The organism is Gracilibacillus saliphilus, from assembly GCF_010994085.1.
In the GTDB taxonomy this organism is placed as follows: domain Bacteria; phylum Bacillota; class Bacilli; order Bacillales; family Amphibacillaceae; genus Gracilibacillus; species Gracilibacillus lacisalsi.
Genome location: NZ_WJEB01000035.1, coordinates 1 through 57,671, shown reverse-complemented (window position 1 = coordinate 57,671; position 57,671 = coordinate 1). Strand labels below are relative to the sequence as shown.

The window sequence follows — 57,671 nt, the reverse complement described above, 5'->3', positions numbered from 1 at the left end:
GGTGATAGGGGGGCCCCCATGTCAGTCTTTTTCTTCGCTTGGACGGGCTAAGGATCCTAATTCTATGCGGGAGGATCCCAGAAACTATTTGTTTGAAAACTATATTGATATATTAAATGCTACAATGCCTAAAATGTTTGTTTTTGAAAATGTTAAAGGCATTTTAAATGCGCAAATTAACGGCCGTCTGGTGATAGATATGATCTTTGAACGCATGAGCGAGAATTATGATATTGTTACGGATTTCAGTAGAATTTTGCTCAACTCTGTGAATTATGGTGTACCTCAAACAAGAGAGCGTGTCATTATTATTGGAGTTCGCAAAGACTTAAATATTGAACCGAATTTTATCTATGATGCGATAAAGCCTACACATTATTATCATGATCCAGATGCCATGCCAGGTTTAGAGAAGTTTGTGACTGTTGAAGAAGCAATTAAAGATCTCCCAAATCTTCAGCCAGGTGAAGGTGAAGAGCAAATAGATTTCCAACCAGAACAGTGGAACCGATATCTGGAAAAGATAAGAGGTAGAGATTTTAACTATCTATACAATCATAAAGCACGTGGCCACAATAAAGATGATATGGCCCGTTACCGGTTGATGAGTGAGAATAACTGGACCTTGGGGGAACTATATGACAATGTTCCTGAGCTGGTTCATGAGAAAAAGCGCCTCTTTAATAACAGCTATGTTGTTCAAAAATGGGATTTTCCTGGGAAAACGATTATTGCTCATTTGTATAAGGACGGTAACCAGTTTATCCATCCTGATCCAACCCAGGCCCGTACATTTACAGTACGTGAAGCGGCGAGGATTCAGTCATTTCCTGATGACTTTTTATTTGCAGGTTCCAGAACACAACAGTATAAGCAGGTTGGAAATGCAGTGCCACCACTAATGGCAAAAGCAATTGCCCAAACGTTAAAAGGGTATTTAACAGATATTGAAAGCAGTAAGGAGAAGAAAGTAGATGTTATTTCAGCATATTGATTTGATCGAAGGGAAGTCAATGAAGAAAAGACTCCTTGAGAAGATTAACTTGATGATCCGTATCATAGAAGAATATTGTCTTTTTACTGATCAAAGCTTAGAAGATGTCTCATCAGATGAAATAAAGTCATTGGATGAACTTATTGAGATCGGAATAGTTAGGACAAAGGACGATTTAGTGAAACTAAAAAAGATCATAGGAAATGATTATGATAGGTTAGTTACTATATTAAGCTATTATAGTGAACATAAAGAGGAATCAGGTTTTATTTTAAAAAAATTTTATAATTCTTATAGGACGAAACTGCAGGAAGAAGCTGCTCAAAACAATGCTGATTCTTTTTATATTGCTGATTTCTTTGCAGGTGCTGGCGGTTTAAGCCTTGGCTTTGTGCAAGAAGGATTCCAAGTTCAAATTGCCAATGAAATTGAAGAAGTGGCAGCTGAGACGTACATGTTTAATCACCCGGAAGTTGATGAAAAAAGAATCGTTCAAGGTGACATTAGAGAAATACTGGATAACCTAGAGAACTATATTGACCGGGCAGTCGATGTAGTTATTGGTGGTCCACCTTGTCAATCATTCAGTAATGCTAATAGACAGAGGATTATTGACGATCCCAGAAACGTTCTTTATAAGTACTTTGTTAAGGCAGTAGAGATTATTAAACCGAAATTTGTTGTGATGGAAAATGTGAAAGGGATGCGCAGTGTAGCTGACCAGGTAGTGGAAGATTTTCATCATATACGGATAGACATTGACGGGCGGGAAGTGGATTATGAAATGGACTATCATGTATTTAACTCTCATGATTTTTCTGTGGCTCAAGGAAGAGAGCGGTTGATATATATTGGCGTGCGGAAGGATATTAAAGAAGAGCTCGGCATTGATGCAAATCAGGTAATTAATGATATTATCGTCGGTACTATGAATAATGCGCGCTTTGTATTGAAAGATGCATTAGAACATATTAGACCGTTAAAGGCCGCTGAAGAAAAGAATATGACTGAGACTGATCATGAAGAGTACGGGAAAAAAGTAGAAATAAACCATTATTATGATTTGTCTAATGACTATTTAGACTTGATTAACGAAAAACGTAAACAGCCAATTGTCTATAATCATAAAGCCCGTTTCAATAATGAAAATGACCGTGAAATTTATCGCAGGCTCGAACAAGGTGAGGATTCCACAAGCGAGCGGGTCCAAGATATTATGCCTTATAAACATCGCAGTCATGTTTTTAAGGATAAATATTACAAACTCGTCGAAGATAGACCATCGAGAACTATTACTGCACATATGAAAATGGATTGTCATTCACATATACATCCAAAACAGGTAAGAAGCTTAACACCCAGAGAAGCTGCTCGTGTACAATCATTTCCTGATGATTACGTTTTTTTAGGTCCATTCTTGAAGACTTACATGCAGATTGGAAATGCAGTTCCACCATTGATGGCACGGGGGTTTGCTAAGGTTATTAAAGACTACTTAGAACGAGTGGAAAAAGAAAAGAAAGAACTGCAAAATACTAACTGACTTTGAATAGGGTTTGTACTTTGTGAGCCGTGGAAAGACGGAGTTACTAGGGAAATCCTCTTTTCTTTGTCAGCATTTGTATTTTTAGATACAATAAGGTACGGACACGATAAAGGAACTGTAAAAAATTCTATGAAAACTAAGTAAAATGGAAATGAAATTCCAATCATAAGGGGTGTTGCTGTAAGATATTTGAAAATCATGACGAGAATTTGTGAATAGGAAAATCAAGGCGAAAAGGTGAGGAAAGTTTAACACGCCAAATAAGCCAATGCTTTTACTACATTGACATATGAGCCTTCGCTTTCGTTGACCGCCACCCTTGACTTTGTTTGCGGTCGAGGTAGTGATTCCGTTGGCGGATGGCAAAAATATAGCCAATATGGCTCCCATCCGCACATGCAGCGTACCACGACCGATCCCTTCTAAGCTCCAATGGCTGGGGGCCCGTCCCCAACCATTGATCCCTAAGAAGGGGCACGGCAGTCAAGGGCAAGCAACTTCGCTGTGGATAAGTGGTTAGCGTTAGGCGGATGGTTGCTCTGACAAGAAAGCTTCAGCTAATGCTAGTAGCTGCACCCACTTACCAGGCATCAATAGGATATTGGCTAGTTCAGGAAGCGTCACGGGTACTTTTTGCTCCAGTGATGCATGTGGACGTAAAAAGTTAAAATAGGCCACAAATAACGCGACAAAAGATACGGATCCAGCTTCTGAATCAAATCCAGTAGTAGGGCGATAGTTGCCTTTGAAAGTGCGGCTTAAACGCTCAATGATTTGTTTTAACGGTCGATATTCTTTGGACACCGGATCTTTATTGGTTAAACCAATCACATGTGTGATATCAAAGTGGATATCATGTTGCGCAAAGTAATGCTGTGCCAAGATATAGATCGGGTTCCCATCGACCACAAAGTTTAGATCATCTGGCAACTTTTCTTTCTCGCCAAACTTTTGGAGGACTTGGTCGATCGCTTGGACGGCGACTTCCGTATCCCGGTGAGCGGACACGGGGTAAGACAAAATAATCTTTTTCACCGCATCAAAGAAAAAGACTAGATAATGCCAGCGTCCTTTGACGCGGATATAGGTCTCGTCCCCACAAAAGCTATTGGATAGCTGATAAGGATAATGATCGATAAAGGGTTTCATCCAAAGCGTCACACTGTTCATGTAATTGAGAATGGTTTGGTGGGAGATATTCACACCATGGATATCGTACATTATCGCAGCTGTTTTGCGGGCACCAATCCCATAATTAACGTAATACGTTAAGATCAACCCTAAGACGTGTGGAGAAGCATGAATCCGCGACAAATCCACTTTAGGTTGAACCGGTGATGAAACAGCCATGGCTGAAAATCAAAGCGAAAAGCCCGAAAAAGATATCGTAGTTTAAATGCTTGAGGTTCTTCTTTAAAACGGTGCTTGTGGTCAAGTTGTTTAGGTTACGTTGGTAAAACGAACAACGATTGTTCTTGCATTTGTAAATATCGCAATCTTTTCGTTCTTTGATTCTTTCTAGTGTTTTAAAGCAATGTGGGCATTTGAGGATTGCTTCTTTTCGCAAATCGATTCTTTTGGTTAAATACACAATCACACACTTTACACAATTGTTGTCCTTTGTTTCCGTTGTTGGCATAAAGGTAATCAGAAGGAGCAGCACACTTAGGGCAAGTAAGCGCCGCTGGCACCTTCACCACACTATTTTTTCTGCGAGCGACAGGCTTTAACATCTTGCCATGTTGGAGTTGATACTCCTTTAATAGTTGTTGATAATCGAGTTTTTTAGCTTTTCAATGATGGGCATCTCATCGACTTGTAATTTTCGATAAGGTTGATTGGTAGGTCATCATAAGCTGGTCGAGCAATGGCTTTACCTAATACCACACCAAGTAAAGCATAAATAATTCGTTCTTGATACTTGATATATTCAACTAAATAGGTTATAAATTGAAGTAACAAACTTGTCACATCCTTTTTAGGTATTTGTGTAGTGTGGTTACTTCATAAATACCCTATTTTGAAGGGGGTGGCAAGTTTTTTTGTATAAAAAGTTATAAAACCAAGCAAAAAAGCTATTTTCATAAGAAAAATATTGACAGTACGACGATAAACGAGGAGGAGCTTACATGAAAATCAGCAGTTTTTCCACACGATTGACTCCGACAGCTATTGGGCAGTCAGGTACTAATGACAGTTATATTTATTTTCCAAAAGAAGATGTTATTACTAATACTTTTTTTGAGAATACAACCAACCGTTCAATGACTTTTATTGATCAGAAAGACGGTACTCATCGAGCATTCAATATGACATTCGGACGTGAAAACAGACTGATTCAATTTGGACCGTTTGCAAGAGCACAAGAATTAAATCCAGGGGATGAAGTGATTCTGCAGCGAGTTGTTGATAATAATGGACAAAGCACCTACTCTTTAAATTATTTAAAGCATAAATCGATTGTGGTTCTGGAATATTTTGGCGACCAGAAGCAGTTTGTAACATGGAATCAGGATAGGTTTGACCAGTTTTTTAATAATCTCCCTTATTCATTTGAGGTGTTAACAGAAGGTGGTCAATCAGTTACACTGACAATTGAGGATAATGGACTGATTAAGAAGCGTGCTGATGCGTCCGTAGAATTTCAGTCATATCGTTTAAACGGATTACAGAATATAGAAGGTATGGATAACTTCAAAAGTAAACACAAATTAATATTAACAAAAAATAATGATGGGACTTACTATTTTGCCAGTCGACCTATAAACTGGGAGTTTAGTACAGTAGAAGTAGAAAGGGGATTATAAGTGAGATATGCATTACTTACTATTCAGTCGTTAAACAATCCTTTTACATATATTGAGGCGGAAAATACATTTCAGTTAGATATTAGAATTAATACCGATTTGAGTCGGGGAAGTTCCTCTGTCTTCAGAGCCGAATCACTTAGTGCCGGAGACAGACTTCTGGGTTTTGTAACGGCACCTATTCAGGAAATCAGATACGCGTTTAAAGTTACAGAAATAAATGGAACTGTGATAACTTTAAGTAAGGAACTAGAATCTAAGTATGGAGTCAGTTCAGAGAGAATCCATGACCTTAATCATCCTCTTTATATGTCTGTTATTCAAGGTAATCCTAACGAAGTTGGTAAGCTGTTTGAAGTAGAGGAATCCTTTTTTAATCGAGTTGAAACAGAAATGGTTGAACCTTTTCTCACTGTTGATCAAGTACGAGAAAATGGTCAAGTGTATGAAAGTCCTACAGAAGATCCGAAAGAGCACCATTTAGCTCATAATCGAATTATTTTTGGCTCCCCAGGTACTGGAAAGAGCTTTGAGCTTGAAGGCGAAAGAAAAGCTTATTTTGGCAGTAATTATGAACGGGTAACTTTTCATCCCAATTATTCGTATGGTCAATTTGTAGGAACATATAAACCTAAGCCTATAAGCGGCACGAATGATATTACTTATGAGCTAGTACCTGGTCCACTACTAAGATTACTGGCTAAAGCTCTTAAATTTGAGAATCGCAATTATGTTTTAGTTGTTGAGGAGATTAATCGTGCAAATACAGCGGCAGTGTTTGGAGATATCTTTCAATTGCTAGATCGTAATGACGATGGGGAAAGTGAATATAAAATAATGGTTTCCGAAGAAGTGAAAACTTACTTGAACGAGAAAGCACATTACACCCTTGAAAATAATGAATTATTCTTACCAGATAATTTTTATATTTGGGCTACGATGAACACAGCTGATCAAGGTGTTACTCCAATGGATAGTGCGTTTAAACGCCGATTTGATTTTGAGTACATAGGTATTGATGATAACCAAGATGAGATAGAAGGTATTACCGTAACAATTCCAACATTTGGAGCGATCGATTGGAATACTTTCCGTGTTAAGCTGAATGAATTTTTATTATCTAATGTAAGGAATATGAAAGAAGATAAATTAATTGGACCTTTCTTTATTAAAGAAGCTATTCTTAAGGATGAGCATAGGTTTAAAGAAGCATTTAAAAATAAGCTGCTTATGTATTTGTCAGAGGATGTTCTAAAAACGAACAAGTCTGTTCTTTTTAATAAGACAGCACCATCTTTCTCGAAAATTTTAGAAATTTATAAGAAGGAAAGTGCTGACGAAAGTATATTTTCAGAAGGTTTCCTGAATTTTCTGCAAATCAATACAAATCAAGAGTAGGGATTTTATGATCATTTATTTTAAAGAACTTGCTTCATATACTGAAAGTGATATTATTAGGAAAATGAATTTATCAATGGAAAAATTTGATCAATTTATGCGTAGAATGCGCGAAAGAAAAATTATTGCTCAAAACAAAGATCTGACTTATCAGTTTAAATACGTTGGGTTGATAGAGTATGAAAATAGGTTTTTAATGTTCGCTCCAAAATATTTTTCTAATATAGCGGATGTTTCAGGGATTAAACAACTTCTGCGTTTATTTCTGGAGTATTCCAAGCGTGAGAATCTAGATGAAGAACAGAAAGAAACTTTAGGAGAAGCGGAAATAGAATCGTCATTTAACTTAATACCAATGATAGATTTTTTATTAATGGATTATATGGAGCATGGATTATATAGCAGTGAGAATCAACATGAAGAGCTTAATGGTCAAGGTGAAATAAATTGGATCAAGACAATAGAAGAACAAGATGTGTATATAAGTGATGGAAGACCTTATTATCTTGAAATGTACACATCTGAAATCTATCAGGATGAAGAAGATGTTATTCGTCAAATACATAAATATGTGCTGTCAGAAGCAAGTGATTATATGGAACAGCTGTCACTGATTAATCCATATGACTATCCAGTTGTTGATTTTAACATTGAATCAGAAGATCTTGGCTCCATAGATTACCTAATGTATGTAATTGAAAGGGAGATACAGGTTCAGTTTAATGACCAGAAACTTCGGTTGCTTAACGGATTATATAATTTTTTATCTCAGGAAAAAGGTATAAACGCCGAAGATCACATCCATCTCTTTGGAACAAGAACTTTTCATGTAGTGTGGGAGAAAGTATGTGCATATGTACTAAACAATCAATATAAAGTTTTTAAGGATGACATTCCGAAACCGGTATGGACAGACTTTTTTTCTGATGAAAAAACTGTGACTGACACGCTGATTCCAGATATCCTTAGCAATCGACCTGAGTTTAACAGTTTTTTCATTCTAGATGCTAAGTATTATATAACTGCTTTTGATCCAGATGGTAAGCTGCAAAATAACACACCAGGCATAGGGGATATTACTAAACAATATATGTACGAGCAGGCACTAAAAAATTCTTTGAACCTGGGGCAAGACTATAATTGGTATAACCTATTTTTATTACCTTCTGAAGAAAGGGAAGACATATTCGGGAAAGTTACCTTGCCTTTTCTACCTGATTTACAGTCTGTTTATTTAAAATATGTACATGCACCAACCATGTTTGATATGTACATCTATCATGAAATATACAGTAATAATTACTATGAACAGTTGAAAGGGCAGCTACATGAGAGCGAGATATAGAGTGTAAAACCTGGCCTTTTTTTGATTAGATCAATTACTTATGCTGTGTATTATATATTTGTTTTCCAACTTAAGGAACTCTGGAAGTAAATCGATTAGTTTTGTTTGGAAGCTTCATGAAAAAATGCCAGCAAAGCTTATTGTTCAGGCTAATAAGCATATTTTATAAATGACGACTTGATTATGGTACCGGTATACGCTTTAGTCGCTGTAATAAAAAGGTCTTCCTCGTGCTATGAGGAAGACCTTTTTATCTTTCATGATTTTTTCTATAGCAGGAATATCTGCTGGTGCCCACACGATCGAATCTAAATATTCTTTGGAAAGCCATATTAATTTAGCATGTTCGCTTGCTTTAGGTGTACCTTCAATAATAGTAGCTCTTATGACGTGTAATTGGATAATAAAAGTGTCATATTCATGTGTATGTTCACAAATGATCTCATGGGTTGCTATTTTACAATCTAGTTCTTCTGATATTTCTCTTTGTAATGCTTCCTGTGCAGTCTCACTTTTTTTAATTTTACCCCCAGGTAACTCCCATTTGTTCGAGAGGCTCATATGATGGGGACGTAAAGCACAGAGAGTTTCATGGTTATCATTTTCGATATAGGCTGCAGCTACTTCTATTTTTTTTCATTAGAACCTCCAATGAGAATGTGAATAAATAATTCATAGAATAGAACGAATGTTCGTGCTGGTTATGGTATACTGAGAATTTGATAATGTTCTTTTAGGGCAAGGTCGGCTAATTCCCTAAAGAAAGGGGGGATGCTATGAGTATGTATGAAAGTTTTATGGAGGGCTTCAGGAAGAAGGTCATGCAGGTGTTGCCACAGGACGTGGCGAATTTAGCCTATGATTCCTTAATTTTTCGGTACCTTCTTGATTGCATTACTCGCATTGATCGTTTCGTTGATCAATAGAAAATAGACCTCCCTATTTGCCCAACAAGTAACTAGGAGAGGTCTATCACAATCGATAATTACATTTTAATATCCTGAGTTTTACAATGAAACCAGACAAAACCTTTCCTCCTCCCTTGATACACAAATGAGGAAGGCGTGTCCTGTTTTTCACTTTTTCACCGTGAAACAGTTCTCTTTTCATCTTTCCTAAAATTTTTCCTTTCTCCTAATTTCCGATATCTTATAGAAACATCTATTTGAAATCTTAATTCTCTTTATATCGAGCTACAGTTGTTGTTTCCTAGGTAATGGATAAGTGTGTATTCACTGCCTCTACCAAAAAATAAAAGGATTTTGTCTAAATACCCTTTATTACTCATTGAAAACAGCCGATATAAATAATGATTATTATTAAAAAAGGAGCTAGACTATGAACAGCAGTTTACAGGCAGTGGTTAACATTGCCCCTATTATTAAAGAAACCATAGGGCCTACCTCCGCAATGGGAATTATAGATACTGAAAAATTTGTATATTTTGAACCTTCTACTGTGCTAAACCTTGATGTTGCAGTAGGAACGCCTGCTATTCCTGACATTGAGCAATATGCACGTGCCATAAAAGGAGAAAAGTTCAGTGATACCACGTTAGATCCAACAATTTTTGGGGCCCCGGTTGTAACGGATATTCTACCAATCAAAGATGATAGTACCAATGAAATCGTGGGCTTATTATCCCTAAGTCGGACATTAGAACATAAAGTCCGTCTTGATAAAGAAATGGACAAAATTAACAAATTGATTGACGGACTTCAAGGAAAAGTTCAACACGTTGCAGCACAAGCCGAACAATTATCTGCAACCAGCAATGAAATTAGTGAACAAGCAACTCATGCTAATGATAATTCAAAGCATATAGGTGAAGTAGTTCAGCTAATTGACCAAATATCCAATCAGACAAATTTGCTTGGTTTAAACGCCGCGATTGAAGCAGCACGTTCGGGTGAAGCTGGAAAAGGATTTAGTCTGGTCGCCGATAAAATCCGTAAACTATCGGATAATACAAGAAATGCAGTTAAAACAATCGACACCTCTTTAAGTGAGATCCGTTCCAGTAATGAGAATCTTACTTTAAGCATTAAGGAAGTATCTTCATCCTCTGAAGAACAGTCTAAAATTATGGTAGAGTTCATGGATGATATTCAAAACCTTGATAACAAAAGCAAAAAAATTGTAAGTTTAATGAAAAATATTACTAACCAGAATTAAAGGAGAGGGAATGAATTGCATCCAACACTTAAAGCAATGGTTAATACTGCAACTTTATTAAAGGAAATATTAGGTGAAAACACTATCATTGCAGTCACAGATCAAGAGAGATATGTATATTTTTCTCCTTCCAAGAACTTTGACATAGGTGTGAAAGTCGGGGACTATGCCATGTTAGATGAAAATGAAGCTCTTATAAAAGCGATAGCTGGAGAAAAAACAAATGAATATATACCAAAAGACCGTTATGGTATCGCCATGCAGAGCTCCGCTTCCCCGATCATAGATGAAAATGCCGAGATTATTGGAACGCTAATGATAACTTCGACGTTGCAAGAAGAAGAGGAAGTAAAAAGTGAGATGATGGAGCTTCGTGATATTATTAGTAGCCTCCAGGCAAAAGTAGAGCATGTAGCAGCACAAGCCGAAGAACTGTCTGCGACAAGTGCCGATATTAATAATCAGGCATCTATTGCGACAACGAATTCAGAAGAAATCAGTAATGTAGTTCAGTTGATTGAAAATATATCATCAGAAACGAATTTGTTAGGTTTAAATGCTTCAATTGAAGCTGCGAGATCTGGTGAAGCAGGTCTTGGCTTTGGTGTCGTGGCAGATGAAATACGCAAATTATCAGATGGTACGAAAGAAGCTGTCGCTAAAATTGGCCAGTCTTTATCTGAAATACAGTCTAGCATTAGTTATCTGAAAAACAGCGTGGAAGAAATGTCTGTATCTACGGATGAGCAGTCCAACGTGATGGCGGAATTTATGGATGATATAAGCAAACTGGATAAACAAAGCGAGGAAATCACCCAATTTATGAAAGAAATCGTGCAATAAGCTCCTTTATGCAAAACAGAGATTCGAACATCATTACTCCAAATTAGTGAAACAAGTTTCGATCGTTCTTTATCACCTTTGTGGTTGTTCCATCTATTTTGGGAATAGAGGAAGCAATTACTTTAGATATTTTTTATGGAATCATATCACATAGAAGAATGTAGGTGTGGCATTTAGAGTTCTAGTTTTAAGCTTTCTATTAGGTTATGTCTTATATCTAATCTATAGTCATAGTAAATAAATTTTTCATAAAACGGACGATAGAACAACGGACTGTGAAACGAGATAAATCGTGCAAAGTCTGTTTTTCGCCACCATATAACTTTAGTCGATCGTGCAGTAATCATCATTGTCGCAAATATTAATTGCTAGTCTATAGATCTGTCTTTACAGTCCAATATTAGTTAACCGACTTACAAAAAAGCAGATGACATCAGAGGGGAGAAAGTATTATGAAATCGCTAGTCTATTATGATTCAAAAAATGCAAAAGTAGAAGAGATTACTACACCAGAATTAACAAGTGATACCGTAAAGGTGAAAGTGGAATACGCAGGAATCTGTGGTACCGATTTACATGAGTATATGCACCGAACTTTTATTACAGAAGATAAAATGATATTAGGTCATGAATTTACAGGCGAAGTAGTGGAAGTTGGAGCAAATGTTACGCGATTTAAGTCAGGAGATCGTGTTGTTGTCGAACCTATCTGGGGATGTGGGGAATGTGCGTCCTGTAAGAAAGGAAACTATAATACATGTCCTGATATGAAATCTTACGGTCTTCACGAGAATGGTGGCTTTGCGGAATACGTGGTCGTGAAAGAAGAAAATGTATATGTGCTACCAGATAATCTTAGCTATGAGTTAGCAGCATTAGTAGAACCGACTGCTGTTGTGTTACATGCCGTTCGAAATAGTGAATTTAGAGTAGGAGATAAGGTTGCTGTGTATGGCGCAGGTCCAATTGGTCTATTATTATCAGAAACCTTACGTGCTGCCGGCGCTAGTAAGATTTTTGTAGTGGAAGTGAATGAGAAACGTCGCGAATTAGCTAAACAAATGGGAGCAGACGTTGTGGTTGATCCTTCCAAAGAGGATGCGGTTAAGATCATTCAAGAAATGACGAATGGTGGAGTGGATGTTTCTTATGATGCGGCAGGTATTGAGGTCACGTTTAATAACGCACTAGAAAGTGCCAAGCCAAATGGTGAATTCATGGTGGTAAGTGTCTTCGCTGAACCAATTTCTTATCATCCAGCATCACAGTTAATTAGTGAAAAGAAAATTACAGCTTCACTTGGATATAATAACATATTTGCAGAAGTTATTGATCTATTATCAAAGGGTTCTATTAAAGCTGATCCCGTAATCACAAATAAGATTTCAATAGATGATATTATTGAAGAAGGCTTTGAAAAATTACTTGTAGACAAAAACGAATGTAAAATACTAGTAAGTCCTAAGTGAGCTATGGAAAGTGTAGCAATTATCCCCATTAGAAAAATTGGTGATAACTAAAAGAACTAGAACCTCGCAAAGGTTTTACTTCTTTTTTAGTATGTTAACGCTAAATAATTGAAGGGTGAAGCGATTGCTTTACTTTATCAGAATTATGCGACAAGCAATTCTTATATCGTCGAAGGGAAAAGAGAGGACAGTGTAAGTGATGCTGTCTTTTCTTATTGGGTTACAAGTAATACTAACCTGATAAAGTGGGCAACTCCTCGATGTGGACAACTGCCTATAGAAGGGGTAGCCCTTTCATCCAATAGCAATTATGTTGATTTATCTATTCTGTGAAAAGAGTTCGACTTCTAGAATATATAGAATTAGAAGAATACCATATGCAATGCTAAAAAAGGTATTATCACAAGCGGGAAACGTTTGTCAAACCTCAGACGCATTCCTCTAAATGAACGATCATCTGGATATATCAAATTTGCCTTTCCTTCATTTGTAACATAATATATCCGATTTATTCCATCCATGCCGCTGGCCACTTCCATTACTCCACCTATTACAGGAAAAGTAGCTGGAAGTTTGGAAGACCCAATATGCTTAACATCGCGATATAATTCAGCTGTATGCTCCTCTTCAACTCATTATCTATAGTCCACCGCATAGGTAGTTTTCTTATTATTTTTCTCGTCTAACAACACTGTATAGAATGAGAGCGTGTAAATATATGCCATAAAAGATAAGTTTTTAATGGATGGCCATCACCATCTTTAACCGTTTTTATTTTCATACGCATTCTAAAATGCCTGATCTATCGTAACGTTAAGCATAACCCCTTTCATTCTATATTCAAAGCATGTTGGTAATAATTTGTTTTCATTAACACGTCCCATTTTTAAAACAGTTTTATATAAACAGAAAACCATTACTTTTCTTATCTTGTTAACCGCTCTGGTATATAGGTGTTATGAGTAGTTACTATTTCATCAATCACAAGCGGCTGACAACTAGTGATTACAAATAATGAAACTTTAATAGTAAATGTATTTCACATAAATGATGCGAAATAACCAATCTATTTAATTGAGAATTATTATCATCTATTGTATAGTAGAGTAACAATACTATAATGGAATAAGGAGAATATATCATGCAAATATACTGGACTAAAATAAATAGGATCATAGAAGAAACACCTGAGGTCAAAACGTACCTGCTCGACTGTCCGGAAGGCTATACATGGGAAGAAGGTTCCCACATTCATTTAGCACTGGAAGGTTTTAATGCTGGAGATAAACCAAATCGTAGCCTGATTCGTCACATGTCAATCTCCACATTACCGCATGAAAATTCAATTGGTATCACGACACGTATTAAAGAGCAGTGTTCTGAGTTTAAATCGATTTTAAGAAATATGGAGATTGGCCAGGAAGTGGCAGTGTTTAAGACCCATTCAAATGTCCCGCTTAAAAGAGAAGATAAAAATGTTTACTTGCTATCATCTGGTGTAGGTCTAGCAACATTCAGACCGCTTGTACTTGATTATTTTGAACGTGCTGACAATGTCAATCACATTCATTCCCTGAACATTGATTCATCAAGAGATTTCTTGTTCACCAATATTTTTGAATCCGTGCCTGATAAGAAATTCACGTCACAGTTTGTTGATAACCGTAAAGACTACTATGAAGAAGTGCATAATTTTGCTGCAGATAAGGATGGTCTCTTCTATATTGTCGGCAGTGATGAATTCCTTGTTCAGAACATAGAAGTACTTCGTGAGCAGGGTATCAAGCCGGAACAAATTATGCTCGATAAGCACGAACAATCACGACCTGAGTTTTTAAATTTTTAAAAGAAGATTATCTTTGTGGAAGTCCCCAAGCCTAGTTCCTCCGTATAAATAAGGAGGAACTAGGCTTTTTTATGAAGTTAACGCACACGTAAATGGGTATGAAGAACGTCTAGGTAAGTTGTATGAATCAAACGATCAGATAAATTTATTGTTAATTTGTATAAGTATACTTTACTTTTTTAAAGAAAAAGTTTATAATTTCTGTAGAGGTGATGATAATGAAAGGGAATTTTGATGATTCGATATCCAATAAAGTGTATGAATATCGAGTCCTTGCCAGAATGTCTCAGCGAGAGCTGGCAGAGAAAGTTGGTGTTTCTAAACAAACCATTTTTGTAATGGAAAAAGGAAATTATGTTCCTACATTACTACTAGCCTTTCGTATTGCTGATTTCTTTGAAGTTGATGTGAACGATATTTTTACTTATGAGAAAGGAAATGATTAAAATGAAAATTGAGTCTATCTTTGATCCTTTAAGAACCTGGGCGGAACAATCACCTGGTAATTGGAATATCCTCCTTGGTAGCGGTTTTGTATTGCTTGTAGTTGGAATGATTCTAATATTTGTATTTACGAAGAAAATGGGTAAAGGTGACGAAAGAACGAATTTAATAAATTTGAAAAGTTCCCTCATTATGTTATGTGGAATTGTTATATGTGATTTGATTTTCCCGAAAGAATATATGTGGCAAATTTTCTTCCTATTTAAATATGGTTTGGCATTCATCGCTTCGGGAATATATCTAGTTGTTCAATATAAGAGAGATTTTTTAAACTAACAGGATAACAAGATATGAAATAGGATGTTAATGATCGATAATATGGGTGATGTAATGGTGGTATTTTCTTCATTTCATTGCTCGCTTTGACCGTATCGCTGATCAAACGGAAATAGACCTCCCTATTAACCGACCTAGTGAATAGGAGAGGTCTATTAACCTTTTGACAGCTGATCTCTTTATGAACCGCCATTCTATAATCAGTAATGCCCACTACGGGTTATGGAAATGGTCATAATCATATCATAGGATCATCACCAACGCTGGGAAAAGCCAATTTTCTCATCTCGCCATGTTCTTGATTAACTGTTAATGCGCATTTTGATAATATCCATTTTTCTTCTTCGCGCTATACTCTGTCTTTAACCAACCTTTTGGACTCTGATTGATTTTGTTAGCCCCTGCATATTCCTTAACCGTATCTACCACACGGTCTAACGGAATGACATGATAGGTATAAGGAAGTTGCTCATCATATTTATACTCAAACGTAAAAGGTTCTGACGGTGGATTCATTTTTTCCATATCTTCACTTCCGACAATATGTGAAGACCAGGCCCAGTTTCCGATGGTTGATTTGTCATGCCATGTGAAACCAGTTGTGAATAGGTTTTCACCATTATTGTCCCAACTACTTCCTGTAAATGTTCCATATTGGTTCATTACTTTGGAGTTTACGATTAAATTTCGGTTATAGGCATGCTGGAAGAGCTCCGCCCATTGGTCAGCCATGTTCTTCGTATCTAACCCTTGAATCTCCGCACCGATAATTGGTTCATTAATGTCATGGAATACTGAAGTATCGTTAGCGATTGAGGCGCCATTTCTTGCATTAAGTGCTCGTGAAAGGTGGTATCTTCCGTGTTCCGCAACAGCCGTTACATTATCTAATACATTCTGGTGTGTCGAGTTATCAAGATATAAGTTGTATGCATGGCCTGTTCCTTGTCGGATCATCGGAACTCGCTGGCCGATATTGGTATATTGATTATAAGCAAGGGTTAACCGAATTCTTTGATTACCATCTTTATAATCCATTCCACTGCTGCTTACATAGTCTACATAATCTTTATCCCCTGAGCCAGTTAAGTGTACTTTGCTGTGATAGGCAGCATATGCCATAATTTGCTCTTTCGTCGCTCCGTCATTACGCATGTTGTAGTATACACTGTCTGATCCTAGTGTGTTTGCGATATATGCTTCTTCCATGTATTGTATCGATTGATAGATATCACTATCTTTTGCTGGATGTTCACTAGCAGGTAAACCGAATGTAGACCAGGAGATGGTAATATTTGAGCCACCATTTTCAATATCAATTAGTCCATCTGATGCAATCGAGAATTGACAATGATCAATCCATACGTTGTTGGCACCATTTACATTAATAAACGTCCAGCCTACTTCCTTATGTCTTCCTGTATCATCCCATTGCCACATGCCGTCAAAATTCAAATTTCGGATGACAATATCATTGGATGATCGTTGTAAATTTATTTCCGCGCTTCTAATGGTTTTTCCTTTTTTAGAAAAGATCGTTAATCCATCCACATTATTTACGTCTATTTTCGAAACCCCGGAGGCTACTAACTTTGGATTGGTGAATCCGTTCGTAGGATCTCGGTATTCTCTTATAAAGCGATATTTCTTCGTTTCTTCTTCAGTTAGATTTAATGCTTTCCATCCCAAATTAAGATCCTTTGCTATTTCAATTACTTTAACGTCCCCATTTTCGGCATCCAATAGTGCCTGTAGAAACTCTCTTTCTGTTTTGGCTTTACGATAATAAGAAGTATCCATGTATTCACTTCGATCATGAACCCCTTTTGATGCATAGCCAGTTACGGATAGATAACTATTGTCATAGTCTTTGAAGTGTCGTTCTGTGTTTGGTATCGAATCGATTGCTGCTGCATTTGTTACATCATTACCAATCAATAGTAATGGCGAAATAAACAATGATAGAAATAATACCCAAATTAGTGGTTTTTTTGTAGCCATCAAATTTCCTCCTTTATAAAATATAACTCTAAGTCTAGATCAGGATGTCACTTTGTTTATTCTAGCATCACCTCTTTTAGTATTTGTAAACCCTTTCATTTTATTCTATTAAAACATCCTGCTATTTTCATTGTAACAACCTTGATATTACATATTTTATAGTTTTATTGCATTAATGATTACATTTTCTGCTTAAATGGGAAAGAACAAAAAACACAGGATCTTTCTAGTTTGTTACAACCAAATTCTGAATGAGACGCGCGAGAGTCCGCTTCACTAACGCTTTTGTCTCTTTGTTAAAATAATTACTATATCGAAGTCATTTTCATACGCTAAACCCATACCCCTATTAGCAGTCGGCTGTTGGCAAATCAACTTAAAATTATAATTCTAATAACTTAAAGTAAAATAGTCATTATAGAATAAAACAACAAAGGTAACTGTAACCATTACCTGTTGTTTTAAAATATTTTTGTGATCAGTTAATAAATTATGTTATAGCTATCATTTTATAGGCTAAATCGATTTGTCAAAACAATGACTACAAAAAACAACCAAAGCTAGAAATACGACCTTTTATAAAGAAATTGCTTTACTGAGAAGACTAGATACATACTTTTGTTTTGAAAGGGCTTTCTTTTTGGCGTGTTTTTTTGCTATGATAGAAATAATATTAAGATAGGGGGATGAAACATGATAGCAATTAATGGCTTCTTCAAATATTTATATATATTTGGTCATTGGTTAGGCAAGGTGATGGTTTTACATATATATTGGCTTGTATCCACATTATTAGGTATGGGCTTATTCGGATTTGCTCCTGCGACGATTGCTTTAACATCTGTTATCTATAAATGGTTCACAGTTGATCCAGACATATCCATTACCAAGGAATTTTGGCAAGTATATAAGAAGAATTTCGTAAAAGCAAACATAGTATTTTTAGGTTGGGCATGTATTGGCTTATTTTTATACATGGATTACTTTGTGTCCAAAACCTATATTCAAAATTTTTATTTTCATGCGATTTTGTTAGTCCTAATCAGTGTATGTGTCACTAGTTTCTCCTATTTCTTAATTGTCTTCGTTCGATATGAATTATCAATCGTACAATATTTTAGACAAGCCTTCTTGATTGCTCTGGCTCGACCTTTGGAGGCCGTTGCAATATTACTTTCTTTACTTATTCTCTATTATTTATATATGAGCCTTCCAGTTCTTACTGCTTTTGTTGGAGTACCTTTAACGTTATATCCCATTCTATGGTTTTCTTACCGTGCATGTTTAGCAGTAGAAGAAAATAAAGAGAAGATAGAACAGAAAAGTAAAACCCCTTCCTATGAAAGGAGTTAATGATTTTACTGCAAGGAGGTTATACCTTGTTTAAATCTAAATTATTTATTAATTATATTGTTTCGTATTTAATTGTCTTTTTTGTACCTTTTGTTATTATGAGTTCCATTATTTATCTGAACTCTGTTAGTAACTTGAAATCAGAGATTGAACAATCTAATTTAGCGAAATTAGAACAGGTTGCTACCATTACAAATGAGCGAATGAGCGAATTAGAGTCTCTATCGAATAGAATTGCACGGGATCCAAGACTAACGCCATATATGATTAATCATCCATATTATGGTTTAGAAGCGGTAGCGGAATTAAAGAAATATAAAGCGAATAGTTCACTAGTAGATGAAATATTAATCTTCTATCACCATAGTAATATGATTTATTCCTCTGAGGGATCATTTAGTATCCAAGCATTTTTAAATAAATACCCATTCTATAATGTAAATCTAAATGAATTCGGGGAAATGCTTCATACAACGATTCCTAATAATGTGCTATTTGAAAAACAAAACAGTAATGGAGAAAAAGTAAACTATGTTGCCTATTTTTCGCCAATTACATTAGATAGTAATAGTACATATGGATCTGTTTTATATTTAATTAATGAGAGACGTTTAAATGAATTAATTGAGAACGTGATGGGCGATTTTAAAGGTAATTCTTATATTGTATCAGGAAATAACAATATACTTGCTTCTACCATAAAAGATCCATCAGTCAATATTCATGATGTATCAATAGATAAGAGTGAATATAGAAGGATCAATCAGATTGAATTGAATAATAATAAATACTCTTTAGCAGCAGTGGAATCTCCAGTTTCTGAATGGAAATTCGTAACCATCATGGAGACGGCACAATTTTTTGAGCGGTTGTCTGATACGCGCTTATTAATATTACTTCTGTGTGTAAGTGTATTCCTTATTGGGGGATTATTAGCTATTTTTCTTGCGAGAAAGCAATATAATCCAATTCGTTCACTATTTAACTCTGTTAGTCACAATCGAAAAATTGGTGTGACAGTTAATGAATTAGAAACTATTAAACAAACTGTTACATCTGTATTTGAAGATCATGAGAAACTAAGTGAAACCGTTTATAAACATCAATCGTTCGTAAGAGATCAATTTATTACGAAGATATTAAAAGGTGATTTTCGTACGGAAGAAGAGATTACTAGTTATAGTAGTACTGTACACTTAGACATCGAGGGAGATTATTATGCATCACTTATTATCTCTTTAGAGAGTGGTCGTTCTTCTTCCAAAAAACTGATCGAGAAGGAAACCATTTATGAAATGGTGAATAGTACGGAGCTAGCTGATGTGAAAGCATTTGGTGTAGATTTATTGTATGTAAACGGGATCGCGTTGATCATTAAAATAAATGGTGATTTCGAAACAGCTTCAGCGAAACGTCGTAACTTTGTCGAAAAGTTAAGAGCAGAGTCCAAGAAGAAGTTAAGTATAAGACCGATTATTAGTACAGGTTCTATTGTTCATGATATCACGGTAGTGAATAGATCATATATTGAAGCATTAGCAGCTTTGGAGTATAAATATTATTATGCACAAGGTAGTTGTATTTATTTTGAGGAGATTGAAAAAGAACCAACTGCGTCATTAGGTTATCCAAAAGACGAATTACTCAAAATTGTGCAGAGTATTAAGCATGGTGATGCACAAGTTGCTAAAGAATCGCTTATTTCTATAGTGAATACAATAAAGCATCAAGAAATATCACATTCTTTTTTAAGGGCAATTAGCTTTGACATTATTAACACTGTTATTAAGACTATATCAGAAGTTGGTATTACGCCACGCCAAAATCAATTAGAAGTTATTTTTGATTTTCAATCCATTGAAGAATTGCACAGTGAGTTGGATAAATTAATTGTACAAACGTGTGATGAAGTGAATAGCAATAAAAGGAGTCAAAATGCTCAGTTAAAAAATGATCTTATTGACTATTTAGATGAACATTACCATTTGTATGATTTATCTTTAGAGAAAATCGCATTAGAATTTCATTTATCCGCCTCATATGTAAGTAGATTTATTAAGGAACAAACAGGTTCTAATTTTAAACAATATGTGCAAAATTTGCGTATCGAAAAAGTGAAACAAGATTTAATCCATACAGATTTACCGATAAAGAGTATCGTGATCGATGTAGGATATAAAGATGTCGCTAACTTCACTAGGAAATTTAAGAGTATTGTTGGTATGACTCCAGGAAAATACCGTCAATATTACAGTGAAGGAGAAACAGAAGAAATATAAAGGATACAAAAAAGAGGAGTGAGCTACTTATATATAAGTAGTTCACTCCTCTTTCTATGTAGAAAAGTGGGATTCACCGTCAAAATAGCACTGACAAGTGATATTCTGACATATGTCAAAATTAACATAGAGGTAAAGTTTCACATATTAGCAAACTGTGAAAGCGTTATCTAATAAAGGTTTTGAAAGGAAATAAGGAAAAGATGACAAGCTAGAACAAAAACAACATATTGATAACGTTTACAATATGTCGCTATGATGGTGTCAGATAGCAGAAAGCGAATGACCAAGTAGGGAAAAGGAGGAAAGTGATACATGAGCAGTGTAGAGTCCGCAGTATCAAATAAAGAGAAAATTAAAGTGAAGACAAAGAAGAATAGAAAAATAATTCAGAATTGGCAACTATATATTTTTATTTTGCCAGCATTCATCTATTTTATTATTTTTCATTATGTACCAATGTATGGTATTCAAATAGCATTTAAAGATTATGTCCCATCCTTAGGGTTTTTAGGAAGTGAATGGGTCGGATTTAAACATTTTATACGTTTCTTCGATTCGTACTATTTCTGGGACTTATTAAAAAATACATTAGGAATCAGTATTTACGAATTAGTGGTAGGTTTCCCGTTACCAATCATATTAGCTCTATTATTAAATGAAGCAAAAGACGGGCTTTATAAACGAACTGTTCAAACAGTTACATATGCACCACACTTTATCTCTGTGGTAGTTATTTCAGGTATGATTATTGCTTTCTTATCTCCTACAACAGGTATTATCAATCATATTATTGCATTTTTTGGCTTTGAACCAATTGCTTTTATGAGTGAACCAGCGTGGTTTAAAACAGTTTATGTACTATCAGGTGTGTGGCAAAGCACTGGTTGGGGTACCATCATTTATTTAGCGGCATTATCTGGTGTTGACCCGCAGCAACATGAAGCGGCGATTGTAGACGGGGCATCAAGATTGCAACGTATTTTGTATATCAATATTCCAACACTAGTACCGACAATGGTTATATTGTTAATTATGAACTTGGGAAATATTATGGCACTAGGTTTTGAAAAAATCCTATTATTACAGAATCCATTAAATATGGAATCGTCCAATGTAATTGCAACATTTGTTTATCAAGCAGGTTTATTAGATGCACAGTATAGCTTTGCAGCAGCCGTAGGTTTATTTAATGCAGTCATTAATGCAATTTTATTAATAGCGGTTAATCAAATTGCAAGGAAAACAAGTGAAACAAGCTTATGGTAAAGGGGTGGAGAAATGGAAACATCAACATTATATGAAACAAAAACAGATAAACTATTTAAGTTCATTGTATATTGCTTTCTAACTTTTGCGTTAGTAATTGTATTATACCCATTGATTTATATTATCAGCGCATCCATAAGTAATCCAACAGCAGTAAATACAGGCGAAATGTGGTTATTTCCAAAAGATATCACATTTGAAGGCTATCGACTGATTTTTGGAAATGATTCGATATGGCGTGGTTATGGAATGACCATTATCTATACCGCTTTAGGTACATTCATTAACTTGGTAGTAACTATTCCAGCAGCTTATGCATTATCACGAAAAGATTTCTATGGAAGAGGTTTTTTCACAGCAATCTTTGTACTAACCATGTTCTTTACAGGTGGATTAATTCCAACTTATTTAGTTGTAAGGGATTTAGGTTTAATTGATACCATTTGGGCAATGGTTCTACCGAATGCTGCAGCAGTATGGAATATTGTTATTGCGCGAGTTTTCTTCCAATCAACCATACCAAAAGGGTTAGAAGAAGCAGCAATTATTGATGGCGCATCGAATTTTAAGTTATTCTTTAAAATTATTTTGCCGCTATCTGCGCCAATTATAGCTGTAATGGCACTATTCTATGGTGTAGGACACTGGAATGGTTACTTTAACGCACTAATTTATATTTCAGACCGTGATTTATTTCCATTACAGTTAGTTTTAAGGGAAATCCTCGTATTGCAGGATATGTCATCCAATAATGCGAATGTAACTGGAGAGGCTGCTCAATTAATAAATAGCCAACAACAGTTAGCGGCAATTATTAAATATGGTGTCATGATTGTATCTTCGTTACCGGTGATTATTGTTTACCCATTTTTACAGAAATACTTTGTGAAAGGTGTCATGATTGGTTCATTAAAAGGATAGCTCAGAGGGACTTTAAGGAGGTGATGTAAAAAATATAATGCATAAGTATATCAAACAAATATCATTTAAAAAGTTAAAGAAAGGGGTTAAAAAATGAAAAAGAGTATTTGGTTAGCTATAGTTTTTGCAGTACTTTTAATATCTTTAATAGCTTGTAGTAATGAAAACACAACAGAACAGAGCACTAGTGATGGGGATAATGAATCAGAAGATGTTGCAGTAAATAAAGAAGGCTATCCAATCGTGGATGAAGAGATTACATTATCTTTAATGGCTCCAGGTACTGGTCTTGCGGATTGGGAGGACATGCCGACGTTACAGCAGTATTCTGAAAAAACAAATGTCAATTTTGAATATGATACACCACCTTTAGGTGAGTTTCAAACTAAATTGAACTTAGCTTTTGCTAGCGGAGATATAGCAGATATTATTTTTGGCGCAGGAACAGCAGATTTGACCCCAGGTATGGAAGTTGATTACGGCCAACAAGGTGTTTTACTTCCACTAGAAGATTTAATTGATGAATATGCACCGAATTTCAAAGCCTTAATGGAAGAAAATCCAGAAATAGAAAGATCCATCACTACTACGGATGGACACATTTACGCATTACCAGCAGTCAACCAACATCCTACATCAGCATGGCCAGCAGGTCCGATGTGGTATAACGGTACATGGCTGGATGCATTAGGTGTAGAAGAGTTACCGAAGACAACAGATGAACTCTATGATCTATTAGTACGGTTTAGAGATGAAGATCCGAACGGTAATGGAGAAGCAGATGAAATTCCTTTAATAGATGTGCAAATGAATAGTACAAGAAGGTGGCTCCTAGCAGCATTTGGAATGAAGGAGTGGGGCATTGAAGAAGTCGCCGGGACAGTTCGTTATGCACCAGCATCAGAGAATTACAAAGAATATTTAACGTATATGAACAAATTGTATGATGAAAAGTTACTGGATCAAGAAACATTCTCTCAAGCTGATGAACAGAAAAAAGCAAAAGGTCAACAAGATAGATTAGGTTTATTCCCTGATTGGTTCTCGTTCTTTACAACAGGACAAACGGAAGAAGAGGCAATAAATAATCCAATGTTCCATCCATTAACAAGTGATGTTTCACCTGAAATTGTATTACCAGGTAATCCTGGAATTAGTAGAGGTGCTTTTGCGATAACTTCTAATAATGAGCATCCAGAAGCTTCTATTAGATGGATTGATTATCTGTATTCACAAGAAGGGCGCGATTTCTTTGACCAAGGCCCTGAAGGTTACCTGTGGGAAGAAGGCGAAGATGGCATGCGCGAATTTAAAGAATTGCCAGCAGAATATGACAGTAGTGAAGATTATCGTGGATCATTGACACCTGCATATGGTATTACGACACCAATGCTAGTTGATTTAGTAGAAAATGCACCAAGATCTGAATTTGACTTATTTATTGAAGAAGAAACAAAAGCAAAAGTAGATCCATATGCGGAGACAGCTTATCCGTTAGTGTACTTAACGGATGAGGAACAAGAAGAAATCAACACCATTGAAGTTGATTTAGAATCTTATGTAGAACAAATGGAAGCGAAATTTATTACTGGAGTAGAACCATTATCAAATTGGGATAAATATATTGAAACAATTGAAAATATGAATATTGATCGTTATGTGGAAATTTACCAAGATGCATATGATCGCTGGGCAAGTAACTAATTCATCACGGTACAATAACAATCACTGGGATTCGAACATCCTAAGTCTTTTATAACATTATGCATGGCTCGTTATGTACATCATTTACTGAAGTATAATGACGAGCCATTGATACATCATTTCTTCCATAAGGAGAATTTACTATGTTTTTAACAGAAAAGAAATTAAATGCAAGAATACAAGAAATCGAAAAGTTTAGGTACAGAGAGGTAATAACATTAGATGAATGGGTATATACCATTGATCATGAAGCAGAAATAGGTAGATATCCACCAAATACGAGTGAAGAAAGCACAAAGATTAAACTAGGTGATCATTGGTCAGGTCGAGATTTATATGTATGGCTAACAAATGAAGTACATATTCCAAAAGATTGGCAAGACAAAAAAATTGTTGCAAGATTTGATTTTGGAGATACAGGTGCTGGTAACAATTCAGGCTTCGAATCATTATTATTTTTGAATAATCATCCATATCAAGGTGTGGATTCTAATCATAAAGAAGTTTTTTTACCATCTAACAATATAGGTGAAAAAGTCAAATTTGATTTACGCTTATGGTCAGGGTTAGAAGGTGGAGGAAAACCACAAGAACAACATTATCGATTTAAACATGCAAGTATCGCCTGTTTAGATGAAATAGTAGATGGTTTCTACTTTGATGCGAAGGTGATGTTAGAGACGTTACAACATCTTGCTGAGACACAAACAGAAAAGCAACAGTTAACACAAGTATTAAATAAAGCAATCAATAAAATAGACTGGTTAACTCCAGGTTCTGACTCTTTCTATCAGTCTGTCTATGAAGCGAGTGACTATTTATCTGATAACTTAAAACAATTAGAAAAACATAGTGATGTAATTTTCCATTGTATTGGCCATACGCATATTGATGTTGCATGGTTGTGGCGATTGAAACATACGAGAGAGAAGTCTGCTAGATCGTTTAGCACGGTTCTTCGCTTAATGGAACAGTATCCAGACTATTTATTCTTACAAAGTCAGCCACAGCTTTATGAATATGTAAAGAATGACTATCCCGAAATTTATCAAAATATTAAACGTAAAGTGAGTGAAGGTCAATGGGAAGTTGAAGGTGGTATGTGGGTAGAAGCGGATTGTAACATTCCATCAGGAGAGTCATTAGTACGTCAGTTACTTTTAGGAACTAGGTTCTTTAAAGAAGAATTTAATAAAGAGAATGAAGTGTTATGGCTACCAGACGTATTTGGCTATAGCTGGGCATTGCCACAAATATTAAAAAAATCTGGTTTCACCTCATTTATGACCACGAAAATTAGTTGGAATCAATTTAATCGCATGCCACACGATACTTTCTTTTGGAAGGGAATAGATGGTAGTGAGATATTAACACATTTTATTACAACAACAGAACCATGGCCTGAATCTACTTACTATACGTATAACGGTTATATGCAACCAAATATATTACTAGATTCATGGGAAGCATATAAAGATAAGAATGTGAATACGGATTTATTACTCGCATATGGTTACGGTGATGGTGGAGGTGGTGTAAATAGAGACATGTTAGAAGTACGAAAGCGAATGGATCAATTACCAGCACTTCCAAAAACAAAACCATCTACAGTTAGTGATTATTTTAAGAAATTAAGAAATACAATTGCGAATACAGAAGAATATGTACACACATGGGATGGCGAGTTATATTTAGAATTTCATCGAGGAACTTATACATCACAAGCATTTATGAAGAAAAACAATCGCAAACTGGAATTAGCATATCGCGAAAGTGAATGGTTGAATAGCTTGGCAGCAATTGAAGAAGGGTTTTCGAATTATCCAGGAAATCAGTTAAAAGAAGGTTGGAAAATAATTTTAAGAAATCAATTTCACGATATCATTCCAGGTTCTTCTATTAAAGAAGTGTATGAGGATGCAAAAGTTGAATATGAAGAAGCAGAACGTATGGTGGAACAAACAATTAATCAAGCATTAAAACTTTGTATAGCGGAAACAGAAAGTAACTCCTACACTATCATAAATAGTTCCTCATGGCAGCGTGATGATTGGGCATTTATTCCTAATGAAGTGGATGGAAAATGGAGAGATCATGCAGGACACCTCTTAAAATCACAAGCTACAGATGACGGGGTGGTTGTTTATGTGACAGATATTCCTGCATTGGGTACTAAGTCGATTAGTCGTGAAGAACATATCAAGGAACGACAACCTTCTGTATTTAAAAAAGGTACCAATATAATTGATTCACCATTTTATACAATTAGTTGGAATACGAATGGACAATTAACAAGTATTTGGGATAAAAAAGCAAATCGAGAATTATTACAACAAGGTCAAGTAGGCAATGACTTGCAGATTTTTGAAGATAAGCCATTAATGTTCGATGCATGGGATATTGATATTTTTTATCAGGAGAAAATAGAGCATGTTCAAGAATTAATAAGTGTGGACTGTACTGAAAGTGGCGATATTTTTATGACCGTTCATTTTGAATGGCGTTATGGAAAGTCGACCATTAAGCAAGATATGATACTGTATGCAGATAATCCTAGAATTGATTTTAAAACGTATGTTGATTGGAAAGAAAGACAGCGTTTACTAAAAGTTGCTTTTCCGGTGGATATTCGTGCAACAGAAGCTACCTATGATATTCAATATGGCAATGTAACTCGACCGACACATTGGAATACAAGTTGGGATTATGCGCGTTTTGAAACAGTTGGACATAAGTGGGCAGATATATCTGAAGCAGGGTATGGAGTCAGTTTACTAAATGATAGTAAATACGGCTATGACATCAAAGATGGTACCATGCGATTGTCGTTACTTAAATCACCGGTATATCCAGATCCGGAAGCTGATTTAGAAGAACATACTTTTACTTATGCATTGTTACCACATATGAATGATTGGCGGGAAGCGAAAGTCCATTCATTAGCTTATAACTTAAATGCACCTTTACGTGTAACCAAAGGTACATTTAAGGGTAGTGATGAATCATTTATAAAAATGAATGAAGATCATATCGAAATCGATGCGGTAAAAAAAGCAGAGGATGAGGAGTCCATTATTGTGAGGTTACATGAATTCCATGGGAGAAGGGGGAATATATCTCTGACTTGCAATAAACAAATTACTTCATGGACAGAATGTGATTTAATGGAAAATCCTATAACAGATGAACAAAAAACGAACACTGTAGACCTATTTGTGAAACCATACGAAATTAAAACAATTCGAATCAAATTTTAATTGCAAGCATGGGGGAGTTTTATAGTGAATGGAAAAAAGAAAACAATTCATATTATTTCACATACACACTGGGATCGAGAATGGTATTTGCCATATGAAAAGCACCACTATTTATTAATAGAATTTATGGATCAATTACTTGATACACTGGAAAAAGATCCAAAATTTAAGAGCTTCCATTTAGATGGGCAAACTATTATTCTAGACGATTATCTTGAAGTAAGACCTGACATGAAAGATAAAATAAAGCAGTTTATTGATGAAGGAAGAATTCATGTCGGACCATGGTATGTGCTGCAAGATGAATTCTTAACAAGTAGTGAATCAAATATTCGTAATTTACAATACGGGATAAACGACGCGAGGAAATGGGGAAATATATCCAGGGTTGGTTATTTCCCTGACTCCTTTGGCAATATGGGGCAAGCACCACAAATTCTCCATCAGGCAGGAATAAAGCATGCGGCATTTGGCCGTGGTGTAAAGGCAACGGGATTTAATAATTTAGTAAGTGAAGCAGATAGTTATGAATCTCCATATTCAGAAATGAGATGGCAAGCACCTAATGGTTCAGAAGTAACGGGTATATTATTTGCTAATTGGTATTGTAATGGTAATGAAATACCTGAGGATAAAGAAGCTGCTAAGAAATATTGGGATGGTCATATTGAAGCAATGGAAAGATATGCAGCATCAGATCATTTATTGATGCTTAATGGCTGTGACCATCAGCCAATACAAACTAATTTATCAGCTGCAATTCAAACAGCTGAAGGGTTGTATCCAGATTATGAATTTATTCATTCGAATTTTAATCAATATATACAAGCTTTAGATGAACAATTAACAGTACAAGAATTAAAGGAAGTAAAAGGAGAGCTAAGAAGTCAGCATACAGATGGATGGGGGACTTTAGTTAATACTGCATCGTCACGTGTTTATCTAAAACAAATGAACCAAGAAGTACAGACATTACTAGAAAAGGAAGTAGAGCCGTTAGCCACATTTTCTTATTTATTAGGAGAAGATGATGACAAAGATATTTTGGAATATGCATGGAAAACATTAATGCAAAATCATCCTCATGATAGTATTTGTGGTTGCAGTGTTGATGAAGTTCATCGGGAAATGGTTACACGATTTGAAAAAAGCAAGTATATGGCCGAAAGCTATAAACAAGCGACAATGAAGAAGCTAGGAGCCAAAATTGATACAACAATATTTAATAAATACGGAAAAGAACCTATTCCATTTGTTGTGTTTAACACAACAGGTCTAAAGAGAACAGGTGTAGTAACGGTGGAAATAGATTTTATGCGCGCTTACTTTGCAGGTGGTGTCAACCGTCAATCTGTAGAATCTTTTGATTTAGATCACTATATTTTAGTTGATGCAGATGGGAATGAATATGACTATCACTTAGAAGATATGGCAGTAGTATTTGATTATGATTTACCGAAGCATCAATTCAGACAGCCTTATTTAGCGAAAAGAGCAAAGGTTTCATTTGAAGCAAAGGATATCCCTTTATTCAGTCATTCTACATTCGCATTAGTGAAGGCTACGAAAAAGGAGAAGAAAAAACAACTGATAGCTTCGTCTAAAAATACACTAGAAAATAAACAGGTAAGAGTGGAAATTAATACAAATGGTTCTTTAACAATCATAGATAAAAACACAGGTCGAACTTTTTCTAATCTATTAATTTACGAAAATACAGGTGACATTGGTAATGAATATATGTACAAAGAAGCGAATGATGATTCACCGATAACGACAGAAAATGAAACTGCACAGATTCAATTAATTGAAAATTCATCTTTTCGCGCAACATACATGATTACCCATCAATTTGAAATACCAGAAAGTGCAGAAGCATTATTAGAAAAAGAGCAAAAACAGTTGGTTTGGTTTACATCTCGTAAAGCAAAGCGATCTACGAAAACAGTATTATTTACCATGCAAACAAAAGTAAGTTTAGAGAAGCATAGTACAGGTGTAAATGTAGATGTTGTTTATGATAATGATGCAAAAGATCATCGTTTACGTGTGTTGTTCCCCACAAATATTCAATCAGATGTTCATTATGCAGACGCGATTTTTGAAGTAGCCGAACGTAACAACAGGCCAGCTGATGAATGGACAAATCCAGATTATTCTCAGCATCAACAAGCTTTTGTTAGTATGTATGATTCAAAAAAAGGGATAACGATTGCCAACAAGGGATTAAATGAATATGAAGTGTTAAGAGATGAAGCGAATACTATTGCGATTACATTACTTCGAGCAATAGGAGAGTTAGGTGACTGGGGATATTTTCCTACACCAGAGGCACAGTGTCAAGGTCAACAGAAAGCTTCATTTAAAATTTATCCACACTTGGGTGGTACAACTAACGAACAGGTTTATCAACAAGCATACCAATATCTCGTTCCATGGTCTACATTGCAAATTGCTGTACAAGATGGAGAAGTTGCTAGTAAACATCAATATCTATCTTATCAAGCAAAAGACAATCTTGTGCAAACATCACTTAAAGTTGCGGCTAATAAAGAGGACATTATGATTCGCTTTTTTAATATGACCAATAAAGAATCATCTATTGAAATTAAAGAACAGGAGAACATAGCAACAATTTATGAAAGTAATGTACTTGAGGAAAAAGTCAATGAATGTATCGATAACATGCAGGTATATGTAAAGCAATTCGAGATTAAATCAATCGGAATTATTCCTAGAAGAAAGTAGTGAACGATAATGGCACAAGAGCTTACACCGACAATAAAGCAATTTATAGAGAAAGTAAAGCAACATTTCCAAGATGATCCAAAGTTAATGGAAATGTTTGAACAGACATTTATCAATACGTATAAAACAACCATTCGCCCTCAAGTAGATGGGACAACATTTGTCATAACTGGGGATATACCAGCAATGTGGTTACGCGATTCTGCTGCACAAGTGCGACCATATTTATTGTTAGCAGAACAAGATCAAGGTATCGCTAAAATGATAAAAGGGGTTATCCAAAAGCAATTTTTTTTCATCAATCACGACCCATATGCAAATGCATTTAACGAAACAGCAAATGGAATGAGATATCATAACGATCAAACCGAAATGACAGATTGGATATGGGAGAGAAAATACGAGATTGATTCATTATGTTATCCAATCCAGTTAGCATATCTTTACTGGAAAGCGACAGGGGACACGACTCATTTTGACGACTCATTTGTAGAAGCAGTATCAAATATTTTACATGTATGGAGAACAGAGCAAAATCATCAGCAGTCTAACTATCACTTCGTTCGTGATAATTGTCCAGAACAAGATACATTATCAAATGACGGATATGGTGCACCTGTTGGTTATACAGGGATGACCTGGAGTGGATTTAGACCTAGTGATGACGCATGTCAATATGGCTATTTAATACCAGCGAATATGTTTGCCGTTGTATCATTACGACAAATAACAGAAATTGCTAAAAGTATTTTACATGATAGTGCTATTGTTGAAGAGGCTTCGCAATTAGCAATGGAAATAGAAAGTGGAATTAAACAATATGGTATTGTCAATCATCCAACCTATGGAGAAATTTATGCATATGAAACAGACGGAATAGGTAACTATGTGATGATGGACGATGCGAATGTACCAAGCTTATTGTCCATGCCATATTTAGGTTATTGTTCTTTTGACGATCCAATTTATGTAAACACAAGAAGATTTATTTTTAGTGAAGAGAATCCATATTATTTTGAAGGAAAAGTGGCAAAAGGAATAGGAAGTCCTCACACACCAGATCAATATATATGGCACATTTCTCTAGCGATTCAAGGACTAACTGCAATTCACGAGGAAGAAAAGCAATACATCATAGAACTATTTAAGCAAACAGATGCAGGGTTGAATTTAATGCATGAAGGCTTTCATGTAGATGACCCAACTCAATTTACTAGACCATGGTTTTCATGGGCAAATTCCATGTTTAGTGAATTTGTACTTAGTAGAATCGGTTGGATTGTTGCAGGTAGCCCTTTATGTACATTTGAGGATAACAAAGGGGGTAAGGGTTTGTGAGTGAAGAAAAGTTAGTAGATCAAGGTGTGCATAATTATTTATCTGAAAAAAATTGGATTGAACCAAAAGAAGACATATTAATGGAACGCTTAGAATGGTTTAAAGATCAAAAGTTAGCATTGATGATGCACTGGGGACCGTATTCACAAATAGGGTTAGTTGAATCCTGGGCATTAAGTGATGATGATGGTGATTGGTCTCGAGATGAGGTCGATTGGACAGAAGATATGGAAGATTTCAAAAGAGAATATTTTGATTTAAACAAGACATTTAATCCCATTCGCTTCCAACCAGAAAAATGGGCAGAACTTGCTCATCATGCAGGGTTTAAATATTTAATTTTCACCACAAAACATCATGATGGTTTTTCCATGTGGGATACCAATGAGACAGAATACAAAATTACTGGCAAAGCCTGTCCGTTTCACTTGCATAAATATGCTGATATCACGAGAAATGTATTTGATGCATTCAGAGATAAAGGAATCGCAATTGCCGCTTATTTCTCCAAAGCAGACTGGCATACCCCCTATTATTGGGCACCTGGTATGGAAAGAGGCAGTAATATGTGGCGTGGCCCATCATACGATCCAGAACAATTCCCTTGGTTGTGGGATAAATTTATTTCCTTCACACATAATCAAATAATGGAGCTTATGACGAAATATGGAAGGATAGATATCCTTTGGTTAGATGCAGGTTGGGTTGGTAAGCGCAATCAAGATATTCGGTTAGGAGAAGTAGTAGAAAAGGCACGCAAACATCAACCATGGTTATTGACTGCGGATCGAACAGTTGGTGGATTATATGAAAATTATATTACACCAGAACAAACAATACCAGAACACCCCATTCATGTACCATGGGAGAGTTGTATATCGATTGCAACTTCGTTTGCCTTTAAATTTGAAGATGAATACAAATCATTGCGAGAGATCATTCATACATTAGTTGAAATTGTGTCTAAAGGTGGAAATTTAGCACTAAATGTTCCACCACAACCTGATGGAAGACTACCGAGAAAAGCAGTGGAACTTCTACAATCATTAGGTGAATGGATGAAAGTAAACGGTGAAGCAATTTATGGTACACGGATGATTGCACCATACTTTCAAAATAACTTAGCTTTCACGAAGAAAGACAATGCAATCTATTGTTTTCGTTTATTGGAAGAAGAGGAGATGCCTTATCAAGAAGAATCTATTTTTATTCCTATATCTGAAGAAATTGCACGTGTTGAATGGTTAGGTGTGAATCAGCAATTGACATTTGAATACAAAGAACAAGGACTGCAAATTCATGTACCACATGTAAATGAAGAGGAGGTTCCAATCGCCTACGTATTTAAATTAGTGAAAAGGTAACTGAGCTTGTAAAGAGGTGATGAGCATTGATAACACAACAAGTAGAACAATTATTGAAACAAATGACCTTGAAAGAAAAGGTTGGACAATTGAACCAAAAATTATATGGATGGCAAGTATATAAAAAAAACGGAAGTAAATATGAATTAACAGATATTTTTAAAAAACATGTAGAAGAATTTCAAGGGATTGGTGCCCTTTACGGGTTATTTCGTGCAGATCCATGGTCTGGTGTACATTTTGGTAATGGTATTCCATTGGAAGATAGTAAACAAGTGACAAATTTAGTCCAACAATATTTGAAAGAAAACACAAGGTTAGGCATACCTGCTTTGTTTTCGGAAGAATGTCCACATGGTCATCAAGCGTTAGATAGTACGATTTTTCCAACACATATTGGATCTGGTGCGACATGGAATCCAGTATTACAGCGAAAGGCATCTCAATATGTTGCAAAAGAATTAAGTGAAAAAGGCGTACATCTTGGCTTAGTTTCCACATTAGATATTGCACGAGATCCTAGATGGGGAAGAACAGAAGAATGTTTTAGTGAAGACCCTTATCTAGCATCAAAAATGACAGAAGCTGTTGTCAAAGGGATGCAAGGGGGAGAAAGTGATACAACAGAAGTGCTTGCAGTATTAAAACATTTTGCTGCTCAGGGATCAGCAACAGGTGGCCATAATGCAGGACCTGCTTTAATTGGTGAACGAGAATTAAGAGAGATACATATTCCTGCAATGAAAGCGGGTATTCAATCTGGTGCCTTAGCTTGTATGGCAGCATATAACGAAATCGATGGTATACCATGTCATGCTAATCACTTCTTACTGACGACTATCTTGCGAGAAGAGCTCGGATTTAATGGGGTTGTAATGGCTGATGGTGTTGCATTAGAGCGATTACTTCATTTAACTAATGATAAAGAATTAGCAGCAAAATCTGCACTAGAAGCAGGTGTCGATCTAAGCCTATGGGATGACATTTATACGCAAATAGAAACAGCCGTAGTAAACGGAATAATAAGTGAAGAAACACTGGACCAAGCTGTTAGAAGAATACTTTACGTGAAATTTTTATTAGGTTTATTCTCGAACGATTATAAAACAGAAGATACTTCATTTGCAGATAGAGAAGAAGGCAAAGAGCTTAATTTAGCTGTAGCGCGAGAATCTATTACACTACTGAAGAACAGGGGAAACATTTTACCTTTAAACAAAGATAAGAAAGCGATTTCGGTTATCGGACCAAATGCTGATAGTGTTTATAACATGCTTGGGGACTATACACCGCCACAAAGAGAAGGTGCAGTTGTTACGATTAAAGATGGAATCGCTCAGACTGTTGGAAAGGATTGTGATGTCTTCTATGCGAAAGGCTGTGATATTCGTTCTACAGATACATCAGGTTTTGAGTATGCCAAAGAAATTGCAAGAAAATCAGATGTAATTATAGTTGCGCTAGGTGGCTCTAGTGCGAGAGAGTTTGGGATGGCATTTCATAATAACGGAGCAGTAATGAATGTAGGCAAAGCAGAGATGGATAGTGGTGAAAATATTGACGTGTTAGACCTTGATTTAGGTGGCGTGCAGGAGGAATTAGTAAAAGAATTAGCATGTATAGGTACACCCATTATCGGGGTTTTTATTCAAGGAAGACCTCATAGTATTTCACATATTGAACAGTATTTAGATGCCATTTTGATCGGATGGTATCCAGGACAACAAGGAGGTAAGGCAATTGCCGAAGTCATCTTTGGTGAAGTGAATCCAAGTGGGAGATTACCTATTTCCATTCCTTTTCATTCAGGACAATTACCTGTTTATTACAATTATAAAGATAGTGGTGGAAAAAGAGAATACTATGATGGTTTAGGAGAAGCGATGTACTCCTTCGGTTACGGACTCTCTTACTCGACGTTTCATTATCAATTCACATCAGTCGAAACTGCACGTATTACACAAGAGTGCTTAAGTCAAGCAGAAGAAGTGAGGATACCTGTTCAAGTTACAAATCAAGGTCCATATGATGGTAATGTTGTTATGCAATTATATATGAAAGATCTTCAATCATCTGTGACACAACGTATCAAAGAACTAAAAGATTTTCGGAAAGTCTGGTTACAAGCAGGTGAATCAAAAACTATTACATTAACGTTGCAGGAAGAAGACTTGTCTATATGGAATTTGCACATGAAACAAGAGGTAGAGAAAGGTACGGTTTTACTTATGATTGGTGATTCTCCAGATCGATTAATAGAAAAAGAATTAATTATTGAATAAATGGGGGATGGAAATGCAAAGAATATTTCGGTTAATTCGACAGCTTAGAAACTTTCAGTATGGTGATTTAGTTTCCATTAATAAATGGGATGCACAAATATATAATTATGAAGATCCTGATACATATCATTTCCTGCGTCATAAGGAATTGAAAGTGGGTGATCACCTGATTGATTCGGGTGAGACAGCCTTCTTAAAAGCAAATGTCTCCTTACCACCTAGAGATAAAGACGAGTCTATTGGTATTTTATTTAATACATCTGGCTCTGGTGGACAGTTTTCACATTATGAAGCTTTATTAGTGATCAATGATCAACCATTACAAGGATTCGACCGTAACCGTTCCTTTTATAAATTACCTTTATATTTAATTAATGAGACATCCTTACAGATTAATCTTGAATTATTTAATCCTGTAGGAATTCCTGAAGACAATTTACGCGGATTTAACCAAGTGGCAAACGCAGAGACAAATCCACCACCTATATATCTAGTAACCAGCAAAATAGTGAAAGTACGTAAGGAAGTAGAGTCGCTCTTATATACACTCGAAACAGCAACTCAAACATTAGATTTAATAAAAAAAGAATCGACAGCCGCAAATGTTCTATACGAATCGTTAAATGAAGTTGCTGATGCTTTTCGAATTATAGAAGATATTGACGCAGTTGACGGTTCATTTATTCAACAACAAGAAGAAAAAATCCTCATGACACTAAAGAAATTGTCAGGTTATAGAGAAGGAACGATGAAAGCAATTGGTCAATCCCATATTGATATTGCATGGTTATGGCCATTAAAAGAAACCATTAGAAAAGCTTCTCGTACTTTTTCGACAGCAAGTACACTTTTAGAAGAGTATGAAGAGTTTGAATATGCGCAAAGCCAGCCACAATTATTTGAATACGTGAAAAAATATCATCCAAAGATATTTGAAAGAGTGAAAAAGCTAGTTGTAGAAGGACGTATGGAAATTGTTGGAGGGATGTGGGTAGAACCAGATTTAAATATCCCTTCTGGAGAATCATTAGTGAGGCAATTACTTTTTGGTAAAAATTATTTCGAGAAAGAATTTGGACAAAAACCAAGAGTAGAATGGTTGCCTGATACGTTTGGCTATTGCGCATCATTACCACAAATATTGAAAAAAGCGGAAATAGATTACTTTATGACAACAAAATTAAATTGGAACGACACTAATCGTTTTCCATATGACTTATTTCATTGGGAAGGCATAGACGGAACAAAGATTTTATCTTATTTGCATACTATTTTGGGACAACAAACCACACCAAAAGATATTAAACAAACTTGGGATGATTTCAATCAGAAGAAAGAATATAATGAACGGATGCTCGTCTATGGTTATGGCGATGGTGGTGGCGGTGTAACCCGTGAAATGATTGAATCATTGAAACGCTCAGAAGCATTGCCAGGATTACCTGATGTGAAGTTCAGTAAGGTTCATGACTTCTTTGATCGTGTCAATCACAACAATCCTCATTTACCAAAATGGTATGGCGACCTATATCTCGAATTACATCGTGGAACATATACCACACATGCAAAAACAAAAAAATATAATCGAATGGTTGAGCAGTTGTTTCGAAACATTGAAATCTGGCATTCTTTCGCATACATGTATTTAAATTATTCTTATCCAAAGAAACAAATAAATGAGTTATGGAAGTTAATCTTGTTAAATCAATTCCATGATATCGTACCAGGTACAGCGATTGAACCAGTTTATGAACTTTCACAGGAACAATATGAAAAGGTGCTAACAGAGGGTGAGATGATACGTCAAGATGCAATAAACAACATTGTATCTTCTATTAATACGGAAGGTCCTGGTGCACCGTATGTTTTATTTAATAGTCTAGGATGGAAGCGTGACAGGACTTTCACACTTAGAGGTAATAAAGAGTTGTTAATGAAAGCTGTCGTGGATGAACATGGTAACCCATACAAGACAGACTATATTAAAGTAAATGATAGGGATGTGGAGATTCAAGCACTTATACCAACTATCCCGCAATTTGGTTTTAAAACAGTCTGGTTAAAAGATGTGGAAACAAATTCCCTAGTAGAAACAAGTGATTTTATAAGAGATTGGGAGACTGTAAATTATAACATCACTTTTAATGAAAATGGTTTTATTACTAGATTGTATGACAAAGAAGCAAAAAGAGAAATAATTGAAGAAGGACAAATTGCAAATGAATTTCAATTATTTGAAGATTTACCAACTGATTGGGATGCTTGGGATATTGATCCTAATTTTGCAAATCAGAGAGTAGACAGTATGAAATTAATCGAAGCAAAGGTTAATTATACAGGAACATTGAGTGACCAGCTGACTTTCAAGTGGGAGGTCAATGACTCTGTTATCCACCAACGAATAGTATTCGATCATACATCTAAATTAATTAATTTCCATACAGAGGTAGATTGGAAAGAAAAGCATAAATTATTGAAGGTTGCATTCCCTGTAAATATATTATCATCTCATGCAACATATGAAATTCCTTTTGGAACAATTCAACGTCCGACACACAATAATACGTCTTGGGAACAAGCGCAATTTGAAGTGTGTGGACAGAAATGGGCAGACTTATCTGAAGGTAACTATGGTGTTAGTCTACTAAATGATAGTAAATACGGCTATGACATTAAAGGGCGAACCATGCGTTTATCCCTGTTACGTGCGCCAAAATGGCCTGACGAAACTGCGGATATACAGACACATGAATTTGTTTATTCCTTGTATCCGCATACAGGTGATTGGAGGAGGGCAAATACTGTTCGTAAAGGACATGAAAGAAACACGAAGGATCCAATAGTAAAAGCAGAGACTCATAATGGAATACTTGAATCCGTACATTCATTTGTAGAAATAAAGGGGGAGAGTGTTGTATTAGATACAATTAAATTAGCTGAGAACGGTACAGGATTAATTGTAAGGCTATATGAATCAGAAGGAAATGAGACACCAATTGAGTTGAACATAAAAGATAATGCCGTTTATAAGGAAACGAATTTATTAGAGAAATCTATTGGAACAGGTGCTGATGTAGGTGTCGTAAATAAAAAGTTAAAACCTTATGAGCTGATGACGTTTCATGTCACAGAGAGTGGAGGCAAAGTCTAATGAAAGTAGGTTTAATTGGAAGTGCACAGAATGTAGCTATGCATTTAGAATATTGGTCGACAGTGCCGACAATTGATGTAGAAACAGTTGTAATAGAGTCACAAGAAGACATTTCTCTTTTTCATCTAGTAAACGATATTGACTTAGTTGATTTATGTGTATCGGAAGAGCTAATGGAAGGAGTGTTAGAAAGAATTAATTCGGAGGTTGCTATCTTACTAACAGAGGTGGATAGCAATATAGACAAGTATAAAAATATTGTAAAAGAGAATACCTTATTTCGATTCGCCACTAGTATGATGTGTACTCCTGAATTAACTAGCTTACAAGAACAGATTAAACACAAGCAATTAGGCAGGTTAGGCGTACACTATGTGTCATTAAAGAGTCAGCAATTTCTTCCTGTATACAGATCCTTTTCACATAAAGAATTCAGCTTGCTGCAGTGGATCGTTGCGACATTTGGAGCATTAAAAACATTATATGCTAAAAATATCAATAACCGATATATTACTACCCAAATTCAATTAATGGATGGTAGCTTTATACAATTAGAATTAGCTAGAGGGTTTGGCAAGGGAGAGCTTACCATTGAATTAACAGGAGTGGCGGGAATGCTTTCTTATAGTGAGGAAGATACAACGCCCATTAAATTAACCATGAATAATGGTGAGGAACAAGTATTTCGTCCGCTAGGAAAATCCATCTTACACAGGCAATTACAGGATGCGTATCATTGTTTTGTGCAAGGAGAACAAGTATTTTCTAATGCCGAAGAAATAAACAAGACCATACAGGTAATCGATGCTATAAATCAATCGATTGAACAAGATGAACCAATGACGAACACTGGAGGATGTCAATGATGAAAATAGGGATAATAAGCTTTGCCCATATGCATGCACTTAGCTATGCGAGTGCATTACAAAAGAATAGCCACAGTGAACTTACGTGTATATGGGATAATGACAGGCAACGTGGGCATGAAATGGCCAATAAATATCAAGCAACGTATTATGACGATTTAGATCAAATGTTAGAAACAGATATTGATGCAGTCATAATCTGTTCAGAGAATGTTCATCATAAACAGCATGTAATCTTAGCAGCAAATGCAAAGAAACATATCTTATGTGAGAAGCCAATTGCCACAGAGGTGGAAGATGCTCAGGAAATGATGGCAGCTTGTAAAAACAATGATGTCATTTTGCAAGTCGCCTTCCCTGTTCGATTTGCACCAACTATCCAAGAAATGAAGCAAATTATTAGAGAAAAGAGGATTGGAGATATACTGGCAATTCGTACAACGAATCATGGACAAATGCCTGGAGGCTGGTTTGTCGATCCTACATTGTCAGGTGGAGGATGTGCAACAGACCATATTGTTCATATTGTCGATGTATTACGGTGGATACTACACGACGAAGTAAATGATGTATATGCAGCATTTGATACGAGATTTTATGATATTCCTGTAGAGGATTGTGGGCAAGTAATATTAACATTAGAGTCAGGCGTTGTTGTAACAATTGATCCAAGTTGGTCGCGTCCTAAGACATTTCCGACATGGGGTGATGTTACATTAGAATTTTTTGGTGAAAATGGGTCGCTAAAAGTCGATGCATTGAAACAGCATGTAACTTACTACAATGATATAAATCAGAGAGTTGAAGAAATTGTTTATACAGATGATATGGATGAAGGTTTAATTAATGATTTTATTGATTGTGTACAACAACAAAGAAAACCATTCATAACTGGAGAAGATGGATTAAAGACCTTAGAGGTAGTGAAAGCGTGTTATCGCTCCAATCAATTAAAACAAAAAGTTGCATTATAGAGATCATTAGGAGGTGAAGCGATGATAGTCGGTATGAGTTCTTATAGTTTAGCAAATGCTATTCATTCAGGAGAAATGTCAATTTTAGATGTGATGGATTGGACGAAAGCACAAGGTGGAGATCATATCGAAATTGTACCAATTGGATATACATTAACAGACAATAACCATTTAGTTCAAGACATAATAAAGAAAGCGAATGAACTTGAGTTAGGCCTTTCTAATTATGCAATTGGTGCGGAATTTTTGACTGACAATAATAAAGATTATCAAAGAGAAATAGATCGTGTTAAAAAAGAGGTTGACATTGCAAATGCTTTAGGTGTTAAGAGAATGCGCCATGATGTATCATTCAAGCCACCAACTGAGGCTAGTATCGAACAGTTTGATAGAGATTTGCCAAAAATCGTTGAAGCATGTCAAGAGATAGCAGATTATGCAAAACAATATGAAATTATAACAAGCATTGAAAATCATGGATTTTACATTCAAGGTAGTGATCGCGTCAACCTTATCATAAAGAAAGTGAATCGGTCTAATTTTGGCCTTACATTAGATACTGGTAATTTTCTGTGTGTGGATGAGGATCCGTATTGTGCAATTCAAAAATGTTTAGATAATACAACAATGCTACATGTGAAAGATTTCTATGTACGACAAGATACCACAAATTTCCTTGGTGAGGGGTGGCTTACTTCTATAGGAGGTAAATATCTACGAGGAGCGATCACTGGTCATGGTGATATTGATTTGAGAACAATTTTACAAGTAATAAAGGAAAGTGGCTATGATAGTTATGTGTCAATAGAATTTGAAGGAATGGAAGAATGCAAGAAAGCAAGTAATATTTCGCTACAAAATGTACAGAGTATTTTAAAACAATTATAGGAGTGGTTATGTTGAGCAGAATTAAAGTCGGTGTAATAGGGCTAGGCTCTATTTCAGAAATGCACATACAGGGTTATCTAAGGAATCCAGATGCTGAATTGATTGCAGTTACAGATATGAATGAAGATAGAGCGAGGAAAAAAGCAGAAGAATTGAATATCCCACATTACTATACAGACTATCATGAAATGCTTCGAAATAAAGAAGTGGATGCTGTGAGTATTTGTACATGGAATAATACCCATGCTGAAATTGCTATAGCAGCTTTAGAAGCAGGTAAAAATGTTTTAATTGAAAAACCACTTTGTAGAACAATGGAAGAAGCGCGATCCATTGAAGCATGCGCCAAGAGATATCCTAATCAATTCCTGCAAATTGGTTATGTAAGAAGGTTTGGTACAAATACACAAGTGTTAAAGCGCTTTATTGATAATGGTGAACTAGGAGATATTTATTATTCGAAAGCATCGTGTCTTCGAGTATTAGGGAACCCAGGTGGATGGTTTGCGGATAAAGAGCGTTCAGGTGGAGGACCTTTAATTGACATTGGTGTTCATGTAATTGATCTTTGTTGGTATTTAATGGGCAAGCCTAAAGTCAAATCTGTTAGTGGGAATACGTACCATAAGTTAGGTAACAGATCCAATGTAGAATTTAAATCATTTTACAAAGCTGCAGATTATGATGCAAAACAAAACACTGTTGAGGATTTAGCTAATGCACTCATTCGCTTTGATAACGGGGCATCATTATTGGTCGATGTTAGTTTTTCTTTGTATGCGAAGAAGGAAGAGGTTCGTGTAAGTCTACATGGGAATAAAGGTGGCGCAGAGATTGAACCAGCACTAGAAATATTTACAGAGAAAAACAACATTATGCTAAATAGCACACCACAAATTGATCATCTCACATTCGATTTTGAGAATGGATTTCAGAACGAAATCAATCATTTTATTGCATGTATACAAGGAAAAGAACAAAATATCGCACCTGTTGAAGATGGTGTAGAGATCATGAAGATTTTAACAGGAGTCTACGAATCTAGTAAACAACAAACAGAAATACATTTTGATTAATATAGACGGAGGCAGGTAGTATGTCCACTGTAAGAAAAATTTCATTACCTAATTGGCAGTTTAAAGAAGCAAGTGAAAGTGCATGGAAAAGCGCAACAGTTCCCGGTTGTGTCCATACAGATTTATTAGCACACAACGAGATTCCAGATCCATTTGTAGGAAAGAATGAATTGGATATTCAATGGGTGGATAAAAAAGATTGGGAATATGTATCATACTTCACATTGACTGAATTAGATATGGCGGAGGAAAGGTTAGAACTTATATTTGAAGGGCTTGATACGTATGCAGATATCTATGTAAATAGCAAACAAGTATTATTAACAGACAACATGTTTCGTATGTGGAAGGTGGATATTAAATCATACGTTCAAGAAGGGGAGAATTCGTTACATGTGTACTTTCATTCCCCAATTGCTCATGACCTAAATAAACCTAACGAGTTAGGGTACAATTTACCTGCGGATAATGATCACTCTAAAGATGGAGGAGTTGGTGAGAAGAAGCTAAGTGTCTTTGCTCGTAAAGCTCCTTATCATTATGGCTGGGATTGGGGACCACGATTTGTAACAAGTGGTATTTGGCGAAATGTTTATATCGAGGCGTGGTCTCATGTTTGCATGCAAGATGTGTTTATTGAGCAATCACATGTAACAAAAGAAATAGCAAAATTGAAGGCAAATGTTGAATTAGAAGCATCATTCCCACAAGTAGTTACTATTTCTATCACTGATAACAATGGTTTTATTCATGAAGAGAGGGTCCAAGTAAAGAAAGGGAAACAAACTATTGCAATACCGTTTTCTATTATTAACCCACAGTTATGGTGGAGTAATGGATTAGGAGAACCGTATTTGTATCACTTCTCTATTGATTTATTCCATAATGAGACATTAAAAAGTAGTAGAAAAATAAAGACGGGATTACGTTCTATTCGATTCGTACGTGACCATGATCAAGACGGCCAAAGTTTTCATTTTGAATTAAATGGAGTACCAGTTTTTATGAAAGGTGCAAACCATATTCCAAATGATAGTTTTCTAACAAGAGTTGAAAAGGAAGACTATGAACATGAAATTGCTTCTGCAAAAACTTCACATATGAACATGTTACGTGTATGGGGCGGAGGAATATATGAGCCGAATGTATTTTATGAACTTTGTGACGAATATGGGATACTTGTATGGCAAGATTTTATGTTCGCGTGTAGTATGTATCCAGGCGATAAGGCTTTTTTAGACAACGTAGAGCAAGAAGCAATTGATAATGTAAAACGATTGCGTAATTATGCATGTATCGCATTATGGTGTGGAAATAACGAAATGGATTCTGCTTGGGCGGAATATGTCGAGGATGCTGGATGGGGCTGGAAGCAAAGGTATAACTTAGCTCAACGCAAATCAATTTGGCAAGCATATGATCAACTATTCCATCAACTTTTGCCAGAAGTTATTCGTAAGTATGATACAAATACTGCATATTGGCCAAGTTCTCCATTGCAAGATCTTACTTTTGATCAGGGTCAACATGCTACATTTGCTTCGTTGAAAAAAGGGGACATCCATTATTGGGATGTATGGCACGGTCAAAAACCTTTAAAGGCATATAAAGAAAATGTAGGACGATTTATGAGCGAATATGGATTTCAATCATTTCCAGAAGAAAGTACGGTTCGAAAATATGCAGAAGAAAAAGACTTTACGCTTGAATCTGGAGTCATGTTACATCACCAAAAAAACGGATCGGGAAATCGTCTAATTAAAACATATATGGATATGTATTATAAAGAACCGAAAGATTTCGCTTCCTTTTTACATTTGAGCCAAATCCTTCAAGCAAATGCTATTCGTTCTGCAGTGGAAGCCCATCGAATGGAAATGCCTTATTGTATGGGAACACTTTATTGGCAGATGAATGATTGTTGGCCTGTTGCTTCATGGTCAAGTATGGATTATTACGGAAGATGGAAAGCATTGCAATATGAGATGAAAGATCGCTTTAAACCAACTATTCTCATTGTAGACCAACAAGCGGAACAAGTTATGTGTACGGTAGTTTCAGATCTACAACAGGATCAATTAGCAAATCTTACTTTACAAATCGTATCATGTGAAGGACAGAATGTTTTAGAAGAGAAGGTAAATATTGAAATTCCAAAAAATGCATCCACTAAGATACATTTATTAGATTTAGAAGATAAAAAAGATAGGATTAATAATAGTGTGTTAGTTGCAAAGTTAGAAATAGATGAGTTGATTGTTGATGAAGTAACCCATTTATTTGTTGAACCGAAACAAATGCAATTACAAGATCCTAACATACATGTGGAAATGATAGAAGATGGTATCGAATTATCATGTGATCACTTTGCGATGAATGTTTGGATGGAAACAGAGGAAGAAGGTTATTTCAGTGCTAATAATTTTCATTTAGTTCCTGGTGAGAGAAAGCAGATTTATTTTACCGATTCACATATTCAGAATCAGTATTTTGAAAACAAGCACATACCAAGGGATATATACGTTCAATCCATGTACAACTTTATCACATTCTAATTAATATATTAATAAAGGGTGCGTACTTCCAGTGCATCCTTTATTTCTCTTATATCTATATGTAGGAATAAATGCAAAATATTAGATCTTAAACGTTCCTGAAAGGAAGTGATGTAATGACATCTCCGGTTATTGCAAGAGAATTTAGAAATAACACAATAGAGAATATTCATCAAGGTGCCGTTTGTGTAATTGATCAACATAAACAAATTATCTATCAGAAAGGTGACATACAAAAACCAACTTTTTATCGATCAGCAATGAAACCGCTTCAGTCCATACCGATATTTAAACGTAAATTAGTCGAACAATATCATCTTACTGGAGAAGAGACAGCCCTTTTTACAGCTTCTCAGAGAGGAGAGCTTTATCATGAGGAAGCATTATTAAGCTTAGCAAATAAAATAAGAATTGTGGAAGATAAGCTTATTTGTAATGAGAGCTATCCATTGAATGAAGGGTCGAAAATAGCTTATATAAAATCAAATAAACAAAAACGAGCATTTCTGCATAATTGTGCAGGAAAGCATATGGGATTCTTAGCATATGTAAAAGAGCAGCAATTAGATGAAAACTATTATGATTTAAGTCATCCATTACAACAAGAAATATTGTCAATTGTTGCAACACTTTCTGAGACACCGAAACATGATATAGTGACTGGCATTGATGGATGTGGTGTTCCTGTGTTTGCAGTACCTTTATATAATATGGCCATATCTTATTTGAAATTTGCCTACCCTAGCATGATTAGAGATGAGGAAACAAAAGATGCGGTTAATCAAATTGCTCAGATAATGAATGACTTTCCACACATTATTGCATCACACCGATTTATTTGTACCGCCTTATTAATGGATAGGAACATTGTAGCAAAAGGTGGAGCTCAAGGTGTCTATTGCTTAGCACTTAAGAAAGAGAAGGTTAGTATCGCACTTAAGGTTTATAGTGGTACAGAATTGTTATGGCCATTAATTGTCGCAGAATTATTAACAAAACTCAACTATACTAATACTAAGACTATTGACCGGTTATATGCATTGAGATCTTCTGTAATCTTAAATGATCACGGGAAGGAAGTAGGTCATATTGAATTGGATTTAAACTAGTACGAAATAGACAAGTATAGACCAATTTTGTGATAATCAATCGCTTCTTTTTACAATTTATAGAATTTACGGACATGACATGTATATTATTGAATAGTCACAAACGCAAGTAGTATCACAAGGAGGGAAAGAAATGAATGCTTCTGTCCAATTCATTACTTCCGTGAGACATATAGAGGATATAGCTTTAGAAACGTTCAAGAAGAATCCAATTCAATGTGTGTATCGACATGACGAATATTGCCTTTATGTTTATTTATCGTCATCTGCTAAAACAATAGAATCCATTAAATTCATTGCGGGTGAATTGAGGAAACAAGCTGAAATGCATGATGTTAAGGCATTAGACATTGCGTTTCATACATTACGTGAATTAAATCATTTCTCATTGCATCAATCGATTGCTGCTTTTTTCGAAGGATGGTATTTAGCAAGTTATCGATTCCAAAAATATAAATCAGCACAACAGGATTTAACTATTTCACTGCATTATAACAAGGAATATAAAGAACTAGCATTACAAGCAAAGCTGGTAGCGGATGCAGTATGTGTGGCAAGGGATTTATGTAATGAACCTGCAAATCAATTAACACCATCTAGCTATGTGAACGAAATAGGCAACTTATTCAAGAACACAGATGTGAATGTAACTATACTTGATTATGAACAACTTATAGAGAAAGGATTCAGTGCTACATATGAGGTCGGTAAGGGGAGTCAACAGAAGCCAAAAGTTGTTTTATTAAATTATGAAAATGGAATAAATAAAAAAATGGCACTTATCGGTAAAGGTGTAACCTTTGATTCAGGTGGAATAAATAGTAAGCAAGAGCAAGACATTGTTGATATGAAGATGGATATGGGCGGTTCCGCTGCAGTGATTGGTGCAATTAAATTAATAGCTGACCTTAAATTAAAAGTAACGATACAAGCAATTATTCCATTGGTAGAGAATCGGCCCAGTAGTAACGCGTATCTACCTTCTCATGTAATTACTTATGCAAATGGAACTACAGTAGAAATAGGGAATACAGATGCAGAAGGTCGGTTGATTTTAGCGGATGGTATCATATATGCGCAAGAAATGGGAGCAGAATGGATTGCTGATATTGCAACATTAACTGGTTCCATTGGTCACGCATTAGGATTAAAAAGAGCAGGTATTTATAGTAATCAATTAGAAACTATTGATTACTATAATGAAATAAGCGAGATTACTGGTGATTTTGTTTGGCCAATGCCGATTGTGGAGGAATATCAAGATTTACTAAACAGTGACATAGCAGACATTAAAAATATAGCATCATCGCCATATGGTGGTTCCATTACAGCAGCATTATTTCTTCAATCATTTCTTAAGAAAACAAGTAAATGGTATCACATCGACATGGCAAATGTTGTGAAATCATATAAAGAAGACGGTTATTATGTAAGTGGAGCAAGCGGCTTTGGTGTTCGATTATTAACAGAACTAATCAAAAGAGAAAGGGACTAGTATATGTTAGAAGCGATTGTACAAAATGTAGAGGATGCAATAAAAGCAGAAAAAGCAGGAATTGATAGGTTAGAGCTTGTTTCATCAATTGAAAGAGATGGATTGACACCATCAACCGACATAACGAAACAAATTTTAGAACACGTAACGATTCCTGTACAGGTAATGATCCGCCCACATGATAGGGGGTTTTGTTATAGTCACCGAGATTTAAAGACTATTTTAGAGTCTATCGAAGAAATGATGTCTATCGGTGCAAGCCGATTTGTATTAGGCGGATTAAAGGAAGACTTTACAATTGATCAAATATTAATAGAAAAAGTGATTGTCACATATCCATCGATCAACATTACGTTTCACCGTGCAATTGATTACTCATCTGATTTAAGGCAATCTTATGAAATATTGTCCATGTATAAAAGTCATATTAAGATGATTTTGACATCAGGTGGAGCGCCTAATTGTGAGGAAGGAATAGATGCATTGCGCGAATTAGTACGATTATCAGAAGAAATCAATGGTCCAATTATTATGCCAGGAGCGGGTATAACACCAACTAATTTTGCGCACATTCATAAAAAAGTACATGCAAGTGAGTATCATTTCGGCAAAGGTGTACGATTAAATCAATCGTTTGATTGTGAGTTTGATGTGGGTCGTATACTGGAATTAAAAAAAGCACTTAATAATAAAGAAGTGTAAACTAATGTACTATCAATAATGTTTATCTTGTGCCGAAAGGAAATTGCTAGTGCTGATTATGAAATAAAAAGAATGTGCCCCTCATTGGTCGTACTATTTAGTTCTGGTACCTACTTAATAGCATTGCCGCTGCTTAATAGAAAATAAACCTCCTCTATTTACCCTGAAATGTAGTAGGTGAGGTCTATCCATAGCTCCCTCTTGGGGAAACTGGTGACGCCATTACATATGGAATCTACTGTGTATGCGAAGGAGACGATTAAACAGTGAAGAAGTGAGATAGCCCGGATGATTGCAGGGGGATCGGCCCCATGTTGCAGGTTTACCGAATAATCGATTCAACGTCTTAATAAGTGATCGGAAACCGTTCAGCAGAAAACATCTTTAGTTGGCCATAAACACAAGTTAATAAATGCAGAAAAGCTCCAAACAGATGGTATAGCTGATTAGGGGTTTTAATTTATGTTGTTAGGTATAAAGCAATTATTAATGGCTCTATATATGCGGTAAATTTTTTATAGTTTATATTTCATGACCTACAAAAGATAACCCATATAGGATAATGGTTGGCTTTCAGCTTTGGCTACTTAAATAGTAAAATCGGTTATCATAGTCTTAATAAGGATAAAAGAGAAAGGAAATCACAATGAAAAATTTATTTTCAATAGGAGAAATGGCGAAACTTCATAACACCACTATGAAAACGCTAAGGTATTATGACCAGATTGGTTTACTGGAACCTGTTCAAATTGATGTGAATAATGGCTATAGATATTATTCAACTGAACAATTTGAGCAATTAAATACTATTCAATATTTAAAAGGATTAGGTTTTTCTTTAAAGGATATAAAAAGCCATTTAGATCATAGAGATATAGATGATTTCGTGAATTTATTAGAAACGCAAAAGCGTCTAACAGAGAATAAAATCAAAGAGTTAGAGCGGGTTAACCGCAAATTTGAGAATCGAATAAAGGATATAAAATTGGCTCAAGGAATAGGGGAATTGGGAGTCGTACGAATAGTCGAAATGGAAGAGCGGAACGTAATAAGGTTAATTGAAAATATTGGTTCAGAACCAGAGGTGGAACTTTCTTTGAGACAATTAGAGAATCTAGCGAATATGAATTCCTCTATATTTATTGGTGGTGTTGGATTTACGGTTAGGATTAAAAATCTTGAGGACAAAAAATTCGATGAATATAATTCTATTTTCATTATCATCGAAGAAGAAGATATAGATAGCCCTTTAGTTACATCTTTTCCAAAGGGAAAATATGCCTCTATTTATTATAAGGGAGATCATACTGGATCTGCTCCATATTATAAGAAATTACTTCATTACATCGAAGAGAACGGTTATCAAATAGTAGGAGATGCTATAGAGAGGACCATCATTGACCACTATATCTCCAAAAATAAAGAAGATTACCTTACAGAAATACAAATTCCCATTAACTATTGACCTTCCCCTTACGGGAAGGTTTATTATTTTTGTTGCTAATTGAAAAGAAGACTTCTTTTTTTGATTACAACAAAATAATAAAATAGAGGTGTGAGAAAGTATGACTCATGTTAATAATAAGATGTGGTCACTGTCGTTCATTTTTGTAGTAATTTCCAATGCTTTAGTATTTATGATTTTTGAAATGCTATTACCTACGCTTCCTTTATTTGTAACAGCTATAGGAGGAGAAGCGAGCCAAGTTGGTTTAGTAACAGGTGTTTTTATGTTATCTGCTATTTTTATTCGTCCATTTGCTGGGATCCTAGCAACGAAATTTGATAAAAAACTGCTTTTAATTTTAGGTACATTAATCATAGCCCTGTCTACAGGAGCCTATTATTTATCAACTAATATCACCATGTTATTACTATTTCGACTCATTCACGGAGCTGGATTTGGGTTAGCCACTACTTACTTTACTACCGTTGCAGCTGAAATCATTCCTAGTGATCGACGAGGTGAGGGGATTGGTTACTTCGGGGCTGGGGAAACAATAGCGATCTCTGTAGGTCCGATGATTGGAATGATGACATTAGAATTATATGACTTCCAGCGATTATTCCTTGGAGGAATGGCTATTATGTTACTAGCTGTTATCATGGCAGTTTTTATAAAAAGAGGACCTAATAGCAAAGAGTTAGATAAAAGAGAAAATATAAAATTTAAACTATGGGAGAAGAAAGTGCTGTTTCCAGCAATGCTCGTATTTTTAATTGGTATTGCAGCGGGAGGAATTATGTCTTTCTTTTCTTTGTATGCGATAGAAAAGAATTTTGATAAAGTAGGTTTGTTTTTCTTATTAATCGCAGCAGCTAGTCTCGTCATTCGACTAATATCAGGAAGGCTATTTGATATTTATGGACCGTCGGTTATTCTTATACCTGGATCAATTCTCTCTATTATAGGGTTGATTCTACTTTATGTAGCAGTTAGTGATAGCACCTTCTTCATAGCAGCTATCTTTTATGGATTTGGATTTGGTTCTATCTTCCCAGCTATTCAAACATGGTGTATGAACTTGGTAGACGAACACGAACATGAAAGTGCGATGGCTTCCTTCTTTAACTTCTTTGATTTAGGTATTGGGGGAGGCTCCTTTGTATTAGGATTATTGGCTACTGTTAGCTCTTATCAAGCAGTATATGGTGTAGCAACCATTGTGTATGGTATATTTCTCCTGATCTATGTTCTTTCAATTGTTATAAAAGGGCAATCAGATAAGAATAGTGGGGAAAGTGACCAAGTTAGTAGCTTTTAACACAACGAGCTTGTTCTTAGCTGTTAAAAAACGGTTATCTTTTGAAAGACCGCTTTATAAAACATATTTCAATAAAAGAGACGACTTTTCATTCCTTGGATGAAAGTCGTCTCTTTTCCGTGGTTGACCTTTAATTGGAATGGCGAAGGATAAAACGAATTACCAAGAAAGGAGGTGATGTCACCAGAGCAAGGGTTATATTTTCACCTTACAATTCGTTTAAAAATAAAGACGAATAAGATAACTACTACAGAACAACCAAATATTCCTGCAGCTAACATTCCTATCCCAATTCCGTACCATGCATTAATCGTCATAGCTACTAAAATACTTGCAAACTAGGCCAATAATAATTAAAAAGAGCTTGTTCCGTTTCAAAAATGTTATGCTCCCTTTCGTATTTAGATGGCAATCCCATGCTTAGATTATGGAACTATGAAAATATTCTATGTTCACCAATAGCTAGTTTATATATACTTCCACTAACTCATAACATCTTTCTTTTGTTTCGTTTGCAAGAACTGTTACATACTCTAATTGTTCCATTGTACCACCTTCATATTCTAGTGATGCTTCTTTTGCCGTTTCATCTCTATGTGTGATCCAGTCCCGTTGCTCTTCTCTCAATTTGCTCATCTCTTCAGCAGATAATTGCGCTTCTAAAACACCATAGATCTCGTTTAATAAATCATCCCATGCCTCATATTGATTATGAGCTACATCCTTTAAAGCATATGTAGAACTGTCTTTTGCTTCCATATTTTCCGTTTTTTCATTTGTCTCGTTCAATTTGTTCAAGTACGTTTCTTTTTGATTGGTAGTTGTATCATTAGCTGTTGTTTCTTCCTTTTCTTCTGGTAGTTGATCCGAAGTCTTTTCTGTTTCCTCGTTAGTATTCATCTCCTCCTTATTCGAGACGGTTTCTGTTGCATCTTCCTCACTAGAGTCATGGATTTCTTCATCTGAAGTATGATCGGGTGATTGGTTGTTCCCATCATTATCCGATTTGGCAGATGAATTTTCGCATGCTGCTAGCAGTATAATAAATACAAAAATAAATATAGTTAATAAAGCTTTACTATTCTCTTTTCTCATCAAAGAATTTCCCCCTCTATAAAGTTTTATTTATCTATGTTAACATAATTTCCCTGTTACGTTACATAAATAATATCGTTTGTTATAGCTGCTCATTCCTCAATACCTTAAATTATCCAAGTAATAACCTATTCCATCCAAATTCCCCTTGAAAATAAATAAATTCAATTTTTATATTGATTAAATTAATATTAAAATTAAATATATTAATTTATTAATTGATTTTTTATAAGTGTAATCGTATACTTAATGTAAAGGAGGTGAAAAAGTGGGATTACCAGTTATTACAGCTTGCCCAGTTTGTGGGGAGGGGTTAAATGTAACGAAACTAACGTGTGGACATTGTCATACAACTATTGAAAACACCTTTGAGTTTCCAAAGTTACTTTCATTAAAGAAAGAACAGTTGGAGTTTATCGAGACTTTTATTTTGTGCCGCGGAAGCATTAAAGAAGTTGAGAAAGTTCTCGATATTTCTTATCCGACTGTACGAAATAAGTTGGAAGAAATCATTTCTGAATTGGGCGATCCGTATAAGGTGAAGCAGGCAAAAGAAGATGAGAAGAAGGATGTTATTGATAGGTTAAGCAATGGAGAACTAAGTGCAGAAGAAGCCATTAAGCTGTTAAAGAAAAAATAAAAAAACCTTCACTCCAAAAAGTGAAGGCAAGAAAAAATATTCGTATTTGTATTTTAACAAAAAGAAAAATGATTTGTCGAGAGGTAAAAAAAGCATAATTAATTAGTAATGATGACGACGAAAGACGAGATCCTTCTTTTAGATGATGTTTTTGAATGGGTAGACCAAAACAAAAAATTAAATAAGGAGTGGACAAATTGGAAAACGAAATTATGAAAGTGTTGGAACTTGTTCAAGAAGGTAAGTTGAGTAATAGTGAGGCAGCAGAGATTATATCAACGTTAAAAGAAGAAGCAGCCCCATCTGCAGTAGGGAGCGACAGTTACATGTCTAAAAGCTTAAAAATCATCGTGGATTCTGATGGTGATAAAGTTAATGTTAATTTACCATTAAAATTAGTGAAATCGTTACATGGTGCGATTGAAAATATTCCCGCTGTCCAAGAGCATTTAGGTGGAGCCGATATCAACTTAATTCTGGATGCCATCTCAAATAATGTGGAGGGACCTATTGTGGATGTGGATAGTGCAAATGGTGAAATAGTAAAAATAGTGATTGAGTGAAGCCATGAAAATAAAAGTTGTTACAAATGAGTTGAAGTTCCCAATACGTATCTTCTTCCCTAATAGTCTTTTGAGGATATTCGTCTCAAAACGCGTTTTAAAAAAGTTACTAAAACGTGTAGATAATGCAGAAGAGATTATTAACCAGATGGATTTCAAAGCGCTAAAACAAGTGTATAAAACGTGCAAAGAATTGAAAGGAACAGAACTTGTCAATGTGAAAGCGAAAGATGGAACAGAAGTGAAAATTACGCTATAGATATTTGCGCAATGGACACTCCTATCCAAATGTAAGTCCTTATCACCAAAAAAGGTGATAAGGACTAATTAAACCCTAAAATGGCTGTTTGACTAGCTATGTCCCTGCTTCCGTATAGAGTATCGTCACATTACAGGTGTCAAAGTGTACTCTTCCAAATAGCTTGCCAACCCCCACTCATAGTAAGCTTTTTGTATCGCCCTTTTATCTTCTTTGGTTATGCCGAAATTTTAATTACTCTCTTGGGCACCAAAACCAGCACTTATACTGCCTCATTATTTATCCCTGCTTATTAAATTCGTTGATCGCTACACCCTCAAAAGGACTATAATAAAAGTGTTGAAGGCGTTCTGTGTCTCACTCCTTTTTTGCATTCCTAAGCTGTAGCGATTGTTGTGAGATAATCTATGTAGCGCTTTAAGTATTTTCTATATCCCCTTTCCATTAATCGGTAGCACAGCAATTTCAAAATGATTAGTCTATTCGTGCCAACCTTTCAATGATAGGCTTTTTCTATTGGACATTCTGTACCATAGTAGAGACATATATATTAAGACATCTACCTTTTTTAAAGTAGATTAGGAACAAGTCCAATCTGTTAGTATCGTTATCAATATATTAATAGTGACAGGTACTGAAGGGAGGGGGAGAAGAAGTTGAAAGAAATGAACCAAGAATTAAAAGAGTTATCAAAGAGCATAGCAGGAGTGACTGTTGCAAGTGTGCTAAATAAACACAAAATAACCAATGAGGAATCTATCACAAACGAATTGTCAGAGGAACAAAAACAAGAATTAAGAAATATTGCTGAAAATCTAGAATCACTAGTAGGCGATTTTACTGCTAAAAACAAACCAGAGAATGTAAAAAAAGAATTAGACTCCGTAGAAAGTCCAATACGACAATTAATGAAAAAAGTGAATAAAAAGGAGAGTGGTGAATAATGAGTAAAAAAAGAAGACGGAAAGTGCTCGAAGAATTTTATGGCTGTCGTTCCAATAGCAATAACAGTAGGAACAGTAATGCGGCTATTCAAAATAATGCGACTCAGGATGCTGACATTTTTCAAGGATCCTTTGAAGTAATCGAAGTAAGAGATTCTTGTGGTGTGGATGTTACAACTACTGATACGCAAATAGCTGTTTCTCTTCAAGCAGCCCTCCAGGTTGCAATTGCGCTTGTTGTTAACATTACGATAGCAGATAGCAATCGAGCAGAGCTAGTTACACAGGAGTTGCTCCAACGCGCAGAAATTGACCAAGTGAATAGACAAAGAATCTTAATAGAAGGGTCAGAGAATGTAAGTGTAACCACTACTGACACGGATGTAGCCATTTCTTTACAAGTCCTAGTGCAAATTCTGTTAGCATTACTCATACAGCTTGATATTTTTTAAGCCCCTATAGATAAACTGACACTCCTCTTATCGCCAACTCTATGAAGAGTTGGCTCTTTCCATAATTCATTCTCACAATATTTCGTAAGTATTTAATTGCAATAGTTAAAGATGTACCTTTGATAAACACTCCCGATAATATGAGGAAGCGATAAATAAATTTTTGTAAAAAACGTGAATATTATTGGATGAATATAGTAATAGATTTCTTCAAAATTAACCTCTTCTAACGTTAGTCATATTTCCCCTCATCAATCAATATATTGTAAATAGGTGTTGTCCAAATGGATGAACCTACTTTAAGTATTGTTAAAAATGGGGAGGAATAAGTATGAAATATGAAACACCAAACCAACCAGGTTCCGTAGTGAACTTCAAAGAAAAATACGACAACTATATTGGCGGTGAGTGGACTCCGCCAGTAAAAGGACAATATTTTGAAAACGTGACACCTGTAACAGGTGAAGTATTTTGTGAAATAGCTCGTTCTACTGCTGAGGATGTAGAGCTGGCACTAGATGCGGCCCACGAGGCTGCACCAACGTGGGGGAAAACATCTCCAGCAGAGCGCGCGAATATGTTAAATAAAATAGCGGATCGCATAGAAGAAAACTTGGAAATGCTAGCTGTCGCAGAATCTTGGGATAATGGAAAAGCGGTACGAGAAACGTTAGCTGCAGATTTACCATTAGCTGTTGACCATTTCCGATATTTTGCAGCAACGATACGAGCACAAGAAGGATCGATTAGTCAACTTGATGAGGATACAGTCGCTTATCACTTCCATGAACCACTTGGTGTTGTTGGACAAATCATTCCTTGGAACTTCCCAATATTAATGGCAACATGGAAACTTGCCCCAGCCCTAGCTGCAGGAAATACGGTTGTTATTAAGCCTGCAGAGCAAACGCCAGCATCGATTCATGTCTTGCTAGAACTAATTCATGATTTACTTCCACCAGGGGTACTCAACGTTGTAAATGGATTTGGTTTAGAAGCGGGTAAACCGTTAGCTTCAAGCAGTCGTATTGCCAAAATAGCCTTTACTGGTGAAACCACAACAGGGCGTCTCATTATGCAATATGCCTCTGAGAATATTATTCCAGTCACATTAGAGCTAGGAGGGAAATCGCCAAATATTTTCTTTAAAGATGTCATGTCCTATGACGATGACTTTTTAGATAAAGCCATTGAAGGTATGGTAATGTTTGCTTTAAATCAAGGAGAAGTTTGTACCTGTCCGTCTCGTGCGTTAATACATGAAGATATTTATGATGCGTTTATCGAGCGAGCTGTAGAACGTGTGAAAGCAATTAAAATTGGTCATCCATTAGACACGGAAACGATGATGGGTGCTCAAGCATCTACAGAACAGATGGAAAAGATTTCGTCTTACTTAGATATCGGCAAGCAAGAGGGAGCAGAGGTGCTGGTTGGTGGTGAACGAAATCAATTAGCAGGAGAGCTCTCCAAAGGCTTCTACGTCAAGCCAACTATTTTCAAGGGTCATAATAAGATGAGAATTTTCCAAGAAGAAATATTTGGTCCGGTCCTTGCTGTTTCCACATTTAAAGATGATGAAGAAGTATTGGATATTGCAAATGACACGTTATATGGATTAGGTGCAGGTGTTTGGACAAGAGATTTCCATAAGGCATACAGGTTCGGCCGAAGTATTCAGGCGGGGCGTGTATGGACGAATACGTATCATGATTACCCTGCCCACGCTGCTTTTGGTGGTTATAAAAAATCAGGAATCGGAAGAGAAAATCATCTGATGATGTTATCTCATTATCAACAAACGAAGAACTTGCTCGTAAGTTATAGTAAGACACCAAAAGGATTTTTCTAATTCTAAAAAAAGGAGGCGGGTGCATGGTACAACAAGAAAAAGTCTTAGCAACAGATGAGGCAATGGCGTTAATGGATCTGCTACAAGCGAAGCATGGACCATTAATGTTCCATCAGTCTGGTGGTTGCTGTGATGGAAGCTCGCCGATGTGCTATCCAAGAGGAGAATTTCGAGTAGGAGACTCCGATATTTTATTAGGTTATGTATATGATAACCCTTTCTATATGTCGAAAGATCAATACGAATACTGGAAGCATACCCAACTGATTATTGATGTAGTGGAAGGTAGAGGGGGTATGTTTTCTCTGGAAAATCCAGAAGGGAAGCGGTTTTTGATTCGGTCGCGGGTATTTGAGTGACATATTGAGGTATAGGTATAAAAAAACGAAGCTTGAACAGGGCTTCGTTTTTGATGTTAATAATCATTTCAGGGTTGGCTAATAAGGAAGATTACTTTACGTTAGTCATTATGTTAATCAATAATCAAACAATCAACACTTGACATTCGAATGTGCTCTCCAAATTCAGTTTCTCCACTTTATCAGCAATAGGCGAGAAGACTCCCA

The 57,671-nt window shown here is 35.7% G+C and carries 43 protein-coding genes and 2 pseudogenes (1 of these 45 running past the window's edge); 41 read left to right on the top strand and 4 right to left on the bottom strand.

What is annotated here, in order from left to right:
* A protein-coding gene (locus GHT08_RS18090; RefSeq protein WP_202882534.1) for a DNA cytosine methyltransferase crosses the window boundary here: on the top strand, positions 1 to 994 show its 3' portion. It extends 254 nt beyond the left edge of the window; 994 of the gene's 1,248 nt are visible here — the last part of the coding sequence; the start codon falls outside the window, past its left edge; its stop codon occupies positions 992 to 994.
* Entirely contained in the window at positions 975 to 2,537 is a 1,563-nt protein-coding gene (locus GHT08_RS18085; protein ID WP_163582818.1) for a DNA cytosine methyltransferase, read from the top strand. Before GHT08_RS18090 ends, GHT08_RS18085 begins: the two co-directional genes overlap by 20 nt.
* 525 nt (positions 2,538 to 3,062) lie before the next feature.
* Here GHT08_RS18085 and GHT08_RS18080 read toward each other — a convergent pair.
* Positions 3,063 to 4,502 (bottom strand): annotated as a pseudogene (locus GHT08_RS18080) (DDE-type integrase/transposase/recombinase).
* Between the two features lie 167 nt (positions 4,503 to 4,669).
* Between GHT08_RS18080 and GHT08_RS18075 the strand changes: the two are divergent.
* From GHT08_RS18075 to GHT08_RS18065, 3 genes are read left to right on the top strand one after another with little or no spacing between them, the layout of a single operon-like run.
* Entirely contained in the window at positions 4,670 to 5,347 is a 678-nt protein-coding gene (locus tag GHT08_RS18075) for a hypothetical protein (RefSeq protein ID WP_163582817.1), read from the top strand.
* On the top strand, positions 5,348 to 6,745 hold the full coding sequence (locus tag GHT08_RS18070) for an AAA family ATPase (RefSeq protein WP_163582816.1): 1,398 nt from the start codon (positions 5,348 to 5,350) through the stop codon (positions 6,743 to 6,745).
* 7 nt (positions 6,746 to 6,752) lie between these two features.
* Complete coding sequence (locus GHT08_RS18065; protein ID WP_163582815.1) at positions 6,753 to 8,090, top strand: LlaJI family restriction endonuclease; 1,338 nt, start codon at positions 6,753 to 6,755, stop codon at positions 8,088 to 8,090.
* Between the two features lie 201 nt (positions 8,091 to 8,291).
* Here the strand turns inward: GHT08_RS18065 and GHT08_RS18060 are convergent, their stop codons facing one another.
* Positions 8,292 to 8,720 (bottom strand): (deoxy)nucleoside triphosphate pyrophosphohydrolase, encoded by a 429-nt coding sequence (locus GHT08_RS18060; protein WP_163582837.1) that lies wholly within the window; start codon positions 8,718 to 8,720, stop codon positions 8,292 to 8,294.
* 243 nt (positions 8,721 to 8,963) lie between these two features.
* Here GHT08_RS18060 and GHT08_RS22420 point away from each other — a divergent pair.
* From GHT08_RS22420 to GHT08_RS18030, 7 genes and pseudogenes are all read left to right on the top strand, one after another.
* A pseudogene (locus GHT08_RS22420) lies at positions 8,964 to 9,023 on the top strand (putative holin-like toxin); the annotation flags it as partial.
* Between the two features lie 405 nt (positions 9,024 to 9,428).
* On the top strand, positions 9,429 to 10,265 hold the full coding sequence (locus GHT08_RS18055; RefSeq protein ID WP_163582814.1) for a methyl-accepting chemotaxis protein: 837 nt from the start codon (positions 9,429 to 9,431) through the stop codon (positions 10,263 to 10,265).
* Positions 10,266 to 10,280: 15 nt separating this feature from the next.
* Complete coding sequence (locus GHT08_RS18050) at positions 10,281 to 11,108, top strand: methyl-accepting chemotaxis protein (RefSeq protein WP_163582813.1); 828 nt, start codon at positions 10,281 to 10,283, stop codon at positions 11,106 to 11,108.
* Between the two features lie 452 nt (positions 11,109 to 11,560).
* Positions 11,561 to 12,577, top strand: a complete 1,017-nt coding sequence (locus tag GHT08_RS18045; RefSeq protein ID WP_163582812.1) for a 2,3-butanediol dehydrogenase — start codon at positions 11,561 to 11,563, stop codon at positions 12,575 to 12,577.
* Positions 12,578 to 13,718: 1,141 nt separating this feature from the next.
* Positions 13,719 to 14,423: a dihydropteridine reductase gene (locus GHT08_RS18040; protein ID WP_163582811.1), complete on the top strand. Its 705-nt coding sequence runs from the start codon at positions 13,719 to 13,721 to the stop codon at positions 14,421 to 14,423.
* Positions 14,424 to 14,641: 218 nt separating this feature from the next.
* The gene (locus tag GHT08_RS18035) at positions 14,642 to 14,869 is read left to right on the top strand and encodes a helix-turn-helix transcriptional regulator (RefSeq protein WP_018931982.1); all 228 of its coding nucleotides are present in this window, start codon (positions 14,642 to 14,644) and stop codon (positions 14,867 to 14,869) included.
* Positions 14,862 to 15,203 carry a DUF2178 domain-containing protein gene (locus GHT08_RS18030; RefSeq protein ID WP_163582810.1) on the top strand — a complete coding sequence of 114 codons (342 nt, stop codon included), beginning with the start codon at positions 14,862 to 14,864 and terminating at the stop codon, positions 15,201 to 15,203. The genes GHT08_RS18035 and GHT08_RS18030 overlap by 8 nt, the downstream gene beginning before the upstream one ends.
* Before the next feature lie 309 nt (positions 15,204 to 15,512).
* Here the strand turns inward: GHT08_RS18030 and GHT08_RS18025 are convergent, their stop codons facing one another.
* The gene (locus tag GHT08_RS18025; protein WP_163582809.1) at positions 15,513 to 17,204 is read right to left on the bottom strand and encodes a pectate lyase family protein; all 1,692 of its coding nucleotides are present in this window, start codon (positions 17,202 to 17,204) and stop codon (positions 15,513 to 15,515) included.
* A 693-nt stretch (positions 17,205 to 17,897) separates the two neighbouring features.
* Between GHT08_RS18025 and GHT08_RS18020 the strand changes: the two genes are divergently transcribed.
* The 22 genes from GHT08_RS18020 (at position 17,898) to GHT08_RS17915 (ending at position 51,642) form a co-directional block, all read left to right on the top strand.
* Positions 17,898 to 18,557 carry a YesL family protein gene (locus GHT08_RS18020; RefSeq protein WP_163582808.1) on the top strand — a complete coding sequence of 220 codons (660 nt, stop codon included), beginning with the start codon at positions 17,898 to 17,900 and terminating at the stop codon, positions 18,555 to 18,557.
* Between the two features lie 26 nt (positions 18,558 to 18,583).
* Positions 18,584 to 20,836 (top strand): helix-turn-helix domain-containing protein, encoded by a 2,253-nt coding sequence (locus GHT08_RS18015; RefSeq protein ID WP_163582807.1) that lies wholly within the window; start codon positions 18,584 to 18,586, stop codon positions 20,834 to 20,836.
* 315 nt (positions 20,837 to 21,151) lie between these two features.
* Positions 21,152 to 22,105 carry an ABC transporter permease gene (locus GHT08_RS18010; RefSeq protein ID WP_163582806.1) on the top strand — a complete coding sequence of 318 codons (954 nt, stop codon included), beginning with the start codon at positions 21,152 to 21,154 and terminating at the stop codon, positions 22,103 to 22,105.
* Between the two features lie 12 nt (positions 22,106 to 22,117).
* Positions 22,118 to 23,026: a carbohydrate ABC transporter permease gene (locus GHT08_RS18005; RefSeq protein WP_163582805.1), complete on the top strand. Its 909-nt coding sequence runs from the start codon at positions 22,118 to 22,120 to the stop codon at positions 23,024 to 23,026.
* A gap of 93 nt (positions 23,027 to 23,119) precedes the next feature.
* On the top strand, positions 23,120 to 24,730 hold the full coding sequence (locus GHT08_RS18000) for an extracellular solute-binding protein (protein WP_163582804.1): 1,611 nt from the start codon (positions 23,120 to 23,122) through the stop codon (positions 24,728 to 24,730).
* Between the two features lie 143 nt (positions 24,731 to 24,873).
* The gene (locus GHT08_RS17995; RefSeq protein WP_163582803.1) at positions 24,874 to 27,987 is read left to right on the top strand and encodes an alpha-mannosidase; all 3,114 of its coding nucleotides are present in this window, start codon (positions 24,874 to 24,876) and stop codon (positions 27,985 to 27,987) included.
* Positions 27,988 to 28,011: 24 nt separating this feature from the next.
* Positions 28,012 to 30,735, top strand: coding sequence for an alpha-mannosidase (locus GHT08_RS17990; RefSeq protein ID WP_163582802.1), 2,724 nt, complete (start codon positions 28,012 to 28,014; stop codon positions 30,733 to 30,735).
* Positions 30,736 to 30,744: 9 nt separating this feature from the next.
* Positions 30,745 to 32,073 carry a glycoside hydrolase family 125 protein gene (locus GHT08_RS17985; RefSeq protein WP_163582801.1) on the top strand — a complete coding sequence of 443 codons (1,329 nt, stop codon included), beginning with the start codon at positions 30,745 to 30,747 and terminating at the stop codon, positions 32,071 to 32,073.
* The gene (locus tag GHT08_RS17980) at positions 32,070 to 33,437 is read left to right on the top strand and encodes an alpha-L-fucosidase (RefSeq protein ID WP_163582800.1); all 1,368 of its coding nucleotides are present in this window, start codon (positions 32,070 to 32,072) and stop codon (positions 33,435 to 33,437) included. Before GHT08_RS17985 ends, GHT08_RS17980 begins: the two co-directional genes overlap by 4 nt.
* 62 nt (positions 33,438 to 33,499) lie before the next feature.
* The gene (locus GHT08_RS17975; RefSeq protein WP_163582836.1) at positions 33,500 to 35,719 is read left to right on the top strand and encodes a glycoside hydrolase family 3 N-terminal domain-containing protein; all 2,220 of its coding nucleotides are present in this window, start codon (positions 33,500 to 33,502) and stop codon (positions 35,717 to 35,719) included.
* Between the two features lie 13 nt (positions 35,720 to 35,732).
* Positions 35,733 to 38,870, top strand: coding sequence for an alpha-mannosidase (locus GHT08_RS17970; RefSeq protein ID WP_163582799.1), 3,138 nt, complete (start codon positions 35,733 to 35,735; stop codon positions 38,868 to 38,870).
* Positions 38,870 to 39,736 carry a hypothetical protein gene (locus tag GHT08_RS17965; protein ID WP_163582798.1) on the top strand — a complete coding sequence of 289 codons (867 nt, stop codon included), beginning with the start codon at positions 38,870 to 38,872 and terminating at the stop codon, positions 39,734 to 39,736. Before GHT08_RS17970 ends, GHT08_RS17965 begins: the two co-directional genes overlap by 1 nt.
* Positions 39,736 to 40,710: a Gfo/Idh/MocA family protein gene (locus tag GHT08_RS17960; RefSeq protein WP_163582835.1), complete on the top strand. Its 975-nt coding sequence runs from the start codon at positions 39,736 to 39,738 to the stop codon at positions 40,708 to 40,710. The genes GHT08_RS17965 and GHT08_RS17960 overlap by 1 nt, the downstream gene beginning before the upstream one ends.
* Positions 40,711 to 40,731: 21 nt before the next feature.
* On the top strand, positions 40,732 to 41,598 hold the full coding sequence (locus tag GHT08_RS17955) for a sugar phosphate isomerase/epimerase family protein (protein WP_163582797.1): 867 nt from the start codon (positions 40,732 to 40,734) through the stop codon (positions 41,596 to 41,598).
* An 11-nt stretch (positions 41,599 to 41,609) separates the two neighbouring features.
* A complete protein-coding gene (locus tag GHT08_RS17950) occupies positions 41,610 to 42,674 on the top strand; it encodes a Gfo/Idh/MocA family protein (protein ID WP_163582796.1) in 1,065 nt (354 codons plus the stop codon).
* Positions 42,675 to 42,694: 20 nt separating this feature from the next.
* Positions 42,695 to 45,229, top strand: a complete 2,535-nt coding sequence (locus GHT08_RS17945; RefSeq protein WP_163582795.1) for a beta-mannosidase — start codon at positions 42,695 to 42,697, stop codon at positions 45,227 to 45,229.
* Positions 45,230 to 45,345: 116 nt separating this feature from the next.
* Entirely contained in the window at positions 45,346 to 46,338 is a 993-nt protein-coding gene (locus GHT08_RS17940; protein WP_163582794.1) for an asparaginase, read from the top strand.
* A gap of 133 nt (positions 46,339 to 46,471) precedes the next feature.
* On the top strand, positions 46,472 to 47,833 hold the full coding sequence (locus tag GHT08_RS17935) for a M17 family metallopeptidase (protein WP_163582793.1): 1,362 nt from the start codon (positions 46,472 to 46,474) through the stop codon (positions 47,831 to 47,833).
* A 3-nt stretch (positions 47,834 to 47,836) separates the two neighbouring features.
* On the top strand, positions 47,837 to 48,535 hold the full coding sequence (locus GHT08_RS17930) for a copper homeostasis protein CutC (RefSeq protein ID WP_163582792.1): 699 nt from the start codon (positions 47,837 to 47,839) through the stop codon (positions 48,533 to 48,535).
* A 646-nt stretch (positions 48,536 to 49,181) separates the two neighbouring features.
* A complete protein-coding gene (locus tag GHT08_RS17925) occupies positions 49,182 to 50,000 on the top strand; it encodes a MerR family transcriptional regulator (RefSeq protein ID WP_163582791.1) in 819 nt (272 codons plus the stop codon).
* Positions 50,001 to 50,100: 100 nt separating this feature from the next.
* Positions 50,101 to 51,300 carry an MFS transporter gene (locus GHT08_RS17920; RefSeq protein WP_163582790.1) on the top strand — a complete coding sequence of 400 codons (1,200 nt, stop codon included), beginning with the start codon at positions 50,101 to 50,103 and terminating at the stop codon, positions 51,298 to 51,300.
* A 177-nt stretch (positions 51,301 to 51,477) separates the two neighbouring features.
* Positions 51,478 to 51,642 (top strand): hypothetical protein, encoded by a 165-nt coding sequence (locus GHT08_RS17915; RefSeq protein ID WP_163582789.1) that lies wholly within the window; start codon positions 51,478 to 51,480, stop codon positions 51,640 to 51,642.
* A 120-nt stretch (positions 51,643 to 51,762) separates the two neighbouring features.
* Here the strand turns inward: GHT08_RS17915 and GHT08_RS17910 are convergent, their stop codons facing one another.
* On the bottom strand, positions 51,763 to 52,395 hold the full coding sequence (locus tag GHT08_RS17910; protein WP_163582788.1) for a lysozyme inhibitor LprI family protein: 633 nt from the start codon (positions 52,393 to 52,395) through the stop codon (positions 51,763 to 51,765).
* Between the two features lie 268 nt (positions 52,396 to 52,663).
* Here GHT08_RS17910 and GHT08_RS17905 point away from each other — a divergent pair, with 268 nt between their 5' ends.
* The 7 genes from GHT08_RS17905 (at position 52,664) to GHT08_RS17875 (ending at position 57,464) form a co-directional block, all read left to right on the top strand.
* A complete protein-coding gene (locus GHT08_RS17905) occupies positions 52,664 to 53,035 on the top strand; it encodes a DUF2089 domain-containing protein (protein ID WP_018931971.1) in 372 nt (123 codons plus the stop codon).
* A 197-nt stretch (positions 53,036 to 53,232) separates the two neighbouring features.
* Positions 53,233 to 53,598, top strand: a complete 366-nt coding sequence (locus GHT08_RS17900) for an SHOCT-like domain-containing protein (protein ID WP_163582787.1) — start codon at positions 53,233 to 53,235, stop codon at positions 53,596 to 53,598.
* A gap of 4 nt (positions 53,599 to 53,602) precedes the next feature.
* Positions 53,603 to 53,857: a hypothetical protein gene (locus GHT08_RS17895; RefSeq protein WP_163582786.1), complete on the top strand. Its 255-nt coding sequence runs from the start codon at positions 53,603 to 53,605 to the stop codon at positions 53,855 to 53,857.
* 656 nt (positions 53,858 to 54,513) lie between these two features.
* Positions 54,514 to 54,801: a hypothetical protein gene (locus GHT08_RS17890; RefSeq protein WP_163582785.1), complete on the top strand. Its 288-nt coding sequence runs from the start codon at positions 54,514 to 54,516 to the stop codon at positions 54,799 to 54,801.
* On the top strand, positions 54,801 to 55,253 hold the full coding sequence (locus GHT08_RS17885; RefSeq protein WP_163582784.1) for a spore coat protein: 453 nt from the start codon (positions 54,801 to 54,803) through the stop codon (positions 55,251 to 55,253). Before GHT08_RS17890 ends, GHT08_RS17885 begins: the two co-directional genes overlap by 1 nt.
* Before the next feature lie 331 nt (positions 55,254 to 55,584).
* A complete protein-coding gene (adh, locus tag GHT08_RS17880; RefSeq protein WP_163582783.1) occupies positions 55,585 to 57,105 on the top strand; it encodes an aldehyde dehydrogenase in 1,521 nt (506 codons plus the stop codon).
* Between the two features lie 23 nt (positions 57,106 to 57,128).
* Entirely contained in the window at positions 57,129 to 57,464 is a 336-nt protein-coding gene (locus tag GHT08_RS17875; RefSeq protein ID WP_163582782.1) for a DUF779 domain-containing protein, read from the top strand.
* The last annotated feature ends 207 nt before the right edge of the window (positions 57,465 to 57,671 follow it).

Excerpts from the sequence above, each read along its gene's own strand:
- GHT08_RS18045 (WP_163582812.1), top strand. The coding sequence starts at position 11,561 with ATGAAATCGCTAGTCTATTATGATTCAAAAAATGCAAAAGTAGAAGAG.
- GHT08_RS17875 (WP_163582782.1), top strand. The coding sequence starts at position 57,129 with ATGGTACAACAAGAAAAAGTCTTAGCAACAGATGAGGCAATGGCGTTA.
- GHT08_RS17920 (WP_163582790.1), top strand. The coding sequence starts at position 50,101 with ATGACTCATGTTAATAATAAGATGTGGTCACTGTCGTTCATTTTTGTA.
- GHT08_RS18030 (WP_163582810.1), top strand. The coding sequence starts at position 14,862 with ATGATTAAAATGAAAATTGAGTCTATCTTTGATCCTTTAAGAACCTGG.
- GHT08_RS17985 (WP_163582801.1), top strand. The coding sequence starts at position 30,745 with ATGGCACAAGAGCTTACACCGACAATAAAGCAATTTATAGAGAAAGTA.
- GHT08_RS17965 (WP_163582798.1), top strand. The coding sequence starts at position 38,870 with ATGAAAGTAGGTTTAATTGGAAGTGCACAGAATGTAGCTATGCATTTA.
- GHT08_RS17995 (WP_163582803.1), top strand. The coding sequence starts at position 24,874 with ATGTTTTTAACAGAAAAGAAATTAAATGCAAGAATACAAGAAATCGAA.
- GHT08_RS18020 (WP_163582808.1), top strand. The coding sequence starts at position 17,898 with ATGATAGCAATTAATGGCTTCTTCAAATATTTATATATATTTGGTCAT.
- GHT08_RS18025 (WP_163582809.1), bottom strand. The coding sequence starts at position 17,204 with ATGGCTACAAAAAAACCACTAATTTGGGTATTATTTCTATCATTGTTT.
- GHT08_RS17895 (WP_163582786.1), top strand. The coding sequence starts at position 53,603 with ATGAAAATAAAAGTTGTTACAAATGAGTTGAAGTTCCCAATACGTATC.
- GHT08_RS17970 (WP_163582799.1), top strand. The coding sequence starts at position 35,733 with ATGCAAAGAATATTTCGGTTAATTCGACAGCTTAGAAACTTTCAGTAT.
- GHT08_RS18010 (WP_163582806.1), top strand. The coding sequence starts at position 21,152 with ATGAGCAGTGTAGAGTCCGCAGTATCAAATAAAGAGAAAATTAAAGTG.
- GHT08_RS17955 (WP_163582797.1), top strand. The coding sequence starts at position 40,732 with ATGATAGTCGGTATGAGTTCTTATAGTTTAGCAAATGCTATTCATTCA.
- GHT08_RS18065 (WP_163582815.1), top strand. The coding sequence starts at position 6,753 with ATGATCATTTATTTTAAAGAACTTGCTTCATATACTGAAAGTGATATT.
- GHT08_RS18000 (WP_163582804.1), top strand. The coding sequence starts at position 23,120 with ATGAAAAAGAGTATTTGGTTAGCTATAGTTTTTGCAGTACTTTTAATA.
- GHT08_RS17925 (WP_163582791.1), top strand. The coding sequence starts at position 49,182 with ATGAAAAATTTATTTTCAATAGGAGAAATGGCGAAACTTCATAACACC.
- GHT08_RS17945 (WP_163582795.1), top strand. The coding sequence starts at position 42,695 with ATGTCCACTGTAAGAAAAATTTCATTACCTAATTGGCAGTTTAAAGAA.
- adh (WP_163582783.1), top strand. The coding sequence starts at position 55,585 with ATGAAATATGAAACACCAAACCAACCAGGTTCCGTAGTGAACTTCAAA.
- GHT08_RS18005 (WP_163582805.1), top strand. The coding sequence starts at position 22,118 with ATGGAAACATCAACATTATATGAAACAAAAACAGATAAACTATTTAAG.
- GHT08_RS18085 (WP_163582818.1), top strand. The coding sequence starts at position 975 with ATGTTATTTCAGCATATTGATTTGATCGAAGGGAAGTCAATGAAGAAA.
- GHT08_RS17910 (WP_163582788.1), bottom strand. The coding sequence starts at position 52,395 with ATGAGAAAAGAGAATAGTAAAGCTTTATTAACTATATTTATTTTTGTA.
- GHT08_RS17960 (WP_163582835.1), top strand. The coding sequence starts at position 39,736 with ATGAAAATAGGGATAATAAGCTTTGCCCATATGCATGCACTTAGCTAT.
- GHT08_RS18035 (WP_018931982.1), top strand. The coding sequence starts at position 14,642 with ATGAAAGGGAATTTTGATGATTCGATATCCAATAAAGTGTATGAATAT.
- GHT08_RS17930 (WP_163582792.1), top strand. The coding sequence starts at position 47,837 with ATGTTAGAAGCGATTGTACAAAATGTAGAGGATGCAATAAAAGCAGAA.
- GHT08_RS18075 (WP_163582817.1), top strand. The coding sequence starts at position 4,670 with ATGAAAATCAGCAGTTTTTCCACACGATTGACTCCGACAGCTATTGGG.
- GHT08_RS18040 (WP_163582811.1), top strand. The coding sequence starts at position 13,719 with ATGCAAATATACTGGACTAAAATAAATAGGATCATAGAAGAAACACCT.
- GHT08_RS17975 (WP_163582836.1), top strand. The coding sequence starts at position 33,500 with ATGACCTTGAAAGAAAAGGTTGGACAATTGAACCAAAAATTATATGGA.
- GHT08_RS17885 (WP_163582784.1), top strand. The coding sequence starts at position 54,801 with ATGAGTAAAAAAAGAAGACGGAAAGTGCTCGAAGAATTTTATGGCTGT.
- GHT08_RS18055 (WP_163582814.1), top strand. The coding sequence starts at position 9,429 with ATGAACAGCAGTTTACAGGCAGTGGTTAACATTGCCCCTATTATTAAA.
- GHT08_RS17935 (WP_163582793.1), top strand. The coding sequence starts at position 46,472 with ATGAATGCTTCTGTCCAATTCATTACTTCCGTGAGACATATAGAGGAT.
- GHT08_RS17915 (WP_163582789.1), top strand. The coding sequence starts at position 51,478 with ATGTCACCAGAGCAAGGGTTATATTTTCACCTTACAATTCGTTTAAAA.
- GHT08_RS17940 (WP_163582794.1), top strand. The coding sequence starts at position 45,346 with ATGACATCTCCGGTTATTGCAAGAGAATTTAGAAATAACACAATAGAG.